Genomic DNA, 51,644 nt, shown 5'->3' with positions numbered 1-51,644 from the left:
TATAAAGCACAGCTTTTCAGCCAACAATCAGGTTCCCAGGTATTCATCACACAGCGATCGCAAAACTTTTCGGTCTACTGAAAGTTGTAGACATATTTACTTAGTGGACAACAAAAATCAGAAAGAATTTATCTAATTAGTTGTGCTGAGATTCAAGACGTTTTTCAGATGTTTGTTTTTTGTGGAATTTCTATGATAAATGCAGTTCACAAAACACACAAATTTGCAATTTTAAAGAATAACAGCTATGGCAAATATTGTTGGAAATGACGCGAATAATATCTTGTCTGGTAAAGTCTCCAATGACTTTATTGATGGCAAAGGAGGAAATGACTTTCTCTACGGAAATGCGGGTAATGACACTCTTGAAGGCAGAAATGGAAACGATAACCTTTATGGTCATACAGGCAATGATGTTTTAAGAGGCGGTAATGGCAGTGATTTCTTAGACGGTGGTACTGGTGTTGATATACTAACGGGCGGAGCTGGCCTACTTTTGGCTATTACGATCCCCCATTTGCTAATGGTTCCCCAGTACAAAGCCCCAACGGTATTAGAGTGTTGAATCAGCCAGATAAAATCACTGACTACCAAATCGGTGTAGATAATTTCGTCTTTGAAACTGGCAAGCTTGGACTTGATTTTAATGCCCAAGTTAAATACAAAGAAGGGGTTAGCTCTAAACTATCGGGTAATGCCAATGTACTAGTGTTGCTCGATGCATTTCCAAATGCTGCTGCTGCCAAAGCCATTGCTAATAACAATAAGATTACATCTGATGAAGGATTATTTGTCTATTACAACTCTACACTTGGCTTTTCAAGAGTTGTCTATTCTACTGATTTAGGTGACGGCGGCCCTATTAGTGTCCTGGCTAATCTGACTAATCTAACAAGCTTGTCTAACCAAGCTAAGTTTTCGCCCCAAGATTTCACTTTTTATACCCTAACTTAATATCAACTACCTCTATTTGAAACAAACTAAGGAGAGCTTTATAAGCCTCTCAACAAACTATATAAAAGCCAATTAGATAGAGTAATAACTCAGTTTTTTACTTTATCTAACTGGCTAATTTTCGCTAAGTTTTGATGATCTATTTTTCTGGTGGTAAATCTACGCTGTAAATAATTTTTCCTACCAAGTTACGCAGTGTTACCGTCATCACTTTTGTATTTCCATTAATTTTAACTCCTCCAAAGAATTGCAAACCTTCACTTGGGGGGCGATTTGCTTTCGTACCTGGAGGAAGGCTTTGAAATATTAATTGTGGGCCAAAGGTATTTTCTAATTCGTTTGGCCCAAATGTGCCAGAGTTAAGAGGCCCGGCGACGAACTCCCAAAAAGGCTTAAAGTCGGTAAACTGTGCTTTAGCCGGGTCATAATAATGGGCTGCTGCATAATGTACATCAGCAGTTAACCAAACAACATTCTGGATATTTTTATTTTTGATAAATCGTAGTAAATCGGCAAGTTCTAGTTCTCTTCCTAAAGCTGGGCCATTTCCATTAGCCCAAGCTTCAAAATCAGTGCTACCGTCTTTAACTATCAGCCCTAAAGGCATATCACTTGCAATCACTTTCCATGTTGCTTTTGATGACAGCAATTGGCTTTTCAACCATTCCACTTGTTTTTTGCTCAAAAAGTCTGTTTTTTTACTTGGTACTGGCTGATTATTGGGAGAGTTGGGCCCCCGGTAAGTGCGCTCATCCAGCATGAAAATGTCTAATAATGGGCCATAGTTGAAGGAGCGATAAATTTTTGCTTTATCTGGATTATTTGTTTCATATCCAATAGGCAAATATTCCAAAAATGCTTGTCTTGCCCTTTGGGCTAGTAAGTTAACATCCTTAACTGTGTAGCGGTCATCATTCTGGATAGTTTGCCCAGGATACCAATTGTTCCTTGTTTCGTGGTCGTCCCACTGTGCCAATATGGGAACTTCAGCGTAGAAACGCTTGATGTTTTGATCCAGTAAATTGTAGATATAGTTACCACGATATTCTGTGAGAGTTTCTGCTACTTTGGATTTTTCTGGTGTGGTGATGTTTTTCCAAATAGTGCCGTCGTCTAAAGTTACTTCTGATTGAATGGGGCCATCGGCGTAAATATTATCCCCAGAATGAATAAAAAAGTCGGGGTGAAGTTGCCGCATAGTTTCGTAAATTTTCATTCCACCAAACTCAGGATTAATTCCCCATCCCTGACCGGCGGTGTCACCACCCCATACAAAGAATACATCTCGCCCAGATTTGGGAGGAGTTCGGAAAGTGCCTTTGACAGGAGCGCTGTAAGTGCCTTTATAGTTTAAATCTTGGAAAATTACCCGATAAAATAATTGTTGGTCTGGTGGCAGGTTCGTTAAATAAAGTCGTGTTGTAAAGTCGCTATTTTTTAAAGCATTGGGCCCCACAACTCGCTGCACATTTTTAAAAGATTCACTAGTAGAGTATTCTACGATCATTTTGGCGGAGCGATCGCTACGGCTCCAAATAACAATACTGTCTTTAGAAATATCTCCGCTAGCTACACCATAAGGTATAGCAGGACGCATTTTGTCAGAGGTAATAATTGCAGGCGCTTGGGCAAAAACTTTTGATTTCCATACAAGATTTGTGGCAATAATTCCACCTGCTGTGATAGTTGAACGGAGCAAAAACTGACGGCGATTTAACTGTGATGGGCGATTAGATTCCATGATAAATAATGGCAAGCTTAAAAAGTATTACAAGATAACCTTTTAGCACACTCTCTTATATCAAAAAGTAAAGATTGGGTTATCTAATGGTTAATATAAAACTATTTTTTAAGAAAACTTAAGTAAAACGTCTTAAATAATTAAAGGTTTGTAGTAATGACTTTAGTCTTTTTTTAGGGCTGAAGTCCCTACTAAAAACTCCATGATGAAACCACATAAAAAGTACGCATAATTTTTATTGGATAAATTACAAATGACTAATGATAAATAACTAATAAAGTACTCTATATTCCTGCATCTACCTTGTGAATTTTGGGTAGCAATCTGGGAAAGATAAGTTTGTCAGGATTAAAAACTTTAAAATTATTGAGACGGATATTCAGAATGTTACCAGAAATATTACCTCAGCAGCCAAGGTTTGAGAGTATGCTGGCTATGCATGACGTGACAAATGCTAATAAGCCAAACTTGCGATTAAAGTCAACTTTGCAAGAATTACCCTTTTGGCAGGTTCACATCGAAATAGAGCGTCCCGGCAATGATTTGGCTATGCTCTTTAAGGAAGAGCCTTTATTACCGGGAATTATCTTAACTAATAATCAACAGTATGTAGGAATAATTTCACGGCGGAAATTTTTTGAGTATATGAGCCAAACCTATAGCTTGGCATTATTTTCTATAAGACCGATTAAAATTCTTTACAAGTTTTTCCAGCAAGAGGTATTAACACTTTCGGAAGATATGCTTATTGTCAATGCTACTCAGGCAACTTTACAACAACCACCTGAAATTGCTTATGAGCCAATTTTAGTTAAAACTACGTCTGGAAAATATAAGCTCGTCGATTTTCATCAATTACTTTTAGCCTACTCCCAAATTCATGCCTTAACACTTATTGAACTACAGCAGGTAGAGGAACAATCTAGAGTTGCTAAAGCAGGCTTTCGCGATCTTCAACAAAACTATACGCAATTGATCCAGAATGAAAAAATGGCTGCTTTAGGACAACTCGTTGCTGGTATTGCACACGAAATCAATAATCCCGTAAACTTTATTTCTGGTAATATTGTCCACGCCATTGAATACAGCCAAAATTTACTCGCTCTGATTAGATTGTACCAACAATGTTATCCTGAGCCAAAAGCGGAAATTCAAACTGCGATCGCACAAATTGAACTAGACTTTTTAAGTACCGATCTCCCTCGTCTTCTCACCTCAATGAAAGTTGGTACTAAGCGAATCAAGGAAATCATTCTTTCTTTAAGAAATTTTTCTCGTCTTGATGAATCTGATAAAAAATTAGTTGATATTCATGAAGGAATTGATAGCACTCTGGTAATTTTACAAAGTCGTTTCGACCAATTAGGTGAAAGCATAAATATAATTAAAGAATATGGTGATCTTCCCAAAGTTGAGTGCTACGCTGGGTTACTCAATCAGGTATTTATGAATATATTAGTGAATGCTATTGACGCTATAGAAGAGTCATTAGTTATTACTCATCCTTCATTGGTAAAGGATAAAGCAAAAATTTGCATTCGGACTGAACTCACTGATGACAAACAAGTAATTATCCGCATTTGCGATAATGGGATGGGAATTCCAGAAAGTCACCAAAACCGATTGTTTGATCCCTTTTTCACCACTAAACCTGTTGGCAAAGGAACTGGATTAGGTTTATCTATTAGCTATCAAATTGTTGTGGAAAAACACGGTGGTCAACTGCAATGCATATCGGTTTTGGGCGAAGGGACTGAGTTTATTATTAAAATTCCGGTTCAAATGAATTCTTAATAAATTTATGACACCTTACCGTAATTGAGGTTACAAAACAAGCAACAAACAAAGAGTAGACATTTTTCTAAATACTCAACATTGCCAATTTGCCTTAACTTAAAAATTGAATTTTAACTATAGGTTCCTGCTGTCTTACTTGTAATCTTTATTGGCTCTGTCACGATATCATCTATCTTGTTAAACTCTCCAGCCCTCCAGCTATCTGTTATATCCTTGATAAAACTGGCAATAGGAATCGCAATTAACAAACCCAAAACTCCCCCCAACTTTGCTCCCAAAAGCAAAGAAATTACTACCCAGACTGGGTTTAGTCCAGTTAAGTTGCCAAGAATTCTCGGTGCTATAAAATTAGAATTAACTTGGTCGATCGCAACAGCTACACCTAAGACTTCAACTCCTAACCAAAAGTTTTGCAAAGCTACCAATAAACTTACTATAGCGATACCTACTCCAGTACCAAAGGGGAAGAGAGAAAATAAACCAATACCGATACCAAAAAGTAGAGCTAAGGGAACTTGCAACGCCAAAAACGCTAGTGTAATTGTTACTCCTAACACTGCTCCTAATGTTGCTTGACCGATGAAGTAATTGTGGAAATCCTCTCGCAGTAATTCGCGCACTCTTAACCCAATATTAGGGGGAAGCCACTGAAAAATTCCGTCCCAAAGACGTTCACCGTTCAATATTAGGTAAATAGTCAGCACTACCGCCAGCAGCACGTTCAGCACAATACCAATGGTATCGACAGCAAAACCAAGAATTCTACCAGTGAAGGACTGAAGCTGGTTAGATAATCTCTCCAGAACTTGGGTAAATAAACCACTTAAATTAATCGGAAGTTGTTGCTGACTTAATGCCCAATCTTGAAAAGTTTGCAACTGTTGAGTCCCAGAATCAATCCAACTGGGCAATATATTAGCTAGCTCAACGAGCTGTTGGATAATCAAGGGAACCAAAGTGATGCCTAAAGCCACTAAAACCACTAGAGTCAAAAGTAATACCCCTGCGATCGCCAGGTTGCGTTTTACCCCCTGTTCCTGAAGAAACTGAATTGGATAGTTTAAGACAAAAGCTAGCAGGATGGCGGCGGCGATAACGCTGACTAAGGGTTGAAAATATTGTATAACCTGGAGCAACAGCCAGCCGTTAAGAATAATAATCGGAAATGCCAATCCTATAGTTAACCATCGCGGTAGTTTATTTGCTGATTGCATTAGTTATGACTCCACAAGAGTTCTAACTCTATTTTGGCTTTGATTTTGATTCATGAAAAAGCATATAATTATTTACGAGATCGTGCTGCAATTGCAGTATACCCAAGTAGGGTAAACTAGTACGCCAGAGCGTAAATATAGCAAGCATTTAAAATCTTTCAAAATCCTATCTCATAATACTTTTGACTTTTAAATTTTGACTTTTGACTTCCCCCAAGGGGCTGATTTCCGCCTTGCGGCACTATGTTTGTTGGTATGTCTGAATAAAATCCAACATAATTTTTTGATGCATATTTCCCAAAGGTCGCACTTCACCCGCGTTTTGCGAATAACAATTACCTTGGTGAATATTTTCTAAGGTCAATAATCCCATATCCCAGCCTTCATTCAAAACCAGTTGATTTAATTCCACCAAGAGTGGTGCATGAAAGACATGACGAACAACTCTTTCGTCGGGATAACAGCCAAATTCAACAAAGGGTGGTAGATTATAGCCGATTTCTTCTAAAATTTCTCGCTTCACCGCTACCTCTGGTGTTTCCCCAGGTTCGATATGACCGCCAAATAGCGCCCAGTAACCAGGGTAGAGAATACCGGGGATGTTGTCTCGCAGTTGCATGAGAAACTTGTTTTTTTGGTAGAGAATGGCGATCGCTACATGTATCGGTTGATTGTTCATGTCTTATTTTTAATTGCCAATTACTGTTCTTCTAGATAAACTTCCCCCAATTCTTTCCCAGCTAAAGGGATACTTCGGTAGCGAATTTTACCTTTAATCACTACTTGTGCCCCCTCGTTCAGATTTTTTTGATTGGTGACAACCCAAATTTGGCCAGTTGAGTCACTAATTTGATAAGCCCACTGCTTCATCAAAGGAGCTTTCTTTTCCACCTTACCTTGAATGTAAACTGTAGCCTGATTGTCTTGTTTTGGTTTAATTTCTCTAATTGGGGTGACATTAGTACCAATTGTCAAATTAGTCCCATTCAAGCCAGACGAGGTTAAACTACCACAACTACAAAGTCCCACCACCAATAAAAAAACTAACCCCAGGCGGTAGGGAATAATACTGCGTCCGTACAACAGACCTCTTGCAATCAAAAATAAGAACCCCACCCCGCCAAAGCTACGCTTTGTCTCCTCTCCCCTTGCTAAGGCTACGGTGTACACACAAGTCTGAAGTAGTTTAAGAGGCTGGTTTTTACCCCACCCTAACCCTCCCCTTATAAAGGGGAGCCACTGCGTTGGGCGGCTTTGCCGACTTGAAGCATGTGGCGTGAGGGAATTAGATTTTCGGCTTCCCCCCTTTCCAAGACCGTCAGCTTCAGGAAGTGCCCATAACAATCCCAAGAGGGAACTAGATTTTCGGCTTCCCCCCTTGGAAAGGGGGGATTGAGGGGGGTAATTCGACTTGTGTGTACACTCTCCCCTTGCTAAGGGGTGGGGTATTGGGGACTTTTGCAAGAGGTCTAAGAATGAAAGAGACATTCTCGTTTGTTGCATGAAAGCCACCGATTGAGCAAATTTTTGCTTCACTGCTTGTGTCGCCAGTTTCATCATGTCTGTTCCCATCTATACTATTCTCTGCACTTTCAGAAACACACTCTTAACTGAGCAAAAAATGTTCTGAATTTCATCCTTAACTCTTTATTCTTCAGATAACGCCATTGATCTGAGAAAATAAAAATTATGGATTCACTGTGAGAAAAACGCTACGACACCAATTAAAAGGCAGGGGGCAGAGGGAAAGACTTGTTGCAAGTAGTTTTGACAAAAGGCGAATATAGCTAGGAATTCTCATGGAAACAAAAACTGCCAAACTCCTTGATGGTAAAACAATAGCCGCAAAAATTCAGCAAGAACTTTCTGTTGCCATTACACAATTACAACCAAAAATTGGGCGATCGCCTGGTTTAGCAGTACTGATGGTTGGCGATAATCCAGCCTCAGCTGCTTATGTTCGTAATAAAGAAAAAGCTTGCGCTAAAGTTGGGATCGCCTCTTTTGGAAAGCATTTTCCCGCCCAAACAACCTTTGAAGAGTTAGAAAAAGTCATAGCTGCACTAAACCACGATGAACGAGTGGATGGCATTCTCGTGCAGCTGCCCTTACCTAACCACTTGGATGCTGTAGCTCTGCTACATCAAATTGATCCCGATAAAGACGCTGATGGACTGCACCCAGTTAACTTGGGGCGACTAGTACGGGGAGAAACCGGTTTACGTAGCTGCACCCCGGCTGGTGTGATGCGGCTTTTAGAAGAATATGAAATTTCTTTGCAGGGAAAACAGGCAGTAGTGGTGGGACGTAGTATTTTGGTGGGTAAACCAATGGCGCTGATGCTATTAGAAGCTGATGCCACAGTCACGATCGCTCATTCGCGATCGCATGACCTCAAAAGCATTACCCAAAATGCTGATATTCTAATTGCAGCAGCAGGTCGTCCTGGATTAATCACTGCTGATATGGTAAAACCGGGCGCTGTTGTGGTAGATGTGGGAATGAATCGCGTCACTGATGCTAATGGCAAAAGTCGCTTAATTGGCGATGTCCACTTTGAGTCAACAGCTGCTGTAGCAGAATTTATCACCCCCGTTCCTGGTGGTGTTGGCCCTATGACTGTCGCCATATTGTTGCAAAATACATTTGCCAGCTATTCTAGGGCGACAAGAGAAAAAAGTGAGGAGTGATGAGTTAAAAGTTAAGAGTTATTAATCCTAACTCCTCTACAGACGCGATTAATCGCGTCTCTCCTGTACAGACGCAATTGATCGCGTCTCTGCTAATTCTTCATTTTTTCAGCGCCACAGCACCTTAAAATTGTGACGTATAAGACAAAAATAGCAAAATGTCAGGAATTTAAGAATGGTAGCAACTGATAACGTTCAAAAGACACCACCAGAGGAAGCCACGTTTAACTTAGCAGCTTATCTGAAAGAGCGCCAAAAGCTTTGTGATACTGCTTTAGATCAGGCTATCCCCATCATTTATCCAGAAAAGATTTATGAGGCGATGCGCTACTCGTTATTAGCTGGAGGCAAGCGTGTACGTCCCATTCTTTGCCTTGCTACCTGTGAAATGCTCGGTGGAACCATCGAAATGGCTATGCCAACGGCTTGTGCTGTGGAGATGATCCACACAATGTCATTGATTCATGACGACCTACCGGCGATGGATAATGACGATTACCGTCGTGGGAAGCTGACAAATCATAAAGTCTATGGCGAAGATGTGGCAATTTTGGCTGGCGATGGCTTGTTGGCTCTTGCTTTTGAGTTTGTTGCCATTGCAACCCCTCAAAGCGTTAAGAGAGAGCTAGTCTTGCAGGTTATTGCCCGTCTTGGTCGGGCGCTGGGGGCAGCTGGTTTGGTCGGCGGTCAAGTTGTCGATTTAGAGTCGGAAGGTAAATCAGATATTTCCCTAGAAACACTAAATTTCATTCATAGACACAAAACATCCGCCCTTTTAGAAGCTTGCGTAGTTTGTGGTGGGATCATTGCTGGGGCATCACCCGAAGATGTGCAACGACTGACCCGTTATGCTGAAAATATTGGGCTAGCATTCCAAATCATAGATGATATTTTGGATATCACTTCTACAAAAGAGCAATTAGGCAAAACTGCGGGTAAAGACCAACAAGCGCAGAAAGTCACCTATCCTAGCCTTTGGGGACTTGAAGAATCTCGCTCAAAAGCCCAAGAGTTAGTTAAAGCAGCTTGTACAGAACTAGAACCATTTGGAGAAAGAGCCAAATCACTCCAAGCGATCGCTCATTTTATCATCAGCCGCAATAACTAGTGGCGCTTTGGATAATTCCTAATTCCTAAGCGATTGATTTGGAATGGGTGGTTAATTGACACCATGCTATACTACACCGTCTAGCGAAATTCAAAATTCACTCATATCAAAATCCAAATAGCTTTTAAGTAAGCTTTTGGGTGAATTTGAATAGTTAGTCTGTTTCTACCGTAATGTACTAGGTTAATTTTGGATTTTGGGTTGAATCTAGATGTTTCCTCAACCAACAACTGCTGCTAATATTTACTAACCTAACCAAAATACCATGCAGGACATAGGCAACATTTTAGACAACCGGGTGCTGCTGGTTGCTCTGATAGCTTGTTTAATTGCTCAAGCCTTAAAGCTCGTAGTCGAGATCGTCAAACATCGCAAACTGAATATACGTGTTTTGGTGACAACCGGAGGTATGCCCAGTGCCCATTCAGCTTTAGTTACAGCTCTAGCCGCAGGTGTAGGGCAAACACTCGGTTGGGCATCTCCTGATTTTGCCGTTGCAATGATTTTTGCCATCATCGTCATGTATGATGCAGCCGGAGTTCGCCAAGCAGCTGGTAAGCAAGCTCGTATCCTAAATCAAATGATTGATGAATTATTTCATGAAAAACCAGACTTTAGCCAAGACCGTCTGAAGGAATTACTTGGACATACACCAGTTCAAGTAATAGCTGGGTCGGCTTTGGGTATAACCATCTATTGGTTAGCTAGGTCTGCTTATTAGTCAATAGTCTACAGTCTACAGTTTATTAACGAATGACTAATGACTAATGACTAATGATTAATGACTAATGACTACAACCGTACAGTTGAACGCAGCAGAATTACCTTACGACTATCTACTATGCTGGCAACAAAACCGCCATTGTTCAGCTTCTGTAAGGTATTGTATGCTTCAGTTTGGTTAGTCGTATAAACTGCCAACAAGTAAGGGCGTTGTCCATAAGAAACAAAACCTACGTTCCCTCCCACTACTTGTTGCACACTATTTACTAGTTCTGGACGGTTGTAATAATCTACCAGCACTGCATAACCTTCTCCTAATGCTTGAGGATTATAGTTAACTGTTTGCTGAGGTTGCTGTAGCTGTTGCTGTGGCTGCTGTAGCTGTGCTTGTTGCTGTGGCTGCACATCCGGCGTTGTTGGTCGAGTGGTGATAATGGCAGACAAGCCAACAATATTGCTGACATACCTTGCCCATCGATTGGCATCATCAATTTTATTAAAGCCCCCTATCCGCGTCACAGTTTCGTTCAAATATTTACAGGTAATCGTTTTCAGTTCCGGCGGTAAAGCACTACGCAACTGTTTTTGATTATCTGCTGTGGGACTGACTACTAATAAAAGATACTCACCAGCAGTTGGTGGTTGACAAGGGGGAGTGGTTTGTTGGGCAAAAACAGGACTCATGCCATCAATAAACCCTGCGTAAGCGAAGCTCATCGTAGACATCGCTAATCCTAAAACACTTGGTAAAATCTGAAATCTATGCACAAAAGTTAGATTATGTAAATCAAGGTGTCTTAGAAGATTTTATAAGAAAAAAGCTAAAAACCCAGTTACTTCAGTATGGGGATAAAATGAGTGTCAAAAAATATATTTTTTCGCTCAAAAATAAAATTAGGAAGTGGGGAGTGGGGGAGCAGAGGGGACAAGGGGACAAGGTGACAAGGTGACAAAAGTTTAGAACTTCCAACAAGTCTTTCCCCTTGTTTCCAATTCTCCTTGTCCCCAAGTCCTCTTTCCCATGCCCAATGCCCAATGCCCCATTCCTAAGAGACAGTAGCAAGGGATGCCAATGCATCGGGTATTGTCTCAGAAGGAGCTTGGAATTCACCAGTGATGACGTACTCTAAACGCAGTTTTAACCAAGTAATAAATTGAGAATTAGTAGAAATAATTGCTACTGCTGGTTGAGGACATTTCGCCTTTAGCTCTGTAAACTGCGGTGTTTCTAAGAAAGCTGGTTGCTCAACCAACCAAAAATCTATTTGTTTTTCTTGTTCGTGGTAGTGGCGGGTGCGTTCTTTGAGAACTTCGTGTGTCGGTTCTTCTTCGAGAAGAAATTTTTTACTAGCCAAAACGTAATAATATGTTTGCATTTTCATCCTCTGGTTACTATGTGAATAATTTAAGGGCACAGTACTGCACTCTGTACCCCTAAAAACTAACTCTTGTGCTTCTTGAACCAAGAACTGAACGGACAAGCACTTCCCTGCTTTTGAGCATTTATCTGTTTGCCACCAGATGTTAGCTTTTCCAAGAACAAATTATTGTCGAAGTAATGTTCCAAGGAAATAACCTTCAAGTCATCGGTAACTTTTGCAATGCTCATGCCGATAATTTCTACTGTCTCTCCAGTAGGTGCATGTCCTTTGTATTCTCCTTTAAAATGTCCCCAATGCCGCCATTTGAATGTGACATTTGGCGGGCCTGAGAAAACTTCCAGCACTTCCCAAGGAAATCCTTGAGGAAATGTTGTGTGGAAGACTTTCGCGGATGATTCAAAGCTTTCTTCTGAAGCCTTGTAGTATTCTGAATCAGCCATAAATAAATTGTAAGTACCTTGGGCTGATACATCTGCTGCTGTGTACTCGACTCCGCCATTAGTACTTACACGAAACTTGTCATTCACAATAGATAACCACTCTTGCGGGTTAGCTTTAAAAGATACCTCCATCTCGAAGGTTCGCACCAAGTTTTGCACGATCGCTTCTAGTGTACCTTCAAGGTGATTATAGGTACTTTCTTGAGCGAGATTCTCTTTGGAACGGGAATAATCAGGCGGTGTCTGATAGCGCCACTCGACATCAGTGCTTTCTGCTATCACCTTATCTCTATCCTGTACCCAAAGTGGCAGGTCGTTAGACTGTGTTGCGCTCATAGAAGTTTTTGCTGAAGGTTTGCTCTCAATTTCTAGATTTCGCAGTAGACAACCCTCTTTTAAGATGTGGCAGGAGGCAGGGGGCAGGAGGCAGGATAAGCAGAGGAGAATACTTAATAATCAATGCCCATTCCCTACTCCCCATTCCCTACTCCCTACTCCCTCTTATAGCTTCTTTCATCTCGCGGACTGCCCTTTCCATACCTACTAATGCTGCCCGGCTGATGATGGTATGACCAATGTTCAGTTCTTCCATACCTGGAAGCGCAGCTACCGGATAGACGTTCCAGTAGGTGAGTCCATGACCAGCGTTAACTCGCAATCCAGCTTGAATCGCTTGTTCACACCCTTTAGCTAATATGGCTAATTCTCGCTGGCGATTTGTTTCATCCTTAGCCTCAGCATATTGTCCGGTGTGCAATTCAATAAATTTTGCCTGCACCTTGACAGATGCTTCGATTTGTGCTGACTCTGCGTCGATAAATAAACTAACTGGAATGTTAGCGCTTTGCAATTTATTGACTATCTCACCTATTCTAGCAATTTGCCCGATAATATCTAATCCGCCTTCTGTTGTGACTTCTTCGCGCTTTTCGGGGACTAAAGTTACATAATCTGGTTTGATATCGAGAGCGATCGCTAGCATTTCATCTGTAGCGGCCATTTCTAAATTAAGATGCGATCGCACTGTTTCTCGCAATATACGCACATCCCTATCTTGGATATGCCGCCGATCTTCCCGCAGATGCACCGTAATGCCATCTGCACCCCCTAATTCTGCCAGTACCGCCGCCGCCACAGGGTCAGGTTCCACTGTCCGCCGTGCTTGCCGGATGGTGGCGATGTGGTCAATGTTAACGCCAAGTGTAGCCACCCAAAATTTCTCCCAAATCCACAGTCCTCAGAATTTGATTTTACCGGAAATACTGGTCTTAGGGACTTCTAACTAAAAAAATATCCCATTGCATTTAGGGTAGGGGGCAGGGGGAAGAAACTAATCGTGTTGAGTCCAGGAATTGGGATAATTTATTTTTTGGAGTTCTCTTACATAGCAAAGTAGTTAATATAATTCATTATTTGGTCAAATCAAAGGCTAAATATAGCAGAAAGCACAAGAGTTAAAGTTATGCTTTGCATTGGTAAAGTATCAAAGACTTAATGGAGTTCTAATAGGATTTAAACACGCCTTAAAACAATGTCTGCAACAATATAATTCTGGGAAGATGGCATTTCTAGAATGCACAAATTTGCTCACTTTTCTGTTGAACATTATTACTAGATTCTTTTTTTACTTTGTACACTGTATAAATGCTAGAATCCTCAAGTAGACAGTTAGGATACTTAGATGCCAGTTGTAACTAACTCAATCAAGTTTGGTACAGACGGCTGGCGGGGCATTATTGGTGACGAGTTCACCTTTGAACGCCTAGCCCTGGTCGCACCAGTTGCCGCAAAAGTATTATATGATACATATTTTTCTACGGTGGGTAGCCGGACAATAATTGTCGGTTACGATCGCCGATTCATGGCCGAAGATTTTGCTCGTGCTGTTGCTGATACTGTCACCTCTGTCGGATTTGATGTGCTATTGAGCGAAAACTTTGCCCCAACCCCAGCTTATAGTTGGGCAGCAAAACAACTCAACGCTTTAGGGGCGCTAGTCATTACAGCTAGCCATAATCCTGGTAAATATTTGGGGTTAAAAGTCAAGGGTTGTTTTGGTGGTTCGGTGCCGCCAGAAGTCACAAAAGAGATCGAAGAGCAGTTGTCGGTTGGAGTCCCATTAGCAGCTACTCCAGGTAAGCAAGAGAAATTTGATCCTTGGCCCAGTTATACTCAAGCATTAGAACGTAAAGTTGATATTGCCAAAATTCGAGAAGCGATCGCCTCTGGCAAATTGACATTATTTGCCGATGTTATGCATGGCGCGGCGGCTGGCGGATTGGCGAGACTACTAGGTAATCAAGTCAAAGAAATTAACTCAGAACGCGATCCCCTATTTGGTGGTGGTGCGCCAGAACCCCTGCCCAAATACCTTTCAAAGCTATTTGAAGTCATCAAAACTCATCGAGACACAAATAAATCAGCTTTAACGGTGGGGTTGGTATTTGATGGAGATTGCGATCGCATTGCGGCTGTAGATGGAGAAGCCAACTTCCTAAGTTCCCAAGTCTTAATCCCAATATTAATCGACCATTTAACCTTGCGGCGCGGCTTTAGTGGTGAAATAGTCAAAACTGTTAGTGGTTCCGACTTAATGCCCCTTGTAGCAGCACTACATAACCTGTCGGTATTTGAGACAGCAGTTGGTTATAAATACATTGCTGACAGAATGTTAGTCGCAAAAGTGTTGCTGGGTGGCGAAGAGTCGGGAGGGATTGGCTATGGTAGTCATATTCCCGAACGCGATGCACTGCTGTCAGCATTGTACGTTCTAGAGGCGATTGTAGAATCTGGTTTGGATTTAGGTGAGTATTATCGCTACTTGCAGAAACAAACAGGGTTTATTTCAGCTTATGATCGCATTGATTTACCCTTAGCAAGTATGGAAGTGCGATCGCGTCTTCTGCAACAACTACAAACTCAACCCTTAACCGAAATTGCTGGGTTAGCAGTGATTGATTGCCAGACAATTGACGGCTACAAGTATCGCCTCGCTGATAAAAGCTGGTTAATGATTCGATTTAGCGGTACTGAGCCAGTTTTACGCCTCTACTGCGAAGCCCCAACAATTGAGCAAGTGCATCAAACTCTTGCTTGGGCGAAACACTGGGCAGAGTAAAATTAATTATTAGTCATTAGTCCTTTGTCCTTAGTAAATGACCAATGACTAATGACCAATGACCTAATGACTAATGACCAAATTACTCGTAGTAGCTACAGGGAATCCAGGTAAGTTGCGGGAAATGCAAGCTTATCTGGAAAATTCTGGTTGGGAATTAACCCTCAAACCTGAAGAATTGGAAATTGAAGAAACGGGCGAAACCTTTGCCGCTAATGCTTGTTTGAAAGCATCACAAATTGCTAAAGCGACAGGAAACTGGGCAATTGCTGATGATTCAGGCTTGCAAGTAGATGCTCTAAATGGCGCACCAGGGGTATATTCTGCACGTTATGCCAAAACCGACTCAGAACGCATTGCTAGGCTATTGAAAGAATTAGACAACGAGGTAAATCGACAAGCTCAATTTGTTTGTGCAGTAGCGATCGCTCGTCCTGATGGTGCGATCGTATTAGAATCTGAAGGTATTTGTCGCGGCGAAATTCTCCATGCACCGCGTGGTGAGGGTGGTTTCGGCTACGATCCAATTTTTTATGTGCAAGAGTTGCAATTGACCTTTGCGGAGATGACACGGGAGATGAAAGGGTCAATTAGCCATAGAGGCAAGGCTTTTACAGCTTTACTTCCACAGCTAGAGAAAATTAAGAGTTAGAAATTGGGAGTTTAGATTTATGAATTGTACTAAATCATCACTCATTTAGTCTTGACTCACAAATCATAACTCCTGTACAGACGCGATTAATCGCGTCTCTCTTGTACAGACGCGATTAATCGCGTCTCTACTCATAACTTTTTTAAACTGCTTCTGTGTTCTTTTCGCCGGTGCGAATCCGAATCACTTGCTCAACAGGCGAGATGAAAATTTTACCATCGCCGATTTCACCAGTGCGGGCAGCAGCAATAATTTTGTCTACCACCATATCAACTTGATTATCATCAACGACGATTTCCACTTTGAGTTTCTGTAGAAACTCAACGGTGTACTCAGAACCACGATACCGTTCAGTTTGACCTTTCTGCCGTCCGAATCCCCGGACTTCAGAAACAGTCATGCCGACAATACCAGCGTTAACCAAGGCAATTTTTACCTCATCTAGCTTGAATGGGCGAATGATAGCTTCTACTTTTTTCATCTTTTTGACTCCTGACTTCTAGTAGCTTCGTTTATATATCTAACCAGATCCGTTGTCTGAAGCTGTAACTAGCAGTGCTTTTCCTAAAATATATGTAATAATTACCACTTTTTTAAAGTGTAGAGGGTTTGGGACATAAAAAGCGGCAAGGATTTATTAATTAGATAATCTTTAAGGTCGTAACATAAAGAAGTTGCTGTAAATTTAGCATTTTATGTAGCTTTTATAACCTAAAAATAAATAAATTCCGCTATTTAGCAAATATGCTCAGATATTTTAGAGAATGATTGCAGAGGAATTGCTTGGTAGCTCGAAAGCTTGGTGCTGCTGACTGTGGGAGTGTCAACTAACGTTTCTGATGTTCAAATAAGGGACGCACAACGAAATATCCAGCACTAAAGGCAGTAAGCATGATTAACAATATGGTGATAATTAGCCACCAGCCATTGAGTTCCTTGGCATCTGGCTCAGTAGTAGGATAATAACTTACTTGTTGCTCTTCTATATAAACTGGTTGTGGTATCGGGAAATTTATTTCCATTACAGGTGGAGAAAAATCTTGGCGACGGCTTTTTTCGGGTGGCGTTTTGGGAGTAACGGGTGGATGAGAACGAAACTGCTGAGGTGGACACGCTTGTGTTCCTGGCACTTTAGCGACATTTTTGTCATTAGAGGCTTGGGGAACTTGGTAATAACCAGGCGCAGTATGGGAATCCACAAACTTTTGCAAATGAGAAAAAGACTCAACAACTTTGGTAATTTCTTGGCGTAATAGTTGATTTTCTTGTGCTAATTGCTGATTTGTGGTGGTAAGTGCATGTAACTTCGCCTGTGTTGCTTGTAACTCTGTTGACAATTCCCTATATACAGAAAGTGGTACAGAGGGAGGGGAAGCTTGAGTAGTCGGTGTTGGCGAATTCCTGTGAACTGAACCTATGGTTGTTCGCATCGGGGACTTGGTATTAAAAATCAAAGTAAGTAGGTCGTACAGAGATGCTAACAAAGATAGTCAGCCCTGAAACTATGCCCAAGAATAATAGAAAAATGCCGAAAGAGCAAAGATTTATTATTGAGAATTGAGAATTGGGAATTGAGCATTGGAGATTGGGTACTAAGAAAACTTTTCTCTAGTCCCTAGTCCCTAGTGCCCAGTCCCTAGTCCCCAGTCCCCAGTCCCCACAATGGGAAGAAATGTCCTACAGGGCCTTGCCCTTCGCCAATATCTAAGGCGTAAGTGAGTGCAGTAGTCACATACTTCTTTGCCTCTTGCACTGCCTGCCATAAGCCTTGTCCCTTGGCCAGATTAGCAGCGATCGCAGCCGATAGTGTACAACCAGTACCGTGGGTATTTTTTGTCTCTACCTGCTGGCAAGTCAAAACTTCCAACTTGTCCCCATCAAACCAAATATCAACACCACGTAAATCTCCTTGCATACCTCCGCCTTTGACTAAAACAGCCTTCGTCCGTAAAGTCTTGTGAATAACTTCAGCAGCAGCTTGCATATCCTCCAAAGAATTAATTTGTAAACCGCTTAAAATCTGGGCTTCGTAGCGATTCGGCGTGATCATAAGTGCCTTTGGAATCAGGGCATGGCATAGAGTCTTCACAGCATCATCATCAATCAATTGTGCCCCTGTACGTGACACCATTACCGGATCAACTACTAAATTATTGATTTGTAAAGCTTCCACCTGCTGGGCAACAGCAAAGATAATTTCCTGATTAAGCAACATTCCCGTTTTGGCAGCTTGTACGCCAATATCCTCAACTACTGCCTGAATTTGCGCCACGACAGCCTCTATTGGCATGGCATCAACCCTTTTCACTCCTAAAGTGTTTTGTGCCGTAATGCAGGTTATAGCACTAGTACCGTGGACACAGTGAAAAGCAAAGGTACGTAAATCAGCTTGAATTCCTGCACCGCCACCACTATCTGAACCAGCAATAGTCAAAGCGACGGGTATTCTGGAGTTTATTTCAGTTTTCATATTATGAAGATTAAGTAAGTTGGCACCATCAAACCAAACTATCTCAAAGATTGATCAACTAGACCAAAACCTTGTTCTTTCCAGCCTCCTTTGCGATCGCAACCACAAAGATTTACGATAACCTGACTTAAAAGTGCTGTTAGGGGTAGCGGGACGTTTAGTAAAGAGGGCATCGCTTCTTCAAGAATTTTTAGAGAAACTTCATCAAAACCTTGCACAAAGCGCTCTTTGCTCCCATATTACTCTCAAAATTAACAGAACTTCAGCACGACATCTCCATAAAAATTTCGCTTTTGTTGTAAAAAAAAATACTAAATTCAGAATATTTACTGATTCTTGTCTTCTGTGTAAAGGTTAGTTTTAATACATGAGTTCACAAGCCTCAGTTACACCGCTTACAACAAGTTCGACCAAGTTGTTACATTAGTTCCCTTTAAGTTAAAGGTAAACCTACTAAAGTTTCAACCAATTCAACTTTGATCACTCAATAAAACGCAGAGATGACAGAAAACTGCTTTGGCTTTGCGCTGCCTTGTCTGCGTGCAAATTGTCCGATTACCCTCAATAAAACAGTGACGATTGACGGTATCGACATCCCTACTTTAACCATCCACGGTTAATAGGATAAAGATTTTCAGTTTTATAACTGTCTTTCTACAAAAAATGCAATTTAAAGTTGCGATCGCCTACGCCATCGCATAACTGCAACTGTCTTTAAAAGTACAGATAAATCATCCATTCAAATAACTACTTAGCAACTTAGTTTATTGCTGAGAACTTACTAACAATTCCCCTTATAAACATTAGGAGTTAATCTTATGGCTGGCAACATATACTACGTTTCTGGAACAGGCAATGATAAAAATAATGGTTTGAACGAAGGATCTGCATTTCGTACCCTCCAAAAAGCTGGGGACTTAGTGAAGGCAGGTGATACCGTCTACGTCATGAATGGTACTTACACAAATATTTACCCTAATATTCTGAGTATTTCAGATAAGCACGGTACCGCTAGTGCGCCAATCACATTTACTGCTTATCCCGGGCACACACCTGTTCTAGAAGCACACAAAAACAATTGGAATGCTATCTCAATTACAGGGTCTTCTTATGTAGTTATTAATGGGCTGACGCTGGTAGGAGCACGAGATGAAACTACATTAGAATATGCGCTAGAACATAAAGACAACCCAAATTCAGAAACATCTGGGAACGGTATTAATATTACATATATCGATGGCAACGAAAAGGAACGTTCACATCACATCACAATTAGCAATAACAACGTTTCTAAGTTTCCAGGAGGCGGGATTGCAACAATGGAAGCAGACTACATTACAGTAAAAAACAATGTGGTTTCTGGAAATGCTTGGTACTCACCTCATGGAACCCAAGGAATTACAATGCTTAACCTTTGGAATTCCGATCAAAACGTAACAGATTATAAAGTAATTATTAAAGATAACATTGTCTTTAATAACAAACAATTAGTTCCTTGGGTTACTGTAGGAAAAATAACAGAAGGTCATGGAATAATGCTTGACACTTCTTTTATTGGAGATGTTGCTTACACCGGCAAAGCTTTAATCAGTAAGAACTTAATTTATAACAATGGTGGTGCAGGTGTTCAGATTTTCAAAGGAGAAAATCCTGTCGATATAGTAAATAATACAATTTATCAGAACTCTCAAGAACTCTCATCTGGAGAAGTTTTCCTTAACAGAGCTAACAATGTTAGGGTTTCTAACAATATTTTGTATGCAAAGGACGGAGAGTCTGCTAGTTCTATTGTTAGTTCTAGTAATACTTCATTTGATAATAACCTTGCTTATAACGGAACTTTTAAAGGCACAGGAACAGGAAATGTTTTAAATAAAGACCCGTTGTTTGTTGATGCAGCAAATGGTGACTTTAGGCTTAAATCTGGAAGTCCTGCGATCGATGCTGGTTCCAATACCTTCAATAGCATCACCAAGATTCTTCCCCTAGATGGCGATGGCAACGGCAGTGTATTGACTGATATTGGTGCATACGAAGCCCCCACTATTAAGACTCCTACCCCCGAAATTGAAGTTCTTGATGGCACAGTTGACATTGCAGATAACAGCACTACTGCCATTAACTTTGGTGAGGTCGTTGTTGGCAGCACCGTGACCAAAACTTTTACCATTAAGAACACAGGTATAGCTGCACTCACTCTGAGTAATCTTAAACTCCCCGACGGTTTTAGTTTGGTAGGAACTCTTCCAGCTAGTGTGGCTGCTAAGACTTCGGCGAATATAACAGTGGCACTAAATACGACTATTGGCGCAACCTACACTGGCAACTTCAGTTTAACCAACAACGATAGTAACGAAAGCCCTTTTGACTTTGCTATTAGTGGTAAGGTTAACGCTCCCGAAATCCACGTTTTCGATGGCACTGTTGATATTGTAGATGGCAGCACTAATGCTATTGACTTTGGCGAAGCCGCTTTTGGCAGCACTGTAACTAAAACTTTCACCATTAAAAATACGGGTAAAGCTCCACTCAATCTGAGTAATTTAGAACTCCCCAAGGGCTTTAGTTTAGTAGGAACTCTTCCAACTAGCTTGGCTATCAACAATTGGACGAATATAAGGGTGGCACTCGATACGAAAACACCCGGAACATATTCTGGCAGATTCAATTTGATCAACAACGATCCTAACGAAAGCTCCTTCGACTTTGCCATTAGCGGTAAAGTTCAGCCCGCTCCTACCCCTGAAATTCAAGTTCTCAATGGCACAGTTGACATTGCAGATGGCAGCACTACTGCCATCGACTTTGGCAACGTCGCTTTCGGTAATACCGTAACCAAAACTTTCACCATAAAGAACATCGGTACAGCTACGCTCAACCTGAGTAATCTTAAACTCCCTAACGGCTTTAGTTTAGTAGGAGATTTTCCATATACTGTGGCTGCCAACGATTCAAGAAATATAACGGTGGCACTCAATACGAATACACCTACACCTGGAACATATTCTGGCAGTTTCAGTTTGACCACCAACGATAGTGACGAAGGTCTCTTTGACTTTGCTATCAGTGGCACAGTTAAACCCCCTGTTGCTAGCGAAATTTATCTTCTTAATGGCACTGAAAATTCTGAGTACTTAAAAGGCAATGCCCCATCTAACAAGATTTATGGGTTTGGGGGTGCAGACACCATCGTAGGTAATCTAGGAAATGACCAAATTTCAGGAGGCGATGGAAACGATACTCTCTGGGCAGGTGATGGTGATGACCTGCTCTATGGCGATAGCGGCAATGACAAGCTTTCGGCTAGCAACGGTAACGATACGCTATTTGGTGGTGTCGGTGATGACCAACTATTAGGGGAGTCAGGTAATGACTGGCTTTATGGGGGCACAGGCAATGATGTACTTACAGGGGGTTATGGCGCTGACACCTTTGTGTTCGCTTCTGGTGACGGCACGGACTCCATTACTGACTTTGAAATAGGTAAGGATAGAATTGCCTTGTCAGGAGGTCTCAAGTTCGGTCAATTATTGATACAGCAACAAGGAAGTCAAACTTTCATTATGGATAGTTCTGACAATCAAGTGTTGGCGAAGTTGGACAATGTTACTGCAAGTATACTTTCGGCTCAACCTTCCGCTTTTATCACTATTTAGTTATCTCTTTTGATAACCAAGTCTCTTCTCTTTTCTTCTTAGGCTACGCCAACGGAGCAGGTGTAGAGGAATAACTACACAAAGAAGATTTAATATTGAGTAACTAAATTCTTTGCTCGGCTTCCTTACACCTTATGCTTGTAAGGGGTTGTGTTCAAAAACTGGCATTAGTCTGTTGATCCCTGACCTTGAGGTACAGGGATTTTAATTATCACTTTCATTGAGTTCCCTTGTAAGGATAGGCTTCACCGATTGAGGGCTAGTCTCTACAGAGGATATGTTTTCACTCCTACGTCTGGAGACAAGGCTTAACTTTTTCTAGGGTAATTACGCTCACCTGTAAGGTTATGAAGTTGTCATCTACAAGGGATTAAAGTGCGAACTCAATCCTAATGGATTACCCTGTAGAAGCCAGTCATCTTCCGATTATTCGGTTTCGACTGAACAAATCGCACTTCAATGCTGTGTTTACTTCTCGGTTTTTGCTTGCACAACTAAGGTGAATCAAACACGCCCATTGGCCCAAGCCTAATCGTGAATATTTCTACATCCGTGATGGCTATGTGAGGCCCTTGTTGGGTGTGGGCTGGCGTAAACCAAAAAATTCCAGCAGAACAACTCTTTCCTCCAGTTTCCACAACTCCCTTCATCACATAAACATACTCATCACAAGGATGAGTATGAATGGGAATTGTTGTACCCGCTTTCATCGTTAACAAGTGTATTGAACCCTGAGATACAGGCTCGGCTAGAGGGAAAAACTTAGCACCAGGAAACTGCTCAATGTCCAGCATTCGCTCAGAGTCAGTTTGAATAAAGGTCTGTTCTAGCATGTTCTTTACCTATTTAAAACTGATAAGTGTTCTAGCATTATGTAAATGTAAGACAAAAAACACTCTTTGCAAGAGAATGATGAATCAAGAACTTGATCTAAATGAATACAAGCAACAGATTGCCGATTTATACAGTCGCAGAGGCCAAACTTATGATCAGGGCGATTGGCATCCTCGAATTGCTCATCGTCTGGTTGAACAGGCACACATTAGCCAAGGACAGCATGTTTTAGACATTGCAACGGGAACAGGTATGGTGGCGATTGAAGCAGCACAGCTTGTCGGTTTTGCAGGTCGAGTTGTTGGAGTGGACATTTCAACTGGGATGCTTGAGCAGGCAAAACGCAAGATTGAGGCGTTAGGGCTGAATAATATTGAGTTTGTACTCGCGGATGCCGAGGAACTGAATTTTCCAGCCAACAGTTTTGATGTTGTCCTATGTTCCTCAGCCCTAATTTGGATGTCTGACATTCCCAAGACATTACGCCTTTGGTATCAATTGCTTAAACCTGGTGGGCTAATTGGCTTTCATGCATTCGCAGACACCGCTTTTGTGGAAGGTGTGACTATGCAAAAAGTCGCCGAAAAATATGGTGTTTCACTTGCGTTCAGTAAACCAACAGGCACTATTGAAAAGTGCCATGACCTAATAATAACAGCAGGCTTTGAGGCGATTGAAATTAAGTCTGAGCAAGATGGTAGCTACATTAGCATAGAACAGGCAAAGCAAATGTGGGCTAGAAGTTCTCATCCAGCACCTGGGCAATTTCCAAATCCTATGAAGCAACTCTCATCTGGGCAACTCGAGGAAGTTAAGGCGGAATTTGAAGCAGAATTGGCAGCATTAGTTACGGAACAAGGCATTTGGAACGATCTGACAATTTTTTATACCTTTGGTCGCAAGCCAATAGGCTAATACAGTTGAGATCAATAAATTCTCTTTTGGTAGAAAAAACTTGACAGCGAAATTTTTTATTAGTATATTTGTACTAATAAACTACTTACATGTTGTATAAAACTTTAAACACTCGACTACGCCAACAAGAGAGTACAAAATTAATGAAGCTATCTAAGGTAGACTTGAGCAGTTTAGTCGCGATCGCTCACTCTGATGGATATTTGCAGTTATTGCTTGATCGAGGTGACGAACTAGAGTTTTTGGAAATTCCAGCACCAGTACAGGCTTATGAAGGATTGCAAGAACTGAACGAGGCGATAGCTGAACCGACTGCATTACTTTTTGAAGAAGAACCAATTGCGATGTTACCAGTTAGCTCATCAATGGCGATCGCTGTAGGCTATGATCGCGACGAACAAATTTTGCAAGTTGAGTTTCAAAATGGAGGTGTTTATCAGTACTTAGGCGTAAACGAGGATACTTGGGAAGATTTACATTCCTCTGACTCAATTGGCAGCTTTTTCAATCAAGCGATTAAAGGTAGATATGACTGCGATCGTCTAGATCATGCAGATTATACTATTGACGAATAACTGCATGTAAGGTTTTTAATAATTCTTGCGTCGTGTAGGGTTTGGGTAAAAAGGCTGTATGTTCATCTATTTTGTCAATTGATACTTGATCACTTGTTACAAGTCCACTCACAACAATAATCGGCAATAATGGATTGATATTTTGCAATTTCCGAATAGTAGTTTCTCCATCCATCTTAGACATCATCATATCGATAATTGCAGCACTAATTTTATCTTTATGCTGGGCATAAATTACTAATGCTTCGATGCCATCACCAGCAGTCATTGCCGTGTAATTATAATTTTCTAAAGATGTTTTAGTAATTTCCTGAATGGCAGTTTCATCATCTACAACCAAAATACATTCTCCACATCCAGTTAGTATTTCCGTATCTTCTAACAACTGAATTGGCACTTGATTAACTGCTGGTAAGTACACCTTAAACTTTGTTCCCTTGCCTACAAAACTTGATACAGTGATAAAACCACCGTATTCTTTAATAATTCTCATTACTGTTGATAACCCAAGTCCTGTACCTTGACCCAACTCTTTTGTTGTAAAAAATGGTTCAAAAATTCTATTTAATATTTCACTATTAATTCCAAGCCCGGTATCAGCAACTGTCAGAACAATGTAAGCACCAACCGTAGCTTCTATATGCATCCTGACATAAGTTTCATCAATCCAAATATTCTCGGCAGATATTGTTAAAGTTCCGCCTGTAGGCATGGCATCCCGCGCGTTGAGACACAGATTAATCAGTACCTGATGGAGTTGGGTACTATTGGCACAAATAGGTAACAAGTTCTCCTGAATTTCTGTGTCCACTGTGATTGATTTCGGAAATGTTTGTGAGATAATTTGCTGTATTTCTAAAATCAGGTGTTTAACTTGAAGCACCGTGCATGGGCGTGCAGCGGTTTGTCCTTGAATATTGCTTTCAATTCCCCGAGAAAAAGACAGCACTTGTTTTACCAAATCAGCACCACGTTTGGCATTACTTTCTATTATTGACAGCATCTGATCCATCTGTTGATTGCAGCTTTTAGATTTGAGCAGATGCACTGCCATCAAAATTGGTGACAACACATTATTTAAATCGTGAGCAATACCACTAGCAAGAGTGCCTATACTTTCCATGCGTTGAGCACGTAAAAATTCTTGTTCTAGTTGTTTTTTTTGGGTAATATCAGTATCAACAACAAAGATTGATTTAGCTTGAGAATGTTCATCATTTATCAGCGTCCAGCGACTTTCAACGATGAGTTTTTTACCAGATTTGCTGGTTTTCTGTAACTCACCTTGCCAAGATCCATCCTTTAATAGAGTCTGATAAATTTCTAGGTTTTGCGACAAAGGTTCAGTGGAAAAAAGTTCATCTGACTGCTTACCAATAGCTTCTTTTGACTTCCAACCGTAAAGTTCTTCAGAATTTTTGTTCCATAATAAAATTTTGTTGTCCAAATCTTGCACGACAATTGCATCAGTGACAAAATCCAGCAATGCTTCTTGTTCCTGCTTGTACTCCTGTTTAAGGCTTGCTAGTTCAGCTAAGTTCCGCCGGATTTCTAGTTGTCTAACTACTAGGCGGCTAAGAGTTTCCAATGCTTCCACTTGTTTGGGACTGATTTGGCGTGGTATGCGATCGCTTATACACAGAGTCCCGATCGCTTCTCCTCCTGGTGCTAACAAAGGTACGTCTGCATAAAATCTTACGCAAAGTCCTTCATAAGTAACTATAGGATTCGTAGCAAAACGTTCATCAGCTAAGGTATCGGGAATAATTAAAACTTCGCCACTTTCTATACAAATCAATCCGAACCCTGTATCTCGTGGCATTTCCTGTACATCTAACCCCACTCTGGCTTTAAACCATTGACGGTTAGCGTCAATTAGATTAATCAAAGCGATCGGTGTGTTACAAATCTGTGCGGCTAAGAATGCTAGATCGTCGAATGCTTCTTCTGATGGAGTATCGAGAATCTGGTACTGATGCAGAGCCTTAAGCCTTACTGCTTCATTGTTACACACTAAAGATTTCATTAAATCGTTCCTAACTATTGTTGAATGACAACTTACCCTCGTGTTACTAAAAAACGTCGATTTACAGCGCTTTCTGTAGAGGATTTATCTGTCACTGCACTTGATAGCTCAATGAAGTCACTATCAGATAATTTAAATAACCGACCAAGCATATAGCTTGATGATTTTAATTATACTAATATGCCTTAAGAAAGATGAACAAGAATTTTTGTAATTTTAAGTAAATTTTAGAAGATTTACAGTCTTATAATTTTTTGTTAACAGATAAAATTACTTCTACTTAGATTAAGTATGCGGTAATATATGCAACTAATGCCACAAGGAGTATAGCTCACATATAACGATAAGCGCTATAGGGCATTGCTGAATTGAGGCATGAATCCGGATGTAGAGACGTAGCACTGCTACATCTCTACAAGGATTTTGGTATTATGCAAAATTATTTTGATACATGGAATCAGCAACGCCCGTTATAGCAAGAGCAACTAAACATACACCAGCAGTGTTTTGTTCAGGGACAATAGAAAAAGCCCACATAATACAATCGCAGTTATGACGACTACACTTAACTCTGCTGTTAAACCAAAAGCCGAAGATAGTTTTGCTATCAGCTTTGCACCATTGTCTCTTGAAGAAATCTATGCTTTGTCTAACGATCCAGCCAACGGTGCTGTGGTTATCATGAGTGGCGTAGTTCGTAATCAAACTGATGGTAAACCTGTAGTTGCTCTAGAGTATCAAGCTTACGAACCTATGGCATTGCGGATATTTTATCAAATTGCTGCTGATATTCGCTTATCTACGCCTGATGTGAATCGGGTAGTGATTCATCACCGCACTGGACGTTTGCAAGTTGGAGAAATTAGCGTTTTAGTCGCAGTAGGTTGTCCTCATCGAAGCGAAGCTTTTGAAGCTTGCCAGTATGCTATTGATACCCTCAAACATAATGCCCCCATTTGGAAAAAAGAACATTGGGAAGATGGTTCTAGCCGTTGGGTAAGTATTGCTGCTTGCGAAACATCAGGAGAAAATTGTTAAAATTTCTGAGATTATTAAACACGCTTGATTTATCCAGCAATTAGCGAACTATAACGTATGCCGCAGCTATGCCTGTCTTAGGGACTTCCAACTAAAAAAATATCCTATTGGTGTATAGGCAGAGGGGCAGGGAGCAGGGGGCAGGGGGAGAAAGAAGAATATTATCTGAGTAAATTGGATAATTTATTTTCTGCAAGTCCCTTAGACATTGCTAAGTGCTGGATGGCATCAACCAGTACATCACTATTTGAGCTTTAACTTTCCCAAATAGTAAAAAATACACGAGTTTTTTATTTGTTCAAAATTTAAACCAATCGGTAATACCAATTCGCAATGGGCAACTCTTGGAGACACTAAAAGCGAACGCCCCGCTACGCTAACGCAATGATGCTCGTTCCTGGCTAACGCAATTAAGAAACTTATATCCAGCAAGACTTTCCTGATTTACATCTATTGTGTTGCCCTTTTTTGAAGAATTGGCATAATCTCTAATTCCCAAACCTACTTAACAGAAATATTTAATCTTTAATAAAAATATTTCTATTTGCAAAAAAACAATTTATGTTGCATTTGTTTACAGAAAATGCATGACTCTATTGAGGTTTGTAAATAATTTGTATTTCTAGAAGGAATATTCCTTTAGACTGATCTTCAACAGAAAAATGTGGGGACAAACACAAATGCATTCGTTAAATATATTTTGTCACGAATTTGTAGTTGCTGTTTCCTTTCTAGCTTGCATTGTTGGGCTGGTGTTACTGTGGGACAGTAAGCAGCAAAAAAATGATGTAGAAGAAACAGAGCGGATTTTATTTAGAATGAGCTTTACTTACTGGCTAGTTTATTGTGTAGCCTTTGGTATAGAAAAAATAGTTTTACCCGACTGGGAATCTGTACTCATGACTTTGAGAATAACTACGGCTCTGTCATATTTCTTAACTTTTTCTTGCATTGTTAGTCTGCCACTACACAAATTTGCAGTACACCGTGTTGAAGAATAGTTATAGGGCATGGGAAATTGGGAATTAGGCATGATTATTTCATAGCGATCGCTAATGCCGTTTCCAATTCTGACTGCGCCAAAGAAGTTAAAATAAAGACCTCTTGTACAGTCTTCCCCTGCCGTGCAATTACTTTATAGCCGCCGCGAATCGGTACTGAAACGCGCAGTTGCATTTTCGGGCAATGGCCTTTTGCCCGCCCAATCACTCCGGGCGTCACAGTTTGGATATTGTCCTGCTGACAAAGACGTTCTAAAATGGGGATGAGACCATCAAGGTGAGTCGAGTGATTCCAAACCAGTCTGCCAGCTTTTTGCGTTCGCGTAGCGTCTTGTAGAGAAGCCGATCGGATAGAATCTGCGGTAGGTCTGGCCATGATAATTAAGCTGCTTCTAGAGGTGCCATTGTCAAACCTGCTCGATGCAGCTGCTGGTGATAAAGTTCCGCAGGTTCTTGGGGCCCGACCCAGACGATCGCTTGACCTTCATAGTGTACCTGATTAGTTAGATCCCATGCGCGATCGCCAGTCATCCCTGGAATATATTTCATCAAACATTCACTCACATGTTGGAATGTATTAAAATCATCGTTTAATACAATCACTTTGTAATTCGGATAAGTCTTACGGGTAACTTGATTAGACCGTTCAGGAGCTTTAGTTGGTGCTGTGGCCATCCCGTAAACATCTGCTGAAGGTGTCATAACCATAGAACAATTAAGCAAGATAATTTTACAAAACTACACTACAAACAACTAGTTTAGTCGATTGTCAGTTGTCATTCGTCATTTGTGCATTGTCTGTTGCCCTTAACAAATGACCAATGACAAATGACCAATAACTATCTATCGCCAATTATCCCAGTTTTCGTTAAAAATGGATGTATCGGGGAAGGCTGTGGGGTTGCCATTTTGTTCCAAAAGCCGTTTGAGTGCTTCTAGTTGTGGCTCTTGTTTGGGTAAATCATCTACTAATTGGTAGGGTGCGATCGCATTTTTCAGGGCAAAACTAGCAACAGTTCCCGCAGCTGCGCCAGACGACCATTCAAAGGAATGGACTCGATAAGCAGCAGCAGCAATATGACTACTAGCAATGCTTTTGCCTCCTACCAGCAAATTATCAATTTTCTGGGGAATCATTGCCCTCAAAGCAATTTGGAAAGGATAAGCTTGGCCAGCACCACGCCTTTCACCTGGACGTTCTGTATTACCAGGGGCTTCTGGGGGACTATTCACCATGCAAGGATGGAAATCTATAGCGTAGTGACCAATACCCACAGCATCGGGGAAGATGGTAGAACGAGTCCGTCGCATTGCTTTTTCTGGTGAAACTTTACCTTCAATTACTGATACTGCTTCCAAACCTGCAAGGGCTGCTCGTAGCCTCCGATACATATCTGCTGGCAGAGTTTGGGAATAATATTTATCGTTGTAATCTCGGCGAGAAATATCAATTTCCCAAATACCAAAGCCACCAGGTTGTCCCCAGCTAGGGCGTCCAATGATCCGCCGTGCTTCGCGCATATAGGGATATTTCGATAAACCATGCACTGTCCCCATCGGCGAATTTAGCCCGGAAACAAAGCGGTTATTGCTTTGCAGCTGCTTTACACCCTCCCCCAACTTGGAATCTGTAGTTCCAGCTACCAACCAGTAATAGAAAGATAGAGCATTTTCCTCAGCTTTGCGGAGGGTTTCTGTTCGCAATCCCCCCATCCAACCCCCTGGTTTTAACTGTCCAGTACTTTCTAACTGTTGGCGACTATAAATCAGGTTATCTTGGGCTGTTCCAGGGCGGTAGTCGTTACCCCAAGTCCAGTTTTGCATCGAGATATCCCCTGGTGTAGGAGCATCAAAACTCACACCACCGAATTTTTCTGGTTTTCCTTTGTTTGGACTCAAAATGCGACGATAGGTGAAAACTAAATCAAAGTTAGCCAGTCGCGTTAATTCATAGCTGAAATATGGGGCGTATTGTGGATAAAATGCTGGCATCATCTGCGGTTGCGGTTCCTTAGTTGCCTCCATTGCAAAGGTGTAGGTAAAGCCTTGAGGGCAATAAGGGTCGTTGTTGGTGCTAGACGCAGAAGGTTCTAGGTAAGAAAGGGCATCAATACCCAATCGGTAGGGGACATCAGCAAGGGCGATAATTTCTCCAGTTTCGCTCGCGTCTACGACGTACCATTTAGGAGCATCCCCTTTATCTGCCTTGGGAAGGAAACGGATAATAGTTTTGGTAAACCGAGATGAGTTTTCGTAGCTATAAGAATCTTCAATACTTTGAGATAAAGTAAAGGTATTGAGTGGTGGTGCGCCTTTTGCTGGTTGATGTTGGATTGCGATCGCACCATTAATTATTTTGCCATCAGCAGCGATTTCCAAATCCTTAATTACCGTGTTGGGAAACCATTGCAACTTCCCTTTGCCAAGCTTTTCGGCATCTTTGAGCATCTGGACTAAAATGTTGTGAGCATCGTGGGGAAGAAAGCAAGATTCACTTACCCAACAGTCACCGGGGTTAAGTTTACCGTATTTGCGCCCAATGCGCTTTCGCAATTCTAGGTAGCCACGAGAATAGAATTTTAGGGCACGCTGAGTTGGACGTTCATCTAACGCAGATGTCCCTTGAGAAGAAATTTGTCCTCCCAGCCAATCAGTAATTTCCGTGAGACAAACCGTTCGTCCAGCTAGTAACCCCTCGTAAGCTGTGGCTGCACCAGATAGTCCACCACCCACAACTAAAATCTCGCAATTGACAGTTTTATCTGGCGTTCTCGGTGCTGTGGCGATCGCCTTTGATGTTGGCACTGCGTTCGTCGTTCGCGTAGCGTCTCGTAGAGAAGACGTTGGCGCAGCCATCGCACCATCAAATGCAACTAAACTAGATATTAAATTAAGACTGATCAGTGATGTCAAACTAAAAGCTACTTTGTGTCTACCCTTCATGGTTAAAGAAACCCCTTCAACTTCTGTTCCATTTTGTAGACGGTAGCATCTAGCAAATGTTTAACTCAAGCAATTCTTTACAAGGTAATCTACGTGATATAGTGTGGGATTAAAGTTTGGGAGCATCCATTTTCGGCGGATTTACTTTTTTAGATAAACCATATAGTAGGGTTTTCGGAGTATCAAAATTATGTTTCTTCCAAAAGTGGATGCTCCCGCAAAATCAATATCTTTAACCCGGAAATTTAAGGCTTCATTTAATCGAAAACCAGTGCCGTAAAGTAATTTCATTAAAAGTTGATGTACTCCATATAATTTTTGAATGATTGCAAAAAATTCATCTTTCGTAATAATGTTTGGTAGGAAAATTCCGTATAATAATTACGTATAATATAGGACTTACGCATTTACATAAAAGCAAAAATGACAGGTAGAGTTTTCAAGGCTTCTATCTAGATTTTTCAATCATATTTAGGCGATCGCCAGCAATCAAAAGCAACCTAAAAAAGCCTGAAACAACGTATTTACGTTAATACACAAGATAGTTATTTTGTACAGTGCATAAGTCCTATAATTTAGCCCTTTCAAGGTGGTGAGATTTAGAACGAGAATTGGTTATTTCAACCTTCAAAAAGCCCAAAATCTGAACAAAGGATTCAAGATGGTAGCCCTGAAACAACGTATCTTCATTGGCCACCTTGAAAGGGCTACTACTCAGACTCAACTCAACCACTCTAGACTAAAAGTCCAGGTGTAAGTTCCATAACCTTTTGAGTTCGCTTCAAAATTTACGGAGAAAACTGCCATGAATCTCATGAATTTATCGCTCAAGAAACTCGCTTATTTTGCTACACCTGCTTTAGCTGGATTAGTCTTAACTTTAGGCGGAGCAAATTTAACTGGTAGTTTGCCTGCTTCCGCAAGTCTTGCTGGGAACTGGACTAGTATAGAATCAATTCGCGATAACGTCGTTATTTTTTACTCTACAAACGGAGCGGCAACTGTTGCTAGCATCCTCGGCGGTTCTGGTAATGTGCAGACACTCAGAACCTATACCTTTGCTGGGGGTTGGACTAACTTAACGAAGATCCGTGATGGTGTCATCTTGTTCTATAATGCCTCAACAGGAGCGGCAACTGTTGTTAGCTTCGACATATCTGGTAATATACAGACACAACAAGGTTATACCTTTGCTGGGGGTTGGACTCGCGTAACGAAGATCCGTGATGGTGTCATCTTGTTATATAACGCCTCAACAGGAGCTGCAACTGTTGTTAACTTCGACAATTTTGGTAATATACAGACACAACAAGCTTTGTAAAGAGTGCGATCGCTGTTGAGCAGGCTAATCTAAAATTGGGTCTGTCAGTTTACTATTGTCTGCTTCTTCATACAGCAGTGTTGACAATTCTTGTAAGCAGGCTTTGATCCGTTCTTCTTTGTCTTGGTTCATAGGAGCGCGATCGCACAGGGTTATTTCCCTTTACATTTTCGCATAAGTGGTAAATCTTCCAAAACAAGTTAAATCTCTATCCCAAAATTCAAGCGATATATCGTGATTTCGTCTTTTTTTCTTCAATTAAAAACTGCTCTTGCTAAAAGTAGACAAGAGCAGTTTTTAATAGCAAAGCCCAAAATAAGAATTTAGGCATCTTCAAGTTCAAATTGAGCCACTGTAACGGCATTAAAAGCGAAAGCCAAAACTAATGGCATGGGCGACTGAAACCAAAAGGCAAAAAGAACGGCTACTATTGTGCCAATTACTGCGGACATCGACCACAATCGTTCTTCAAAAGTCAATCCCTTCTCGGCTTTAATCACTCTGAGAACGTGGACTGGAATTGGTTCTGGCATTACCCCACCCGGAGGGAAAGCCCAGAAGTTGTTACGTCGCTCGACAAACAAATCTGTCCAGCCATTTTCTTGGCACCATGCCTCAATCCATTGAAGTGAGTAATGATTCATCATCGGGTTTGGGAGTTCGGTTTGTGTAAGTTGTGTACTTGGCGAATATAAACTCTTGGAGATTCCTGAAAAACTAACTAACCGCTATAAAATTAACGCTAATTATCCAACTTTTAAGCTTTGTTAAGCACTTGAGACGCATATAATTACGCTCAAACCTTGCTTTCATTAATTAAAAGACTAACAGTTGATGGGGGCTGTTGAATTTAAAAGACAATAAACTTTACTTGAAACATGGAAAATCAAGAATTGTAAATAAGCTCATAAGTATTACTGCTTAATAAAACTCTTTATATCCTGAAATTCATATCTAAAAATGAAGAATTGTAAATAAATCTATGAACATAGGCTCAGTTAAAGGGGAAATAAAATTGCGGGTAAAGTTAAAAAGTAAATTTTTAATTAATTTTCTTTCTTAAGAAAGATGATTTAAATTTCTAGACCTCTCTGAGGGTAAATAGAATCAAAGTGAAGCTAGAAGTAAAATATCTAAAGAAATAAAAACTTACTTGGTTAAAATCAAATATATGTTGAGTATACTTTGGGGTATTGTTGTTGTACTGATTGCTTTTTGGGGATTAGGACTAGCACTTCATATTGCTGGAAATTTAATTCATGCGGTGTTACTTATAGCGATCGCTCTTGCTATCTATAATTTTTTCAAAGCGCGTGATGTCTAAAATATAGTGGTTCCCGATTTGGTAAGGTAGGTTTCCAAAGTTACTAACCTTGACAAAAAAGATTTGAGTGTACATAAGCTGCTTAGGAAACGCTATATTGCTGTCTAGCTACTAAGGGTGAGAAGCGATGTCTACCACAGGCTACGCATCCACCCTTTTTGCGTTACAAAATATTAAGCTAGGGAAATACACGTTCATCAAGTCCAGTAGCAAAGCTGGGAGTCTTAATTAGGATGCTCCAGTCTTGCTAATATTCAAATGCGGTAATTAAATGCAGCGATTAGACACCAAATTAGCTCTCAATATGTTATTGCGGCAAGGGTTGGCCTTCCTTCTAGGAATTATTGTATGGTGCGTGGCTGATCCCGCACTGGCAGTAGACTGGACTCATCCGCTTTCATTTAGCAATGCAGAGTTGTCAAGACGTGATTTTTCTGGTGACAGCTTGCAAGCTGCGGAGTTTTCTAACGCCAATATGGAACTGGCTAACTTTTCTAACGCTGACTTGCGGGGAGCAGTTATGAGTGCTTCGGTGATGACAAATGCAAATCTCCACGGGGCAGATTTAACTAATGCAATGGTTGATCAGGTAAACTTGACTAAGGCAGATTTGAGCGATGCAGTTTTCAAAGAAGCTCTTTTGCTCCGCGCCATATTTAATGATGTGAATATAGATGGTGCAGATTTTACAGATGCAATTTTGGATAGAGCGCAAATCAAAGAACTGTGCGGTAAAGCCAGTGGTGTGAATTCCAAAACAGGTGTGCAAACTCGTGATTCTCTAGGATGTCAATGAAACGTGTTGGTGTTATTGGTGGCGGACAACTTGCTTGGATGATGGCGGATGCAGCACAGAGGCTAGGAGTAGAATTAGTGGTACAAACTCCAAGTGCTCACGACCCGGCCGTGTCAATTGCCAAAGAAACTGTTTTCGCCTCAGTTGATGACGCAGCTGCTACGGATATATTAGCTCAAAAGTGCGATGTCATCACCTTTGAAAACGAATTTGTTAACTTAGATGCTTTATCTGTTTTAGCACACCAAGGCGTTTGTTTTCGTCCCAGGTTAGAAGCTTTAGCTCCTCTTTTAGATAAATATCATCAGCGTTGCTATTTACGCGACTTGGGCTTACCTGTTCCCCAATTTTTAGCCCTTGACGAGGTAGAAAATCTCAAATCACAAATAGAATATCTAGGTTTTCCAGTAGTTTTGAAATCCCGTCGCCACGGTTATGATGGTCAAGGGACTTTCATAATTCAGGATTTTACTAGTTTAGAGCAAAAGCTAAGTGATGAAACCACAACAACTTTAAATCAATCACTTTTCTTGTTAGAAGAATTTATCCCTTTTGAAAGAGAACTAGCAATAATTGCAGCTCGTTCTGTAGAAGGAGAAATTGTAACTTATCCAGTGGTAGAAACCCAACAAGAACAACAAGTGTGTCGGCGGGTGATTGCGCCTGCTGAAATTACACCCAATCAAGTAGCAGAAATAGAAGCGATCGCACATACTCTATTAAATAGCCTAGAAGTAGTGGGCATTTTTGGAATTGAGCTATTTCTGGGTACTAATGGCAAAATCCTGGTAAATGAAATTGCACCCCGTACCCACAATTCTGGGCATTTTTCTATTGATGCTTGTGAAACTTCGCAGTTTGAACAGCATCTTCGAGCCGTTTGTGGTTTACCTTTAGGGAATCCGGCTTTGCAGTGCGCTGGCGCTGTAATGGTGAACCTACTGGGGTATGAAAACTCTCACAGCGACTACCAAAGCCAGCGTCAACAAATAGCAGAAATTCCTCAGGCGCATGTTTACTGGTATGGAAAGACAGAATCACGTCCTGGGCGGAAGTTGGGACATGTTACCGTTTTGCTAGATAATCAGAATCGAGAATCGGCAAGTGCGTATGCCAACGGCATCGGCGCAGCCATCGCCAATGACATCGCCCACAACATAGAATCTATTTGGTATCCCAGGTAAATAGATTGGAAAGTTTCGATATTGAACACACAACATCTTTTGAAAAGCTATAATGAGTGAGTTGCACTACGACGTTGGTGACTGCCATCAAGTTTTTTGATCTATGCCTTTAATGACAAGGGAGTCAACTGTTCTCGTGGCAGTATACCGGGCATGTACCCGGAAACTTTAAACGAGGAATTTAGGTTCCCACCTGGATAAACCCAGGTCATAAACTTAGGTAAAACGGCGTCGCGGTGAACTTAAAATTATTAGCTCCCAAAATCACTTAGAATTTGGGAGCTTTAATTGTTTCAATCAGTTTAAAATGAGCGAACTGACAGTAAAGATTGCCATGTTTTTGGGAAACCTAGATACTGAGGTCTCAAGAATTAAGTCTTATGGTCAGCATTCCCGGATATCACGTTGGCAAAGAACTCTACAACGGTTCTCGAACCTTGGTTTATCGCGCTAATCGAGAAACTGACCAAAAATCTGTGGTGATTAAGCTGATGAAAACTGCTTATCCTAGCTTCAGCGAATTGGTAGAGTTTCGCAACCAGTTCACCATTGCCAAAAATTTGAATCTACCTGGAATCATCCAAACCTATAGTCTGGAACCTTATCAGAATGGCTATATGTTAGTGATGGAAGACTTTGGGGGAATTTCTCTCAAAGATTATTTGACCTCTGTAGAGACGCGATATATCGCGTCTCTACAAGAATTTTTACAAGTAGCGATCGCACTGTGCAATACATTAGATATTCTAATTCGTAATCGGATCATTCACAAAGATATTAAACCCGCCAATATTTTAATTAATCCAGAAACTAAAGAAGTTAAGTTAATTGACTTTAGTATTGCATCTCTGTTGCCACGAGAAACTCAAAGCCTCATGAGTCCTAATGTCTTAGAAGGAACACTTGGCTATTTATCTCCAGAGCAAACTGGGCGAATGAATCGGGGGATTGATTACCGGACTGATTTTTATTCTCTAGGTGTAACTTTTTACGAATTATTAACAGGGCAATTACCATTTCAATCGCTCGACCCGATGGAATTGTTGCATTGTCATATTGCCAAACTTCCGCCTTTAGTACATGAGATTAATCCGCAAATTGCGCCTGTACTATCATCTATTGTCAGCAAATTGATGGCGAAAAATGCCGAAGACCGCTATCAAAGTGCATTTGGGCTGAAATATGATTTAGAAAATTGTTTAACTCAACTTAAGGAGACGGGGAAAATTGTAAGTTTCCCAATTGCTCAACGGGATGTGTGCGATCGCTTTATTATCCCAGAAAAACTCTATGGTCGTGAGCATGAAGTTGAAACTCTGCTTAAAGCCTTTGACCGCGTTGCCAACCCCCCTGAGTCCCCCCTTACCAAGGGGGGACTCAGGGGGGTTGAACTAATGCTGGTAGCTGGTTTTTCTGGTATTGGTAAAACTGCTTTGGTCAACGAGGTTCACAAACCTATTGTCCGGCAGAGAGGCTACTTCATTAAAGGTAAATATGACCAATTTAATCGTAATATACCTTTCTCGGCTTTTGTACAGGCATTTCGAGGCTTAATAGAACAATTGCTCAGTGAAAGTGATACTCAATTGTCAACTTGGAAAAATAAAATTTTACAAGTGCTGGGTGATCAGGGGCAAGTTATTCTTGAGGTAATCCCCGAACTAGAACAAATTATTGGTCAACAACCACCTGCAACGGAACTCTCACCAAGTGCATCACAAAATCGTTTCAATTTACTCTTCCAAAAATTCATTCAGGTATTTACTACCAAAGAACATCCACTAGTAATATTCCTCGATGATTTACAGTGGGCTGATTCTGCATCGCTCAAATTGATGCAGTTACTGATGAGCGAATCAGGAAATGGATATTTACTTTTAATTGGGGCTTATCGAGATAATGAAGTATCTACCACGCATCCGTTAATATTGACTTTAGCAGATACTCGCAAAGCCAATGCCACAATTAACTCTATTACTTTAGCTCCATTAACTACAGCTAGTTTAAATCAATTAGTAGTTGATACATTGAGTTGTTCAGCCAAAATTGCCCAACCTCTAACGCGGCTCGTCTATCAAAAAACTCAGGGAAATCCATTTTTTACAACGCAATTTATTAAAGCTATATATGAAGATAGACTGATTACTTTTAATTCTGAGCAAAGATACTGGCAATGTGATATTGCTGCTGTTAAAGCACTTGCTCTTACTGATGATGTAGTAGAGTTCGTAGCACTACAATTACAAAAATTGCCAGAAGCAACGCAAAATATGTTGAAATTAGCCGCGTGTATTGGCAATTCTTTTGATTTGCTAACCTTAGCGATTGTTTCTGAACAATCTGAAGGCGAAACCGCAGCATCTTTATGGAAAGCTTTGCAAGAAGGATTAATTTTACCTACTACTGAAGTTTATAAATTATTTCAAACTAATGATCATGATGATTATTTAAATCCCTTAAATTCTAATTTCCAAGTTCCTACCTACAAATTTTTACACGACCGAGTACAACAAGCTGCTTACTCTCTAATTCCAGATGAGGAGAAACAATTTACTCATTTTAAAATCGGTCAATTACTTTTAAAAAATACGTCTGATTCTCAGCAAGAAGAGCGAATTTTTGAGATTGTCAGTCAGTTAAATTGTGGAATAGCACTAATTACTCTACCAAGTGAACGTCAAAAATTAGCTTATTTAAATCTGAATGCTGGTCGAAAAGCAAAAGAGGCTACCGCTTATAGTGCAGCAATTCATTACCTAAATTATGGAATACAGTTGCTGACAATTAATAGTTGGGAAATTGCCTATAAACTAACTCAAAAGTTATACGAAGAAGCCGCCGAAGCTAGCTTTCTCAACAATAAGTTTGAGCAGATGGAATCTCTTATTCAGGTTGTTATTCAAAAAACAACTACCTTACTGGATAGAGTGAAAGTTTATGAAATCCAACTCCAAGCTTATCAGGTTCAGGGTCAACCATTCCGAGCGATCGCAACTGGGCGTGAACTTCTGGCTCAACTTAGGGTAACATTACCTGAATCAGTAACACCTTCAGATATTCAGCAATATGTAGTAAACACACTCTCTACCTTAGCAGGTAGAAGTATTAAGGGCTTAGTTGATTTGCCATTGATGGATGATACCAAAGCTTTAGCTGCCTTGCGGATTATGGCTTGCATTGCTCCCGCTATCCATCAGGATTGCTCGTATCTGTTTCCAATTTTGGCCTGCGAAGAAGTGAATTTATCTCTTAAATACGGCAATGCAACACTTTCTGCACCAGGTTATGCAGATTTTGGAATTGTACTTAATGCTTGTAACAAACTAGAGTCAGGCTACGAATTTGGTAAGCTAGCTTTAATGCTTTTAGATAGATTTCAAGCAAAATCTGTTCAAAGCATGACTATATTTAAGGTAGCTGCATTAAATCAATATAATAAACAACATATTCGCACCTCTATAAGTTTATTACAGGAATCCCATAATATTGGATTAGAGACAGGCGATTTTTTTCATGTGATTACATCCATGATTTTCAAGTTCTTCTATGTCTATTTAAGTGGGACAGAAATTTTGGAAATCTTGTTAGCAGATATTAAAGCCTACGAGTCTAATTTTGCCAAAAATCAGCGTTTATTAAATTGGTCGCTCATAATCTGTCAAAGCATTAAAAATCTAACCGAATATAGCAATACTCCAGAGTTCATCATTGGTGAACATTGTCAAGGGAAACAACTATTATCTACACTCCTTAAAGAAAACGATGAATTTACACTCCATATATTTTTCCTAAGTAAATTAACACTCAGTTATCTGTTTGAGAATTTTCTGGCGGCAGTTGAGAATGCAAATCAAGGAGAGCAATACCTCAACGGTCGCGCTGGAATGCTATCTGTGCCTGTTTTTTACTATTACGATTCTTTATCTCGTCTGGCTGTCTATCCAACGGCTGAACCATCTCAACAGGAGCAATTACTTTTAAAGGTTGGCGAAAACCAAGAAAAATTGCAGTTTCAAGCCAAATTTGCACCAATGAATTTCCAGCACAAATTTGATTTAGTGGAAGCAGAACGCCATCGAGTTTTAGGCGAAAAAATAGCAGCAATAGAATTGTACGATCGCGCCATAACTCTAGCGAAAGAAAACCAATACATCCAAGAAGAAGCCTTGAGCAATGAGCTAGCTGCCAAGTTCTACCTCGACTGGGGCAAAGAAAAAATCGCCCAAGCTTATATGCAAGAAGCTTATTACTGCTACGCTCGTTGGGGCGCTAAAGCCAAAACTGAGGATTTAGAAAAACGCTATCCTCAACTCCTGGCTCCCATCTTACTAGCGCAACTTAATCACTTTCAACTGAGTTCAACCGTCGATGGATCATCATTTCCACATCAAACCATCCACACAAATCTTTCTAGCAACAGTATTTCTCAAGCCCTCGATTTTGCCACCATCTTTAAAGTCTCGCAAGCTCTTTCTAGTGAAATTCAATTAGAGCAATTGCTCACTACCCTCTTGCAAGTGGTGATGGAAAATGCTGGAGCCAAAAAAGCTGCCCTACTTGTACTCGAACAGAGCAACTTAGTGGTCAAAGCTGTAGGCACCATCCATGAAGGGGTGACTCTAGTATCTGTACCATTGTCAAGCAGCCAAAACATTCCGATCACATTGATAAACTATGTCAAACACAGCTTAAAAACTGTGGTGCTGGATGATGCAACAGCAAAAAACGATTTTATTACTGACCAATATTTGATGCAGCAACAACCCAAAAGTGTGTTATGTACGCCGATTTTGCGTCATGGCCAATTAATCGGGTTACTATATCTGGAAAATAAGTTGACCATTGGCGCATTTACGAGCGATCGCCTAGAAGTTATCCAACTGCTATGCGCTCAAGCTGCCATTTCTCTAGAAAATGCCCATCTTTATCAAGAATCTCAAAATTATACCCAAGAGTTAGAGCGATCGCTACAAAAACTTGAGCATACCCAATTACAAATGGTGCAAAATGAAAAAATGGCAACCTTGGGTAATTTGGTTGCTGGGGTGGCACATGAAATTAATAATCCGATTGGATTTCTCAAAGGCAGCCTTAACAATGTCGAAGAGTATATTCAAGACTTACTCGCCCATATCCAATGCTACCAAGAACATTATCCCAATCCGGCGATCGGAGTCATTGAGCATAGCGAAAAAATTGAACTAGAATTTCTGACTGAAGACTTACCAAAGCTAGTAAATTCAATGAAGGTAGCAAGCGATCGGATTGAAGACATTAGTACCAGTCTCCGCACCTTCTCCAGAACTGATACAAACGAAAAAGTTGCTTGTAATCTTCATGAAGGGATTGAGAGTACTCTGTTAATTTTGAAATATCGCCTCAAAGCTAACGAAAAACGTCCAGCAATTGAAGTTATTACTGAATACGGTAAATTACCATCAGTTAAGTGCTTTTTAGGACAGCTAAATCAAGTATTTATGAACATCCTGGCTAACGCAATTGATGTCTTAGATACTTGCTGCGAGGGGCTTTCTTTTGCCCAAGTGAAAGCTGAACGTCAGCAAATATTAATTCACACCGAAGTATCCAGTGACCAAAGTATGGTGACAATTCGCATCAAAGATAACGGTCAGGGGATGCTAGAGGAGGTAAGAGTTAGGATCTTCGACCACCTATTTACAACAAAAGAGGTTGGGAAAGGAACAGGATTAGGACTAGCGATCGCTCGTCAAATTGTCGAAGAAACCCATGATGGACGGTTGAGTTGCAATTCTGTGCTTGGTGAAGGAACAGAATTTGTTATTGAGATTCCAGTCTTTTAAGTAATTTACGATTTTCCTCGCAATGCATAACGCTTCTAATTTTTCGGTAATGTGGAGAACAGCAATAGCATAATTCTATTAAATCTGTATACCTTGATTCTAAATGAGGTATCATTCAGAGTTAAAATGACACAATTGCCTTAAATTGTGGTTAAAACTACAAAAAATTGTTAAAACAACTAACTAATACCGTATTTCCAGCCTCGGTCTTCCGACTAGAGAGTGGTTTAACTTTTATTCATCAAGAAATTCCCACAACTCCTGTAGTAGTGGCGGATGTTTGGGTGCGTGCTGGAGCCAGCTTAGAGCCAGAACCGTGGTTTGGCATGGCGCACTTTTTAGAACACATGATTTTTAAAGGTACAGCGACGCTACCCCCTGGAATGTTCGATTCCAAAGTTGAAAACCGGGGTGGCGTGAGTAATGCGGCAACAAGCTATGATTATGCTCATTATTCACTCACCACAGCTGCCCCTTACTTAAAAGATACTCTGCCCTATTTGGGAGAACTCTTGCTCAATGCGGCAATTCCAGAAGATGAATTTAGCCGCGAACGAGACGTAGTGCTAGAAGAAATTCGCTCTTGTCAAGACGATTCCGATTGGATAGGCTTTCAAGCACTGATTCAAAGCATTTATCCGCATCACCCTTATGGACGTTCGGTCTTGGGTACTGAGCAAGAACTGATGCAGCAATCGCCAGAAGCAATGCGTTGTTTTCACCGCACTCACTATCAGCCGGAAAACATGACGGTGGTAATTGCAGGGGGTATAGCCCAGCAACCAGCTTGGGAAATGGTAAATCATTCATTTGCTGATTTTGCTGAACGCTCTAATTGTCCGCAGTTTGAGAAAGTGACAAAGCCAGTAATAACGGGTATTCATCGTCAAGAACTATATTTACCACGCATAGAACAAGCGCGATTATTGATGGCGTGGCTGGTTCCTGGAGTAGAAGAAATCCGCGCTGGCTTTGGTTTAGATTTGTTGTCAGTGTTATTGGCAGAAGGGCGGACTTCGCGTTTAGTGCGTGATTTACGAGAAGATTTGCAATTGGTACAGGGAATTTACAGTAATTTTTCTCTACAACGGGAATCGAGTTTATTTACAATTACTGCCTGGTTGGAACCAGAAAATTTGCAGGAAGTTGAGTCTTTAATTTGCGCTCATTTGGATGATTTGCAGACTACAGGAATTAGCGAACAGGAACTTGCTCGTACACGCAGACTGCTATGTAATGAGTATGCGTTTTCTACTGAAACGCCAAATCAGCTTACAGGGCTTTATGGATATTACAATACCATCGCCCAAGCTGAATTAGCTGTGACATATCCCCAGCAGATTCAGTCTTTTGATGCCAAAGAACTACAAAAATTAGCTAAACAATATCTCTCGCTGGAGAATTACGCGGTTACTGTACTTAAACCGTGTTAGTTATCGGGCATTGGGGAGCCAGTGCGGTCTTGGGGTTCCCCCAAGTGGAGCATCTGGCGTCATTGGGCGGGGCATTAGTTTTTGACAAAGGACAAATGACAAATAACAAAGGACAAATAATAAATGACAACCTTGCTGCAAAAATCGCCTATCCATCGTACTGTATTGAATAATGGTATTGTCGTGCTGGTGGCAGAAAATCCTGCTGCGGATATTATTGCAGCGCGAATCTTTGTACGTGCCGGTAGTTCTAACGAAAACCGGGAGCAAGCAGGGTTAGCACATTTGCTCTCAGCAGTGATGACCAAGGGATGCGATGGTCTTTCTAGTTTGGAAATTGCAGAAAAAGTCGAGTCTGTAGGAGCGAGTTTGAGTGCAGATGCCGGCACTGATTATTTTTTGCTATCTTTCAAAACTGTAACATCCGATTTTGGAGAAATTTTAACATTAGCAGGGCGAATTTTGCGATCGCCTACTTTCCCCGAAACTCAAGTGGAACTAGAACGGCGTTTAGCACTCCAAGATATTCGTTCCCAAAAAGAGCAACCGTTCAATGTCGCCTTTGAACAAATGCGGCAGGTAATATATCAAAATCATCCATACTCCATGTCGGTGCTGGGAGATGAAACCACTATGAGCCGCTTAACTCGTGCGGATTTAGTGGATTATCACCAAACTTATTTTCGTCCAGATAATGTAGTAATTAGTATTGCTGGTAGAGTCACAGCCACAGATGCAGCTGCGTTGGTAGAAGAAGTTTTTGCTGATTGGCAAGCACCAGCCCAAGCACTACCAATACTTAACTTACCTGAGATTAAGGTGGAACCACAGGTAAGGCTGAAGCCAGTACAAACACAACAATCAATTGTGATGCTTGGGTATTTAGGAACATCGGTGAGTTCTGTTGACTACGCCGCACTGAAGTTGCTGTGTACCTACTTGGGAAATGGGCTTTCTAGCCGCTTGTTTGTCGAATTGCGGGAAAAGCGCGGTTTAGCTTACGAAGTATCCGCCTTTTACTCCACAAGGCTATTTCCAGCCTCGTTTGTGGTTTACATGGGTACAGCACCAGAAAATACCAGCATTGCTTTAGAAGGACTGCGTACAGAAGTAGATTTATTGTCTACCACCGAAATAACCGAAAGCGCACTCAAAGCTGCTAAAAACAAGATACTAGGGCAGTACGCCTTAGGTAAACAAACGAACGGACAAATTGCTCAGATATACGGTTGGTATGAAATTTTGGGATTAGGAATTGATTTTGATACAAAGTTCCAAGAATTGATTGCGGCTGTGAGTGCTAAGGATGCCATCGCTTCAGCTCGTAAGTATTTAAAAGAGCCTTACTTGTCTTTAGTTGGTCAAGAAGAAGCAATTAATCGAGCGATCGCATAACTAAAAATGTAGAATCGTAAAATGCAGCAGCTGTTTTTTAAACCAAGCGGCTGTACTATTAGCATGAGAATATTCTGGGAGTAAATTCCATGCAAAGCAGCCTGACAGCAAGTATTTTGAGTTACTTAAAATTACTAGACCCAACTGTAAATCGCTGTAGAATGGAAAAACGGCCAAAGGGTCGGTGGCCACAGAGGTCTAAATCTTTATTAGCCATTGAAATACTCTTGTTCTCCACTACGCCTCTAATTATTGCCTCAACGGCTGTAGTATCAATAGCAGCGCCACAAAAAATTGCCCAAGTAAATCCTCAAGATAGCATCAACCGCCCTATCCTCAAAGTTGGTAGCCAAGGCGAACGTGTATCTGAGCTTCAAGCAGCTCTGAAACTTTTGGGTTTTTATTCTGGTGCCGTAGATGGTACATATAGTCAGAATACAGCCAATGCTGTTTCCCGGTTTAAACAAGCTGCTGGTTTGAATCCAGACGGCATTGTGGATGCCAGCACTTGGCAACGACTTTTCCCTAATCAACCAGTAGCAACATCAACCATCCCTTCATCCCAGCCAAGATTTAACTCAGCTAACAATTTTCCTGTTCCAACCCAGGCTAGCAACCTTACTAACGTTGCAAATCCCAACCCTCCAAGACAAGCTGTAACACAAGTTCCAACGACTAACCCTGAACCAAGACCTACTACCCCGAAAAAAGCTGTAACAAGAGTTGCAACTAGCCCTGAGCCAAGACCTGCTACCCCAAAAAAAGCTACAACTTCAAGCACACAAAAAACGCCGAATCGTAATACATCAACTACTCGAAAGTCAACTACACGCACTGGGCAAACTACTCGAACTCAGCCAAACACAACTACTAAGCGAACCCCTGGTATTCAATACACCTCAGAAGGAATGCCAATTTTGCGTAGAGGATTACGTGGTTCTGAAGTTGTTAAGTTGCAACAACAACTGAAAAAGCTTGGTTTATTAAAAGGTGATGCCGATGGAGACTTTGGCGAGACAACCGAAGCAGCTGTGAAAGCTGCACAAACGCGCTATGGTTTAGAAGCTGACGGTGTAGTTGGTGGCTCTACCTGGGAGGTTCTTTTGCGGCGTTAGCAACCAAAGGCGCGGGCAAAATGCTCTGAAGTTCTGACACTTATTTTTTGGAAATTCCAAGGTACAGAGGTTTTTCAACTTCGATAAACCTCTGTAGGGGTTTTGCGTTTCACAGCATTTTTTATGAATTTAATGCGGTACATCGTGCAATACGATAAAGATATACCAATTAAAAGTATCTCTCTATGCCAGCACTGAAAAATTACATTGCTTTTGGGCTGACAAAAAATGATGGCAACTTTAAGAGTCAAGCACAACGACACCTGATAGTGTTACAGATCACAACTGTAAGTAGTGAAATTAATTAAGCTTACTGCTAATTCCTCTAAAAAAACTTATGCAACACTTTTTATTAACTTGGCTCGGTACTGCGGTGGCGTTATTTCTGACTGCTAATATCGTTCCGGGATTCTTTATCAAGAATTTTGTCACTGCCTTGATAGCTGCCCTTGTTATTGGTCTGGTTAATGCATTTGTTAGACCAATTTTACAGATTTTGACCTTTCCAATTACCTTACTCACCTTTGGTTTATTTACATTGGTTATCAATGCTTTAACCCTTTGGTTGGCAAGTGCCTTAACTCCTGGTTCGGGTTTTGAGATTCAGGGCTTTTTACCTGCTTTGTTAGGTTCAATTGTGCTAGCTATTGTTTCTAGCGTAATTAACTATTTTTTGAGAGTTGTTGACTAGAAAAATTAGTAAATTACGCAATGTGCAACTATTCTTAAAACCCCTCTCCAAACCTCTCCCCGAAATGGAGAGAGGCTTTGATTTTTGCTCCCCTTCACTGGTAGGGAAGGGGCTGGGGGTTAGTTTTGAGAGAAACTTGCACACGGCGTTAAATTGTAATACTCATATTTGAGGCTTGGGCAACAGCTAGCGTTACCGCTCCTGGTTGCCCTTGTAGCTGGAAAATCTGTTTAGGAACTAAGAACCTTACTCCCAATCCTTCTGTGTTGTTAAAAGGGAAAGCAGTCAACAATGGAGTTTGAGTAGCTGCAAGAATAGCAGCTGCTTCTGCTACGCTAGGTGTACCTACTTTGTGGTCTGTAATTGTGGCAGGGTTGGGGACACAAACACAGCGAAGGATTTGGGCAGAAAAGGTTTTTAGGGGCAAATTGCGTAGGTTGCAAAGTTCTATTAAACCAACTTCCGAAGCTTTACTGTCAATGGTAGCAAAACCTGCGATCGCACTTTGAAAAAGTTGATTTTCTCGAAACACTTGCTCAATTGCTTGATCAATCAACTGCCATGAGGTTCCCCGCTTACAACCGATTCCTACCCATAAAACCTGTTGCACTTGGTGTATTTCCTTGTTCAATTCGTTAGGATTTGGTTTACTCCAACAGCCAGCCAAATAAATCTCCCACCGTCAGCCTCAACTCATTTGCAAAATCTGGGACAGGGAGTAAAGCTTCTAATTCATCTAACATAACGGGCTGTTGATTGCGGATGTAGACAAATACCGTTTGTTCTTCTGGGTCAATAAGCCAACCCATTTGTGTTTCATAATTCAGGCAATGCAGAATATTTTTTGTAACTTTCGTTTGTCTTTGATCAGGTGATAGAATCTCGATAGTCCAATCGGGAGCTGCTGAAAATAAATTTGCTACTCTGCCATTTTCTTTGCGAGGTATTCTCTCCCAAGTAAATACCGCTACATCCGGGATAATTGATCTGCCACCAAAAGTACACCGCAGTTCCGGATATGCTCGTGCAACTCTTTGGGGTTTCAATATAGAATTAATAAAAAGAATCAGTTCACCTTGAATAGTGCTATGTTCTCCCTGTGCCATTGGTTTTTGAATAATTTGACCATTGATGTATTCACTAGCAGGCTTAGTTTCTGGTAGCTTCAGAAACTCTGCCAAAGTTATGTTTTTTGATGGTGTCCGTACCATTTGCGATCGCCTCCAAGTCCAGCAATTCTGATTAAAAAACCGCAAAGTACGCAAAGAAAAAATTAGCTTAACTCTTACTCTGCGTACCTTTGCGCTACCTCAGCGTCACTTTGCGTTAAAAAAATTACATCCTCTCCAATACCTCAATTCCCAACAACTCTAATCCCAACTTCAGAGTTCTAGCAGTCAAATCACATAAAACCAAGCGTGATGTCCTCTGCGGTTCCTCCGCCTCCAACACCTGAACTCCCTGATTGCGATCGTAAAACTGGTTAAACTTTTTACTCAGTTCATACAAATACTCACATAAACGATTAGGCAGCAAATCTTGCTCTACATTACTAATAACTTCATCCAGTTGAAGTAAATATTTTGCTAGAGCTAATTCAGTTTCATGCTCTAACAAAACAGCATTGTTTCCCAACTCCTTAAAGTTAATATCGCCTTTGCGACTAATCCCCTGAATCCGCGCATAAGCATACAACATATAAGGCGCAGTATTACCTTTGAAATCCAGCATTTTGTCGTAGCTGAAAATGTAGTTACTGGTGCGGTTTTGGCTCAAGTCTGCATACTTAACTGCACTGATCCCAACTACCCTAGCAACTTCATTAATAAATTCTTCAGTTTCTTGACGTTCTTCTTCTTGTAATCTGGTTTTTAGGTCAGCATGGGCACGAGAAACAGCTTCATCTAATAAATCCCGTAACCGCACAGTATCCCCAGAACGAGTTTTGAACTTTTTACCATCTTCTCCTAACACCAACCCAAAGGGCACATGCACTAATTCCACATCATCAGGAATCCATCCAGCTTTGCGTGCAACTTGAAAAACTTGAGCAAAGTGGTTTCCTTGTCCAGCATCTGTTACATAAATTATCCGCTTTGCTTGATCCTGCCCAATCCGGTAGCGGAGGGATGCTAAATCTGTTGTGGCGTAGTTATAGCCGCCATCTGATTTCTGCACAATTAAAGGTAAAGGTTCACCTTCTCTATTTGTAAACCCTTCTAAGAAAACGCATTTTGCCCCTTGGTTTTCTACCAGTAAGCCAGATTTTTCTAAATCTTCCACAACTTGTGGTAGTAAGGGATTATAGAAAGATTCGCCCCGTTCAGTCAACTTGATATCTAGCAACTCATAAATTATTTGAAACTCATGCCGTGATTGTTCACACAGCAGTTTCCAAGCATGAAGTGTATCCTCTGCACCTGCTTGTAATCTGACGACTTCTTGACGTGCTGTTTCTTGAAAAGCTTCATCGGCATCAAAGCGCAATTTGGCTTTGCGGTAAAAAGAGACTAAATCACCAATATCTAAAGCATTAGCGGTGGTAAGTGCGTCTGGGTAAACTTCCCGCAGATAGGCAATTAACATGCCAAACTGTGTACCCCAATCACCTATATGATTTAACCGTAAAACATCATGTCCTTGAAATTCTAAAATCCGAGCGATGGAATCACCAATAATCGTAGAACGCAAGTGTCCAACGTGCATTTCTTTAGCAATATTCGGACTGGAAAAATCCACAATTTCCCGCTTGGGTGTTTTCGCGGCTGGAACTCCCAACCTTGTATCGGCTTGAATCTCGTTCAGTTGTGCTTCCAGATAGGCCGTTTTCAGTTTCAGATTGATAAATCCTGGGCCAGCAATTTCTGGCGGTTCGCAGATTTCGGATACATCTAGTTTCAGGGCGATCGCACCTGCGATCGCTCTTGGTTGCTTTCCTAACTTTTTACTCAGGGATAAAGCCACATTCGCCTGATAATCACCAAATTTAGGATTGCTAGCAGGAACCAAAATTGGATCTACTCCAGCAAAATCGGCGCCAAAAGCCGCAACTATTGCCTTCTCAAGCTGAACTTTTAGTTTTTCTTGTGTAGCGTTCATATATAAATTTTATCTGGGAGAGAGAATGTAGCTCTAGAAAAGCTTGATTATTAACTTTAGCATTTCATTTTGAGCCACTCGATTCATGAGAGATGTTTTTGTCCCTCTACTTAGCAATGCTGAAACCCACGACAAAATTACGGACAGAAATTACGACATAATGTCGTTTACTTTTCTTTCTCAATAAGACACTCTATCTGTATATAAATTTCACCTATACAGATAAGCGTTAGCATGAAAGTACGCGAAGTTATCAAATGACTAGAAGCTGATGGTTGGTATCTTGCCAGAACTAAAGGTAGTCATCCACAGTTCAAATATCCAGATAAATCCAGTACTGTAACAGTGTCTGGTAAACCAAATGTAGATATGCCAATTGGTACTCTTAAAAATATTTGGAGACAAGCTCAATTGGAGGAAGACTAATGCGTTATACAGTTGTGATTGAAAAGGGAGAAACTAGTTACGGCGCTTATATCCCTGATTTACCCGGTTGTGTAGCTGTGGGTGAAACTTTAGAAGAAGTCAAGCAGATGATTGCAGAAGCTATTAAATTTCATCTAGAAGGAATGTTAGAAGATGGTTTACCTATTCCTCAACCTACAAGCATCGCTCATGAGGTTGAAGTTGCAAACTACAGCAAAACATAATTATAGGAAACCACTAAATTAGTTCTAAACAATCCTTCTAGAATATTGAAGTCTATATGATGATGCGATCGCACCGCACTTTTAACTTACAATTTCACACCGGATACACAGCAGCTATTTGGTGTTGATGCTGGTGCTATAGTTTTTAAATAACAAATAGCACTAGCACCTTGTACTCCTGGCCGAACATAGGTATAAGCACTACACCTACTATCATTAACACAAGACTGCTGACAAACTGAAGCGAATGGTTCAATAGGAAATCGAGAGTAATCGCTACCTGCTCTATCTCTACCAAATTCAGCAGTTACGGTAAAACGTGAAATAGTGGTTGAGAGTGGACTCACTTGAGCTGTGGCAGGTTGAGCCAATGGGATCAAGTTTACAGCTGTACTAAAACCTAAAATTAGCAAAAGTACCAACCCAAAAAATATAATATTTCTTGGGAAAACAAAATTTTTCTTTGCATATCGCCAAGCTGTGACCATTTTGAATTTCATAAATCTCTCCTGGCTGCACAGTATTATTAGATGTGTATAGTACAGTTATTTGCTATAAAATACCAAAATTGTTAATAATTTCACATAATGAATTCACTGTGTGACTTGCAGCTACACAGTGAATTAGTGGCGTTTCTGAATTGAGGTATGAAAATGATTTTGCGTGATTTCAAAACTTTTGTAAAAACGTTATGTTGCAACGTCTCTACACCCAGATTCATACATTGTAATCAGCAATGCCGAATTAATTAGGCAAAGGAGATGAAAGAATCGAATTGTGTTGAAGCTTCTCTGCTTTTGCCCAAGCAAGGCACAACTGACGGAAACGATCGCCCCGCACCTCAAAATTCGGGTACTGGTCGAAACTCGCGCAAGCCGGAGATAGTAACACCACAGGCGCTTCATACTCCTTAGCTAATTCCGCCGCTCTAGGAACTGCCCTTTCCATTGTTTCCACAATATGGTAGGAATAATACCCCACCTCTTGGAGACGTTGGGCAAATTTGGGTGCAGCAGAGCCAATCAATAACACAGCAGCAGCTTTGTTTTGAATTTGTGCTAGCCAGCCAGTATCATCACCTGCTTTAGCTTCTCCACCAGCAATTAAAATCGCTGGACTTTTCACGGATGCTAAACCAACTTCGGCAGCATCATAGTTAGTAGCTTTACTATCGTTAATGAAATCAATACCTTCCCAAGTGCAGATATGCTCCAAACGATGAGCAACGCCAGGAAATTCCCGAATTGCAAGTGCGATCGCATCACGATTAATTCCTGCTAATCGTGCCGTTGCTACTGCCATCAAGAGATTTTGTTGGTTATGTTCTCCCACCATCCGCAAAGTGGATACTTTCACAATCGGTTCTGGTGCAGAGGTTGCAGTCAATTTTTCCACAACCCAGTCATCCTCGATGTAAAAGCCTTTTTCGCTAATCAGGAAATCTTTTCCTTTAACACTTGTCCAATAAGCATCAGGCCAAGCACTTAAACCTTGCTGCCTCAAGTAAGCATCATCGCCATTGAACACTTGCAATTCG

At 40.9% G+C, this 51,644-nt stretch carries 46 protein-coding genes, 1 other RNA gene and 1 pseudogene (1 of these 48 cut by a window edge); 25 read left to right on the top strand and 23 right to left on the bottom strand.

Annotation, left to right across the window (positions count from 1 at the left end; genetic code table 11):
* The first annotated feature begins 247 nt into the window (after nt 1–247).
* Nucleotides 248–565: a calcium-binding protein gene (locus RMZ43_RS28555; protein ID WP_322649569.1), complete on the top strand. Its 318-nt coding sequence runs from the start codon at nt 248–250 to the stop codon at nt 563–565.
* Nucleotides 559–954, top strand: coding sequence for a hypothetical protein (locus tag RMZ43_RS28550; RefSeq protein ID WP_322656243.1), 396 nt, complete (start codon nt 559–561; stop codon nt 952–954). The genes RMZ43_RS28555 and RMZ43_RS28550 overlap by 7 nt, the downstream gene beginning before the upstream one ends.
* A gap of 139 nt (nt 955–1,093) precedes the next feature.
* On the opposite strand, the gene RMZ43_RS28545 is transcribed toward RMZ43_RS28550, so the two are convergent.
* The gene (locus tag RMZ43_RS28545) at nt 1,094–2,695 is read right to left on the bottom strand and encodes an alkaline phosphatase D family protein (protein WP_322649567.1); all 1,602 of its coding nucleotides are present in this window, start codon (nt 2,693–2,695) and stop codon (nt 1,094–1,096) included.
* 426 nt (nt 2,696–3,121) lie between these two features.
* Between RMZ43_RS28545 and RMZ43_RS28540 the strand changes: the two genes are divergently transcribed.
* A complete protein-coding gene (locus RMZ43_RS28540) occupies nt 3,122–4,489 on the top strand; it encodes a sensor histidine kinase (protein ID WP_322656277.1) in 1,368 nt (455 codons plus the stop codon).
* Between the two features lie 113 nt (nt 4,490–4,602).
* Here RMZ43_RS28540 and RMZ43_RS28535 read toward each other — a convergent pair whose 3' ends face one another.
* The 3 genes from RMZ43_RS28535 to RMZ43_RS28525 all read right to left on the bottom strand — a co-directional run bounded on the left by RMZ43_RS28535 (nt 4,603) and on the right by RMZ43_RS28525 (nt 7,278).
* The gene (locus tag RMZ43_RS28535; RefSeq protein ID WP_322649566.1) at nt 4,603–5,706 is read right to left on the bottom strand and encodes an AI-2E family transporter; all 1,104 of its coding nucleotides are present in this window, start codon (nt 5,704–5,706) and stop codon (nt 4,603–4,605) included.
* Nucleotides 5,707–5,947: 241 nt separating this feature from the next.
* Nucleotides 5,948–6,385 (bottom strand): NUDIX hydrolase, encoded by a 438-nt coding sequence (locus tag RMZ43_RS28530; RefSeq protein WP_322649565.1) that lies wholly within the window; start codon nt 6,383–6,385, stop codon nt 5,948–5,950.
* Between the two features lie 20 nt (nt 6,386–6,405).
* On the bottom strand, nt 6,406–7,278 hold the full coding sequence (locus RMZ43_RS28525; RefSeq protein ID WP_322656244.1) for a hypothetical protein: 873 nt from the start codon (nt 7,276–7,278) through the stop codon (nt 6,406–6,408).
* Nucleotides 7,279–7,505: 227 nt separating this feature from the next.
* Here RMZ43_RS28525 and folD point away from each other — a divergent pair, with 227 nt between their 5' ends.
* The 3 genes from folD to RMZ43_RS28510 all read left to right on the top strand — a co-directional run bounded on the left by folD (nt 7,506) and on the right by RMZ43_RS28510 (nt 10,225).
* On the top strand, nt 7,506–8,396 hold the full coding sequence (gene folD, locus RMZ43_RS28520) for a bifunctional methylenetetrahydrofolate dehydrogenase/methenyltetrahydrofolate cyclohydrolase FolD (protein WP_322656245.1): 891 nt from the start codon (nt 7,506–7,508) through the stop codon (nt 8,394–8,396).
* A 175-nt stretch (nt 8,397–8,571) separates the two neighbouring features.
* Entirely contained in the window at nt 8,572–9,504 is a 933-nt protein-coding gene (crtE, locus tag RMZ43_RS28515) for a geranylgeranyl diphosphate synthase CrtE (protein ID WP_322656246.1), read from the top strand.
* A gap of 265 nt (nt 9,505–9,769) precedes the next feature.
* A complete protein-coding gene (locus tag RMZ43_RS28510) occupies nt 9,770–10,225 on the top strand; it encodes a divergent PAP2 family protein (RefSeq protein WP_109007520.1) in 456 nt (151 codons plus the stop codon).
* A gap of 71 nt (nt 10,226–10,296) precedes the next feature.
* Here RMZ43_RS28510 and RMZ43_RS28505 read toward each other — a convergent pair whose 3' ends face one another.
* From RMZ43_RS28505 to RMZ43_RS28490, 4 genes are all read right to left on the bottom strand, one after another.
* Nucleotides 10,297–10,953: a hypothetical protein gene (locus tag RMZ43_RS28505; RefSeq protein WP_322649562.1), complete on the bottom strand. Its 657-nt coding sequence runs from the start codon at nt 10,951–10,953 to the stop codon at nt 10,297–10,299.
* A gap of 320 nt (nt 10,954–11,273) precedes the next feature.
* Nucleotides 11,274–11,603: an MgPME-cyclase complex family protein gene (locus tag RMZ43_RS28500; protein WP_322656247.1), complete on the bottom strand. Its 330-nt coding sequence runs from the start codon at nt 11,601–11,603 to the stop codon at nt 11,274–11,276.
* Between the two features lie 65 nt (nt 11,604–11,668).
* Nucleotides 11,669–12,385, bottom strand: coding sequence for a SnoaL-like polyketide cyclase (locus RMZ43_RS28495; RefSeq protein WP_322656248.1), 717 nt, complete (start codon nt 12,383–12,385; stop codon nt 11,669–11,671).
* Nucleotides 12,386–12,533: 148 nt separating this feature from the next.
* Nucleotides 12,534–13,259 (bottom strand): pyridoxine 5'-phosphate synthase, encoded by a 726-nt coding sequence (locus tag RMZ43_RS28490; RefSeq protein ID WP_322656249.1) that lies wholly within the window; start codon nt 13,257–13,259, stop codon nt 12,534–12,536.
* A 471-nt stretch (nt 13,260–13,730) separates the two neighbouring features.
* Between RMZ43_RS28490 and RMZ43_RS28485 the strand changes: the two genes are divergently transcribed.
* Both RMZ43_RS28485 and rdgB read left to right on the top strand, forming a co-directional pair.
* Nucleotides 13,731–15,167, top strand: a complete 1,437-nt coding sequence (locus tag RMZ43_RS28485) for a phosphoglucomutase/phosphomannomutase family protein (protein WP_322656250.1) — start codon at nt 13,731–13,733, stop codon at nt 15,165–15,167.
* A gap of 73 nt (nt 15,168–15,240) precedes the next feature.
* On the top strand, nt 15,241–15,819 hold the full coding sequence (rdgB, locus tag RMZ43_RS28480; protein WP_322656251.1) for an RdgB/HAM1 family non-canonical purine NTP pyrophosphatase: 579 nt from the start codon (nt 15,241–15,243) through the stop codon (nt 15,817–15,819).
* Nucleotides 15,820–15,961: 142 nt separating this feature from the next.
* Here rdgB and RMZ43_RS28475 read toward each other — a convergent pair whose 3' ends face one another.
* From RMZ43_RS28475 to RMZ43_RS28460, 4 genes are all read right to left on the bottom strand, one after another.
* Nucleotides 15,962–16,300, bottom strand: coding sequence for a P-II family nitrogen regulator (locus tag RMZ43_RS28475; protein WP_012410794.1), 339 nt, complete (start codon nt 16,298–16,300; stop codon nt 15,962–15,964).
* Nucleotides 16,301–16,646: 346 nt separating this feature from the next.
* Nucleotides 16,647–17,249, bottom strand: coding sequence for a hypothetical protein (locus RMZ43_RS28470; protein ID WP_322656252.1), 603 nt, complete (start codon nt 17,247–17,249; stop codon nt 16,647–16,649).
* A gap of 206 nt (nt 17,250–17,455) precedes the next feature.
* Nucleotides 17,456–18,289, bottom strand: a complete 834-nt coding sequence (gene thiD / locus RMZ43_RS28465) for a bifunctional hydroxymethylpyrimidine kinase/phosphomethylpyrimidine kinase (RefSeq protein ID WP_322656253.1) — start codon at nt 18,287–18,289, stop codon at nt 17,456–17,458.
* A 38-nt stretch (nt 18,290–18,327) separates the two neighbouring features.
* Entirely contained in the window at nt 18,328–18,507 is a 180-nt protein-coding gene (locus RMZ43_RS28460; protein ID WP_322656254.1) for a hypothetical protein, read from the bottom strand.
* Nucleotides 18,508–19,107: 600 nt separating this feature from the next.
* On the opposite strand from RMZ43_RS28460, the gene RMZ43_RS28455 reads away from it, so the two are divergent.
* Nucleotides 19,108–21,945, top strand: a complete 2,838-nt coding sequence (locus RMZ43_RS28455) for a choice-of-anchor D domain-containing protein (RefSeq protein WP_322656255.1) — start codon at nt 19,108–19,110, stop codon at nt 21,943–21,945.
* Nucleotides 21,946–22,439: 494 nt separating this feature from the next.
* On the opposite strand, the gene RMZ43_RS28450 is transcribed toward RMZ43_RS28455, so the two are convergent.
* Nucleotides 22,440–22,778 carry a cupin domain-containing protein gene (locus RMZ43_RS28450; protein WP_322649551.1) on the bottom strand — a complete coding sequence of 113 codons (339 nt, stop codon included), beginning with the start codon at nt 22,776–22,778 and terminating at the stop codon, nt 22,440–22,442.
* A 76-nt stretch (nt 22,779–22,854) separates the two neighbouring features.
* On the opposite strand from RMZ43_RS28450, the gene RMZ43_RS28445 reads away from it, so the two are divergent.
* Nucleotides 22,855–23,694 (top strand): class I SAM-dependent methyltransferase, encoded by an 840-nt coding sequence (locus RMZ43_RS28445; protein ID WP_322649550.1) that lies wholly within the window; start codon nt 22,855–22,857, stop codon nt 23,692–23,694.
* A gap of 143 nt (nt 23,695–23,837) precedes the next feature.
* Nucleotides 23,838–24,269 carry a KTSC domain-containing protein gene (locus tag RMZ43_RS28440; RefSeq protein ID WP_322649549.1) on the top strand — a complete coding sequence of 144 codons (432 nt, stop codon included), beginning with the start codon at nt 23,838–23,840 and terminating at the stop codon, nt 24,267–24,269.
* On the opposite strand, the gene RMZ43_RS28435 is transcribed toward RMZ43_RS28440, so the two are convergent.
* Nucleotides 24,256–26,295 (bottom strand): hybrid sensor histidine kinase/response regulator, encoded by a 2,040-nt coding sequence (locus tag RMZ43_RS28435; RefSeq protein ID WP_322649548.1) that lies wholly within the window; start codon nt 26,293–26,295, stop codon nt 24,256–24,258. The two genes, RMZ43_RS28440 and RMZ43_RS28435, sit on opposite strands and share 14 nt — an antisense overlap.
* A gap of 552 nt (nt 26,296–26,847) precedes the next feature.
* On the opposite strand from RMZ43_RS28435, the gene RMZ43_RS28430 reads away from it, so the two are divergent.
* Together RMZ43_RS28430 and RMZ43_RS28425 are read left to right on the top strand one after the other, a co-directional pair.
* Nucleotides 26,848–27,333 (top strand): molybdenum cofactor biosynthesis protein MoaE, encoded by a 486-nt coding sequence (locus RMZ43_RS28430; protein WP_322649547.1) that lies wholly within the window; start codon nt 26,848–26,850, stop codon nt 27,331–27,333.
* A gap of 680 nt (nt 27,334–28,013) precedes the next feature.
* Nucleotides 28,014–28,334: a hypothetical protein gene (locus tag RMZ43_RS28425; RefSeq protein WP_322649546.1), complete on the top strand. Its 321-nt coding sequence runs from the start codon at nt 28,014–28,016 to the stop codon at nt 28,332–28,334.
* 34 nt (nt 28,335–28,368) lie between these two features.
* On the opposite strand, the gene RMZ43_RS28420 is transcribed toward RMZ43_RS28425, so the two are convergent.
* The 3 genes from RMZ43_RS28420 to RMZ43_RS28410 all read right to left on the bottom strand — a co-directional run bounded on the left by RMZ43_RS28420 (nt 28,369) and on the right by RMZ43_RS28410 (nt 31,277).
* A complete protein-coding gene (locus RMZ43_RS28420; RefSeq protein WP_322656256.1) occupies nt 28,369–28,710 on the bottom strand; it encodes a DUF2103 domain-containing protein in 342 nt (113 codons plus the stop codon).
* A 5-nt stretch (nt 28,711–28,715) separates the two neighbouring features.
* Nucleotides 28,716–29,042, bottom strand: coding sequence for an ATP-dependent Clp protease adapter ClpS (clpS, locus tag RMZ43_RS28415; protein WP_322656257.1), 327 nt, complete (start codon nt 29,040–29,042; stop codon nt 28,716–28,718).
* 135 nt (nt 29,043–29,177) lie between these two features.
* On the bottom strand, nt 29,178–31,277 hold the full coding sequence (locus tag RMZ43_RS28410; protein ID WP_322656258.1) for an FAD-dependent oxidoreductase: 2,100 nt from the start codon (nt 31,275–31,277) through the stop codon (nt 29,178–29,180).
* Nucleotides 31,278–32,082: 805 nt separating this feature from the next.
* On the opposite strand from RMZ43_RS28410, the gene RMZ43_RS28405 reads away from it, so the two are divergent.
* Nucleotides 32,083–32,598, top strand: coding sequence for a hypothetical protein (locus tag RMZ43_RS28405; RefSeq protein WP_322656259.1), 516 nt, complete (start codon nt 32,083–32,085; stop codon nt 32,596–32,598).
* Nucleotides 32,599–32,921: 323 nt separating this feature from the next.
* On the opposite strand, the gene RMZ43_RS28400 is transcribed toward RMZ43_RS28405, so the two are convergent.
* A complete protein-coding gene (locus RMZ43_RS28400) occupies nt 32,922–33,245 on the bottom strand; it encodes a hypothetical protein (RefSeq protein WP_322654187.1) in 324 nt (107 codons plus the stop codon).
* A gap of 524 nt (nt 33,246–33,769) precedes the next feature.
* Between RMZ43_RS28400 and RMZ43_RS28395 the strand changes: the two genes are divergently transcribed.
* The 9 genes from RMZ43_RS28395 to RMZ43_RS28355 all read left to right on the top strand — a co-directional run bounded on the left by RMZ43_RS28395 (nt 33,770) and on the right by RMZ43_RS28355 (nt 46,358).
* Nucleotides 33,770–33,922, top strand: coding sequence for a lmo0937 family membrane protein (locus RMZ43_RS28395; protein ID WP_322649539.1), 153 nt, complete (start codon nt 33,770–33,772; stop codon nt 33,920–33,922).
* Nucleotides 33,923–34,226: 304 nt separating this feature from the next.
* Nucleotides 34,227–34,718 carry a pentapeptide repeat-containing protein gene (locus RMZ43_RS28390; protein WP_322654245.1) on the top strand — a complete coding sequence of 164 codons (492 nt, stop codon included), beginning with the start codon at nt 34,227–34,229 and terminating at the stop codon, nt 34,716–34,718.
* Complete coding sequence (locus RMZ43_RS28385; protein WP_322654188.1) at nt 34,715–35,902, top strand: 5-(carboxyamino)imidazole ribonucleotide synthase; 1,188 nt, start codon at nt 34,715–34,717, stop codon at nt 35,900–35,902. Before RMZ43_RS28390 ends, RMZ43_RS28385 begins: the two co-directional genes overlap by 4 nt.
* 60 nt (nt 35,903–35,962) lie before the next feature.
* Nucleotides 35,963–36,146: non-coding RNA, 6S RNA (gene ssrS, locus RMZ43_RS28380), on the top strand.
* A 136-nt stretch (nt 36,147–36,282) separates the two neighbouring features.
* Nucleotides 36,283–41,724 (top strand): trifunctional serine/threonine-protein kinase/ATP-binding protein/sensor histidine kinase, encoded by a 5,442-nt coding sequence (locus RMZ43_RS28375; RefSeq protein WP_322654189.1) that lies wholly within the window; start codon nt 36,283–36,285, stop codon nt 41,722–41,724.
* Between the two features lie 167 nt (nt 41,725–41,891).
* Nucleotides 41,892–43,157: a M16 family metallopeptidase gene (locus RMZ43_RS28370; protein ID WP_322649537.1), complete on the top strand. Its 1,266-nt coding sequence runs from the start codon at nt 41,892–41,894 to the stop codon at nt 43,155–43,157.
* A 123-nt stretch (nt 43,158–43,280) separates the two neighbouring features.
* Nucleotides 43,281–44,552 (top strand): M16 family metallopeptidase, encoded by a 1,272-nt coding sequence (locus RMZ43_RS28365; RefSeq protein WP_322649536.1) that lies wholly within the window; start codon nt 43,281–43,283, stop codon nt 44,550–44,552.
* 89 nt (nt 44,553–44,641) lie between these two features.
* Nucleotides 44,642–45,667: a peptidoglycan-binding domain-containing protein gene (locus RMZ43_RS28360; RefSeq protein WP_322654190.1), complete on the top strand. Its 1,026-nt coding sequence runs from the start codon at nt 44,642–44,644 to the stop codon at nt 45,665–45,667.
* 337 nt (nt 45,668–46,004) lie between these two features.
* A complete protein-coding gene (locus tag RMZ43_RS28355) occupies nt 46,005–46,358 on the top strand; it encodes a phage holin family protein (protein WP_229554549.1) in 354 nt (117 codons plus the stop codon).
* Nucleotides 46,359–46,506: 148 nt separating this feature from the next.
* Here the strand turns inward: RMZ43_RS28355 and RMZ43_RS28350 are convergent, their stop codons facing one another.
* The 3 genes from RMZ43_RS28350 to argS form a co-directional block, all read right to left on the bottom strand.
* Nucleotides 46,507–46,968: a cobalamin biosynthesis protein gene (locus RMZ43_RS28350; RefSeq protein WP_322654191.1), complete on the bottom strand. Its 462-nt coding sequence runs from the start codon at nt 46,966–46,968 to the stop codon at nt 46,507–46,509.
* Nucleotides 46,969–47,005: 37 nt separating this feature from the next.
* Nucleotides 47,006–47,569 carry a Uma2 family endonuclease gene (locus RMZ43_RS28345; protein ID WP_322654192.1) on the bottom strand — a complete coding sequence of 188 codons (564 nt, stop codon included), beginning with the start codon at nt 47,567–47,569 and terminating at the stop codon, nt 47,006–47,008.
* A gap of 124 nt (nt 47,570–47,693) precedes the next feature.
* A complete protein-coding gene (gene argS / locus RMZ43_RS28340) occupies nt 47,694–49,457 on the bottom strand; it encodes an arginine--tRNA ligase (protein WP_322654193.1) in 1,764 nt (587 codons plus the stop codon).
* Nucleotides 49,458–49,778: 321 nt separating this feature from the next.
* Between argS and RMZ43_RS28335 the strand changes: the two are divergent.
* A pseudogene (locus RMZ43_RS28335) lies at nt 49,779–49,883 on the top strand (type II toxin-antitoxin system HicA family toxin); the annotation flags it as partial.
* Nucleotides 49,883–50,107, top strand: a complete 225-nt coding sequence (locus RMZ43_RS28330) for a type II toxin-antitoxin system HicB family antitoxin (RefSeq protein ID WP_322654194.1) — start codon at nt 49,883–49,885, stop codon at nt 50,105–50,107. The pseudogene RMZ43_RS28335 and the gene RMZ43_RS28330, both read left to right, overlap by 1 nt.
* Before the next feature lie 86 nt (nt 50,108–50,193).
* On the opposite strand, the gene RMZ43_RS28325 is transcribed toward RMZ43_RS28330, so the two are convergent.
* A complete protein-coding gene (locus tag RMZ43_RS28325; RefSeq protein ID WP_322654195.1) occupies nt 50,194–50,607 on the bottom strand; it encodes a PAN domain-containing protein in 414 nt (137 codons plus the stop codon).
* A 244-nt stretch (nt 50,608–50,851) separates the two neighbouring features.
* A protein-coding gene (murD, locus tag RMZ43_RS28320; RefSeq protein ID WP_322654196.1) for a UDP-N-acetylmuramoyl-L-alanine--D-glutamate ligase crosses the window boundary here: on the bottom strand, nt 50,852–51,644 show its 3' portion. It continues 716 nt past the right edge of the window; the window shows 793 of its 1,509 coding nt (coding positions 717–1,509); its start codon lies off the right edge, out of view; its stop codon occupies nt 50,852–50,854.

It is taken from the genome of Nostoc sp. CmiVER01, assembly GCF_034531135.2.
In the GTDB taxonomy this organism is placed as follows: Bacteria; Cyanobacteriota; Cyanobacteriia; order Cyanobacteriales; family Nostocaceae; genus Nostoc.
Note: the sequence above shows the minus strand (reverse complement) of the source record. Positions and strands in the feature narration are given on the sequence as shown.

Coding starts and splice junctions, on each gene's coding strand:
- RMZ43_RS28365 (WP_322649536.1), top strand. CDS start 43,281: ATGACAACCTTGCTGCAAAAATCGCCTATCCATCGTACTGTATTGAAT.
- RMZ43_RS28545 (WP_322649567.1), bottom strand. CDS start 2,695: ATGGAATCTAATCGCCCATCACAGTTAAATCGCCGTCAGTTTTTGCTC.
- RMZ43_RS28425 (WP_322649546.1), top strand. CDS start 28,014: ATGCATTCGTTAAATATATTTTGTCACGAATTTGTAGTTGCTGTTTCC.
- RMZ43_RS28455 (WP_322656255.1), top strand. CDS start 19,108: ATGGCTGGCAACATATACTACGTTTCTGGAACAGGCAATGATAAAAAT.
- RMZ43_RS28525 (WP_322656244.1), bottom strand. CDS start 7,278: ATGGGAACAGACATGATGAAACTGGCGACACAAGCAGTGAAGCAAAAA.
- folD (WP_322656245.1), top strand. CDS start 7,506: ATGGAAACAAAAACTGCCAAACTCCTTGATGGTAAAACAATAGCCGCA.
- RMZ43_RS28325 (WP_322654195.1), bottom strand. CDS start 50,607: ATGAAATTCAAAATGGTCACAGCTTGGCGATATGCAAAGAAAAATTTT.
- RMZ43_RS28375 (WP_322654189.1), top strand. CDS start 36,283: ATGGTCAGCATTCCCGGATATCACGTTGGCAAAGAACTCTACAACGGT.
- RMZ43_RS28440 (WP_322649549.1), top strand. CDS start 23,838: ATGAAGCTATCTAAGGTAGACTTGAGCAGTTTAGTCGCGATCGCTCAC.
- RMZ43_RS28500 (WP_322656247.1), bottom strand. CDS start 11,603: ATGCAAACATATTATTACGTTTTGGCTAGTAAAAAATTTCTTCTCGAA.
- RMZ43_RS28475 (WP_012410794.1), bottom strand. CDS start 16,300: ATGAAAAAAGTAGAAGCTATCATTCGCCCATTCAAGCTAGATGAGGTA.
- crtE (WP_322656246.1), top strand. CDS start 8,572: ATGGTAGCAACTGATAACGTTCAAAAGACACCACCAGAGGAAGCCACG.
- RMZ43_RS28345 (WP_322654192.1), bottom strand. CDS start 47,569: ATGGTACGGACACCATCAAAAAACATAACTTTGGCAGAGTTTCTGAAG.
- RMZ43_RS28330 (WP_322654194.1), top strand. CDS start 49,883: ATGCGTTATACAGTTGTGATTGAAAAGGGAGAAACTAGTTACGGCGCT.
- RMZ43_RS28405 (WP_322656259.1), top strand. CDS start 32,083: ATGAATCTCATGAATTTATCGCTCAAGAAACTCGCTTATTTTGCTACA.
- RMZ43_RS28505 (WP_322649562.1), bottom strand. CDS start 10,953: ATGTCTACGATGAGCTTCGCTTACGCAGGGTTTATTGATGGCATGAGT.
- RMZ43_RS28430 (WP_322649547.1), top strand. CDS start 26,848: ATGACGACTACACTTAACTCTGCTGTTAAACCAAAAGCCGAAGATAGT.
- RMZ43_RS28410 (WP_322656258.1), bottom strand. CDS start 31,277: ATGAAGGGTAGACACAAAGTAGCTTTTAGTTTGACATCACTGATCAGT.
- RMZ43_RS28495 (WP_322656248.1), bottom strand. CDS start 12,385: ATGAGCGCAACACAGTCTAACGACCTGCCACTTTGGGTACAGGATAGA.
- RMZ43_RS28510 (WP_109007520.1), top strand. CDS start 9,770: ATGCAGGACATAGGCAACATTTTAGACAACCGGGTGCTGCTGGTTGCT.
- RMZ43_RS28535 (WP_322649566.1), bottom strand. CDS start 5,706: ATGCAATCAGCAAATAAACTACCGCGATGGTTAACTATAGGATTGGCA.
- RMZ43_RS28435 (WP_322649548.1), bottom strand. CDS start 26,295: ATGAAATCTTTAGTGTGTAACAATGAAGCAGTAAGGCTTAAGGCTCTG.
- thiD (WP_322656253.1), bottom strand. CDS start 18,289: ATGAAAACTGAAATAAACTCCAGAATACCCGTCGCTTTGACTATTGCT.
- clpS (WP_322656257.1), bottom strand. CDS start 29,042: ATGGTTATGACACCTTCAGCAGATGTTTACGGGATGGCCACAGCACCA.
- RMZ43_RS28390 (WP_322654245.1), top strand. CDS start 34,227: ATGTTATTGCGGCAAGGGTTGGCCTTCCTTCTAGGAATTATTGTATGG.
- RMZ43_RS28470 (WP_322656252.1), bottom strand. CDS start 17,249: ATGCGAACAACCATAGGTTCAGTTCACAGGAATTCGCCAACACCGACT.
- RMZ43_RS28485 (WP_322656250.1), top strand. CDS start 13,731: ATGCCAGTTGTAACTAACTCAATCAAGTTTGGTACAGACGGCTGGCGG.
- RMZ43_RS28420 (WP_322656256.1), bottom strand. CDS start 28,710: ATGGCCAGACCTACCGCAGATTCTATCCGATCGGCTTCTCTACAAGAC.
- RMZ43_RS28540 (WP_322656277.1), top strand. CDS start 3,122: ATGCTGGCTATGCATGACGTGACAAATGCTAATAAGCCAAACTTGCGA.
- RMZ43_RS28355 (WP_229554549.1), top strand. CDS start 46,005: ATGCAACACTTTTTATTAACTTGGCTCGGTACTGCGGTGGCGTTATTT.
- RMZ43_RS28530 (WP_322649565.1), bottom strand. CDS start 6,385: ATGAACAATCAACCGATACATGTAGCGATCGCCATTCTCTACCAAAAA.
- argS (WP_322654193.1), bottom strand. CDS start 49,457: ATGAACGCTACACAAGAAAAACTAAAAGTTCAGCTTGAGAAGGCAATA.
- RMZ43_RS28385 (WP_322654188.1), top strand. CDS start 34,715: ATGAAACGTGTTGGTGTTATTGGTGGCGGACAACTTGCTTGGATGATG.
- RMZ43_RS28360 (WP_322654190.1), top strand. CDS start 44,642: ATGCAAAGCAGCCTGACAGCAAGTATTTTGAGTTACTTAAAATTACTA.
- RMZ43_RS28445 (WP_322649550.1), top strand. CDS start 22,855: ATGATGAATCAAGAACTTGATCTAAATGAATACAAGCAACAGATTGCC.
- rdgB (WP_322656251.1), top strand. CDS start 15,241: ATGACCAAATTACTCGTAGTAGCTACAGGGAATCCAGGTAAGTTGCGG.
- RMZ43_RS28395 (WP_322649539.1), top strand. CDS start 33,770: ATGTTGAGTATACTTTGGGGTATTGTTGTTGTACTGATTGCTTTTTGG.
- RMZ43_RS28555 (WP_322649569.1), top strand. CDS start 248: ATGGCAAATATTGTTGGAAATGACGCGAATAATATCTTGTCTGGTAAA.
- RMZ43_RS28400 (WP_322654187.1), bottom strand. CDS start 33,245: ATGATGAATCATTACTCACTTCAATGGATTGAGGCATGGTGCCAAGAA.
- RMZ43_RS28450 (WP_322649551.1), bottom strand. CDS start 22,778: ATGCTAGAACAGACCTTTATTCAAACTGACTCTGAGCGAATGCTGGAC.